The sequence below is a fragment of the Luteibacter sp. TLI7-4A genome (genome assembly GCF_056754745.1).
This window is the reverse complement of sequence record NZ_JBPGWO010000001.1, coordinates 4199585-4257255: the sequence shown is the minus strand read 5'-3', so window position 1 is coordinate 4257255 and position 57671 is coordinate 4199585. Positions and strand designations below refer to the sequence as shown.

At 65.0% G+C, this 57671-nt stretch carries 43 protein-coding genes (2 of these 43 running past the window's edge); 21 read left to right on the top strand and 22 right to left on the bottom strand.

Features of this window, described 5'->3' with window-relative positions; translation table 11 throughout:
• Positions 1-1032, bottom strand: the start of a protein-coding gene (gene clpB, locus ACR9Y6_RS18600; RefSeq protein ID WP_481282626.1) for an ATP-dependent chaperone ClpB. It extends 1551 nt beyond the left edge of the window; the window shows 1032 of its 2583 coding nt (coding positions 1-1032); its start codon is at positions 1030-1032; its stop codon lies off the left edge, out of view.
• Between the two features lie 171 nt (positions 1033-1203).
• Between clpB and otsB the strand changes: the two genes are divergently transcribed.
• Both otsB and otsA read left to right on the top strand, forming a co-directional pair.
• The gene (gene otsB, locus ACR9Y6_RS18595; RefSeq protein ID WP_481282625.1) at positions 1204-1989 is read left to right on the top strand and encodes a trehalose-phosphatase; all 786 of its coding nucleotides are present in this window, start codon (positions 1204-1206) and stop codon (positions 1987-1989) included.
• Positions 1986-3401: an alpha,alpha-trehalose-phosphate synthase (UDP-forming) gene (otsA, locus tag ACR9Y6_RS18590; protein WP_481282624.1), complete on the top strand. Its 1416-nt coding sequence runs from the start codon at positions 1986-1988 to the stop codon at positions 3399-3401. The genes otsB and otsA overlap by 4 nt, the downstream gene beginning before the upstream one ends.
• Before the next feature lie 6 nt (positions 3402-3407).
• Here the strand turns inward: otsA and pgeF are convergent, their stop codons facing one another.
• Together pgeF and rluD are read right to left on the bottom strand one after the other, a co-directional pair.
• Complete coding sequence (gene pgeF, locus ACR9Y6_RS18585; protein ID WP_481282623.1) at positions 3408-4148, bottom strand: peptidoglycan editing factor PgeF; 741 nt, start codon at positions 4146-4148, stop codon at positions 3408-3410.
• A 2-nt stretch (positions 4149-4150) separates the two neighbouring features.
• Positions 4151-5125, bottom strand: coding sequence for a 23S rRNA pseudouridine(1911/1915/1917) synthase RluD (rluD, locus tag ACR9Y6_RS18580; protein WP_481282622.1), 975 nt, complete (start codon positions 5123-5125; stop codon positions 4151-4153).
• 69 nt (positions 5126-5194) lie between these two features.
• Here rluD and ACR9Y6_RS18575 point away from each other — a divergent pair, with 69 nt between their 5' ends.
• Complete coding sequence (locus ACR9Y6_RS18575; protein WP_481282621.1) at positions 5195-6022, top strand: outer membrane protein assembly factor BamD; 828 nt, start codon at positions 5195-5197, stop codon at positions 6020-6022.
• Positions 6023-6290: 268 nt separating this feature from the next.
• On the opposite strand, the gene ACR9Y6_RS18570 is transcribed toward ACR9Y6_RS18575, so the two are convergent.
• The 6 genes from ACR9Y6_RS18570 to ACR9Y6_RS18545 form a co-directional block, all read right to left on the bottom strand.
• Positions 6291-7907 carry an NAD+ synthase gene (locus tag ACR9Y6_RS18570; protein WP_481282620.1) on the bottom strand — a complete coding sequence of 539 codons (1617 nt, stop codon included), beginning with the start codon at positions 7905-7907 and terminating at the stop codon, positions 6291-6293.
• A gap of 173 nt (positions 7908-8080) precedes the next feature.
• Positions 8081-9118: a serine hydrolase domain-containing protein gene (locus ACR9Y6_RS18565; protein WP_481282619.1), complete on the bottom strand. Its 1038-nt coding sequence runs from the start codon at positions 9116-9118 to the stop codon at positions 8081-8083.
• Positions 9119-9120: 2 nt separating this feature from the next.
• Positions 9121-9708 carry a M15 family metallopeptidase gene (locus ACR9Y6_RS18560; protein ID WP_481282618.1) on the bottom strand — a complete coding sequence of 196 codons (588 nt, stop codon included), beginning with the start codon at positions 9706-9708 and terminating at the stop codon, positions 9121-9123.
• A 70-nt stretch (positions 9709-9778) separates the two neighbouring features.
• Positions 9779-12421, bottom strand: a complete 2643-nt coding sequence (locus ACR9Y6_RS18555) for a membrane dipeptidase (RefSeq protein ID WP_481282617.1) — start codon at positions 12419-12421, stop codon at positions 9779-9781.
• A gap of 74 nt (positions 12422-12495) precedes the next feature.
• A complete protein-coding gene (locus tag ACR9Y6_RS18550; RefSeq protein ID WP_481282616.1) occupies positions 12496-15483 on the bottom strand; it encodes a TonB-dependent receptor in 2988 nt (995 codons plus the stop codon).
• A gap of 57 nt (positions 15484-15540) precedes the next feature.
• Positions 15541-17109 (bottom strand): transglutaminase-like domain-containing protein, encoded by a 1569-nt coding sequence (locus ACR9Y6_RS18545; RefSeq protein WP_481282615.1) that lies wholly within the window; start codon positions 17107-17109, stop codon positions 15541-15543.
• Positions 17110-17263: 154 nt separating this feature from the next.
• Here ACR9Y6_RS18545 and ACR9Y6_RS18540 point away from each other — a divergent pair, with 154 nt between their 5' ends.
• From ACR9Y6_RS18540 to ACR9Y6_RS18510, 7 genes are read left to right on the top strand one after another with little or no spacing between them, the layout of a single operon-like run.
• Positions 17264-18412: a DUF819 family protein gene (locus ACR9Y6_RS18540; protein WP_481282614.1), complete on the top strand. Its 1149-nt coding sequence runs from the start codon at positions 17264-17266 to the stop codon at positions 18410-18412.
• 14 nt (positions 18413-18426) lie between these two features.
• Positions 18427-19821, top strand: coding sequence for an SH3 domain-containing protein (locus tag ACR9Y6_RS18535; RefSeq protein WP_481282613.1), 1395 nt, complete (start codon positions 18427-18429; stop codon positions 19819-19821).
• 18 nt (positions 19822-19839) lie between these two features.
• The gene (locus ACR9Y6_RS18530; protein WP_481282612.1) at positions 19840-20931 is read left to right on the top strand and encodes a dipeptide epimerase; all 1092 of its coding nucleotides are present in this window, start codon (positions 19840-19842) and stop codon (positions 20929-20931) included.
• Between the two features lie 11 nt (positions 20932-20942).
• Positions 20943-21788 (top strand): MurR/RpiR family transcriptional regulator, encoded by an 846-nt coding sequence (locus tag ACR9Y6_RS18525; protein ID WP_481282611.1) that lies wholly within the window; start codon positions 20943-20945, stop codon positions 21786-21788.
• A 13-nt stretch (positions 21789-21801) separates the two neighbouring features.
• On the top strand, positions 21802-22563 hold the full coding sequence (locus ACR9Y6_RS18520; RefSeq protein ID WP_481282610.1) for a L,D-transpeptidase family protein: 762 nt from the start codon (positions 21802-21804) through the stop codon (positions 22561-22563).
• Positions 22560-23795, top strand: a complete 1236-nt coding sequence (locus ACR9Y6_RS18515) for a dicarboxylate/amino acid:cation symporter (RefSeq protein ID WP_481282609.1) — start codon at positions 22560-22562, stop codon at positions 23793-23795. The genes ACR9Y6_RS18520 and ACR9Y6_RS18515 overlap by 4 nt, the downstream gene beginning before the upstream one ends.
• Positions 23792-24916: an NAD(P)/FAD-dependent oxidoreductase gene (locus tag ACR9Y6_RS18510; RefSeq protein ID WP_481282608.1), complete on the top strand. Its 1125-nt coding sequence runs from the start codon at positions 23792-23794 to the stop codon at positions 24914-24916. Before ACR9Y6_RS18515 ends, ACR9Y6_RS18510 begins: the two co-directional genes overlap by 4 nt.
• A 340-nt stretch (positions 24917-25256) precedes the next feature.
• Here the strand turns inward: ACR9Y6_RS18510 and ACR9Y6_RS18505 are convergent, their stop codons facing one another.
• The 3 genes from ACR9Y6_RS18505 to sucC all read right to left on the bottom strand — a co-directional run bounded on the left by ACR9Y6_RS18505 (position 25257) and on the right by sucC (position 28806).
• Positions 25257-26459: a M35 family metallo-endopeptidase gene (locus ACR9Y6_RS18505; protein WP_481282607.1), complete on the bottom strand. Its 1203-nt coding sequence runs from the start codon at positions 26457-26459 to the stop codon at positions 25257-25259.
• A gap of 224 nt (positions 26460-26683) precedes the next feature.
• Positions 26684-27559 carry a succinate--CoA ligase subunit alpha gene (gene sucD / locus ACR9Y6_RS18500; protein ID WP_371025111.1) on the bottom strand — a complete coding sequence of 292 codons (876 nt, stop codon included), beginning with the start codon at positions 27557-27559 and terminating at the stop codon, positions 26684-26686.
• A 14-nt stretch (positions 27560-27573) separates the two neighbouring features.
• Entirely contained in the window at positions 27574-28806 is a 1233-nt protein-coding gene (gene sucC, locus ACR9Y6_RS18495; RefSeq protein WP_481282760.1) for an ADP-forming succinate--CoA ligase subunit beta, read from the bottom strand.
• Positions 28807-28957: 151 nt separating this feature from the next.
• Here sucC and ACR9Y6_RS18490 point away from each other — a divergent pair, with 151 nt between their 5' ends.
• The 4 genes from ACR9Y6_RS18490 to ACR9Y6_RS18475 all read left to right on the top strand — a co-directional run bounded on the left by ACR9Y6_RS18490 (position 28958) and on the right by ACR9Y6_RS18475 (position 33168).
• Positions 28958-30601 carry a sensor histidine kinase gene (locus ACR9Y6_RS18490; RefSeq protein ID WP_481282606.1) on the top strand — a complete coding sequence of 548 codons (1644 nt, stop codon included), beginning with the start codon at positions 28958-28960 and terminating at the stop codon, positions 30599-30601.
• 67 nt (positions 30602-30668) lie between these two features.
• Complete coding sequence (locus tag ACR9Y6_RS18485) at positions 30669-32063, top strand: sigma-54-dependent transcriptional regulator (RefSeq protein ID WP_481282605.1); 1395 nt, start codon at positions 30669-30671, stop codon at positions 32061-32063.
• Positions 32064-32210: 147 nt separating this feature from the next.
• Positions 32211-32639, top strand: coding sequence for a DUF3757 domain-containing protein (locus ACR9Y6_RS18480; RefSeq protein ID WP_481282604.1), 429 nt, complete (start codon positions 32211-32213; stop codon positions 32637-32639).
• Between the two features lie 34 nt (positions 32640-32673).
• The gene (locus ACR9Y6_RS18475; protein WP_481282603.1) at positions 32674-33168 is read left to right on the top strand and encodes a hypothetical protein; all 495 of its coding nucleotides are present in this window, start codon (positions 32674-32676) and stop codon (positions 33166-33168) included.
• Between the two features lie 112 nt (positions 33169-33280).
• Here the strand turns inward: ACR9Y6_RS18475 and ACR9Y6_RS18470 are convergent, their stop codons facing one another.
• The 3 genes from ACR9Y6_RS18470 to ACR9Y6_RS18460 all read right to left on the bottom strand — a co-directional run bounded on the left by ACR9Y6_RS18470 (position 33281) and on the right by ACR9Y6_RS18460 (position 39396).
• Positions 33281-33739 (bottom strand): hypothetical protein, encoded by a 459-nt coding sequence (locus ACR9Y6_RS18470; protein WP_481282602.1) that lies wholly within the window; start codon positions 33737-33739, stop codon positions 33281-33283.
• The gene (locus ACR9Y6_RS18465; RefSeq protein WP_481282601.1) at positions 33736-34857 is read right to left on the bottom strand and encodes an RHS repeat-associated core domain-containing protein; all 1122 of its coding nucleotides are present in this window, start codon (positions 34855-34857) and stop codon (positions 33736-33738) included. The genes ACR9Y6_RS18470 and ACR9Y6_RS18465 overlap by 4 nt, the downstream gene beginning before the upstream one ends.
• 99 nt (positions 34858-34956) lie before the next feature.
• Positions 34957-39396, bottom strand: a complete 4440-nt coding sequence (locus ACR9Y6_RS18460; RefSeq protein ID WP_481282600.1) for a hypothetical protein — start codon at positions 39394-39396, stop codon at positions 34957-34959.
• 1137 nt (positions 39397-40533) lie between these two features.
• Here ACR9Y6_RS18460 and ACR9Y6_RS18455 point away from each other — a divergent pair.
• A complete protein-coding gene (locus ACR9Y6_RS18455; protein ID WP_481282599.1) occupies positions 40534-40890 on the top strand; it encodes a hypothetical protein in 357 nt (118 codons plus the stop codon).
• Positions 40891-40991: 101 nt separating this feature from the next.
• On the opposite strand, the gene ACR9Y6_RS18450 is transcribed toward ACR9Y6_RS18455, so the two are convergent.
• The 4 genes from ACR9Y6_RS18450 to ACR9Y6_RS18435 all read right to left on the bottom strand — a co-directional run bounded on the left by ACR9Y6_RS18450 (position 40992) and on the right by ACR9Y6_RS18435 (position 47370).
• The gene (locus ACR9Y6_RS18450; protein ID WP_481282598.1) at positions 40992-42533 is read right to left on the bottom strand and encodes an ATP-binding response regulator; all 1542 of its coding nucleotides are present in this window, start codon (positions 42531-42533) and stop codon (positions 40992-40994) included.
• A gap of 25 nt (positions 42534-42558) precedes the next feature.
• Positions 42559-43005, bottom strand: coding sequence for a response regulator (locus ACR9Y6_RS18445; RefSeq protein ID WP_481282597.1), 447 nt, complete (start codon positions 43003-43005; stop codon positions 42559-42561).
• Positions 43002-44798: an ATP-binding protein gene (locus tag ACR9Y6_RS18440; protein ID WP_481282596.1), complete on the bottom strand. Its 1797-nt coding sequence runs from the start codon at positions 44796-44798 to the stop codon at positions 43002-43004. Before ACR9Y6_RS18440 ends, ACR9Y6_RS18445 begins: the two co-directional genes overlap by 4 nt.
• 223 nt (positions 44799-45021) lie before the next feature.
• The gene (locus tag ACR9Y6_RS18435) at positions 45022-47370 is read right to left on the bottom strand and encodes a GH92 family glycosyl hydrolase (protein ID WP_481282595.1); all 2349 of its coding nucleotides are present in this window, start codon (positions 47368-47370) and stop codon (positions 45022-45024) included.
• Positions 47371-47539: 169 nt separating this feature from the next.
• Here ACR9Y6_RS18435 and ACR9Y6_RS18430 point away from each other — a divergent pair, with 169 nt between their 5' ends.
• The 5 genes from ACR9Y6_RS18430 (at position 47540) to ACR9Y6_RS18410 (ending at position 53321) form a co-directional block, all read left to right on the top strand.
• Positions 47540-48589 carry a LacI family DNA-binding transcriptional regulator gene (locus ACR9Y6_RS18430; RefSeq protein ID WP_426285558.1) on the top strand — a complete coding sequence of 350 codons (1050 nt, stop codon included), beginning with the start codon at positions 47540-47542 and terminating at the stop codon, positions 48587-48589.
• Positions 48590-48701: 112 nt separating this feature from the next.
• Positions 48702-49931: an L-fucose:H+ symporter permease gene (gene fucP, locus ACR9Y6_RS18425; RefSeq protein ID WP_481282759.1), complete on the top strand. Its 1230-nt coding sequence runs from the start codon at positions 48702-48704 to the stop codon at positions 49929-49931.
• 75 nt (positions 49932-50006) lie between these two features.
• Entirely contained in the window at positions 50007-50987 is a 981-nt protein-coding gene (locus ACR9Y6_RS18420) for a carbohydrate kinase family protein (RefSeq protein ID WP_481282594.1), read from the top strand.
• Positions 50984-52204, top strand: coding sequence for an AGE family epimerase/isomerase (locus ACR9Y6_RS18415; protein WP_481282593.1), 1221 nt, complete (start codon positions 50984-50986; stop codon positions 52202-52204). Before ACR9Y6_RS18420 ends, ACR9Y6_RS18415 begins: the two co-directional genes overlap by 4 nt.
• 199 nt (positions 52205-52403) lie before the next feature.
• Positions 52404-53321: an MBL fold metallo-hydrolase gene (locus tag ACR9Y6_RS18410; RefSeq protein ID WP_481282592.1), complete on the top strand. Its 918-nt coding sequence runs from the start codon at positions 52404-52406 to the stop codon at positions 53319-53321.
• 240 nt (positions 53322-53561) lie between these two features.
• Here ACR9Y6_RS18410 and ligD read toward each other — a convergent pair whose 3' ends face one another.
• The 3 genes from ligD to ACR9Y6_RS18395 form a co-directional block, all read right to left on the bottom strand.
• Positions 53562-54434, bottom strand: coding sequence for a non-homologous end-joining DNA ligase (gene ligD, locus ACR9Y6_RS18405; protein WP_481282591.1), 873 nt, complete (start codon positions 54432-54434; stop codon positions 53562-53564).
• 3 nt (positions 54435-54437) lie between these two features.
• On the bottom strand, positions 54438-55376 hold the full coding sequence (gene ku, locus ACR9Y6_RS18400; protein WP_481282590.1) for a non-homologous end joining protein Ku: 939 nt from the start codon (positions 55374-55376) through the stop codon (positions 54438-54440).
• A 91-nt stretch (positions 55377-55467) separates the two neighbouring features.
• A complete protein-coding gene (locus ACR9Y6_RS18395; protein WP_481282758.1) occupies positions 55468-57351 on the bottom strand; it encodes a CocE/NonD family hydrolase in 1884 nt (627 codons plus the stop codon).
• A gap of 136 nt (positions 57352-57487) precedes the next feature.
• Here ACR9Y6_RS18395 and ACR9Y6_RS18390 point away from each other — a divergent pair, with 136 nt between their 5' ends.
• A protein-coding gene (locus ACR9Y6_RS18390) for a hypothetical protein (protein WP_481282589.1) crosses the window boundary here: on the top strand, positions 57488-57671 show its 5' portion. It continues 176 nt past the right edge of the window; the window shows 184 of its 360 coding nt (coding positions 1-184); its start codon is at positions 57488-57490; the stop codon falls past the right edge of the window.

The following is a 57671-nucleotide window of genomic DNA, read 5'->3' as shown; positions in this document are numbered from 1 at the left end:
CTCGACGCTGGGTTCGCCCACGAACACCTTCTGGAAGCGGCGTTCGAGGGCGGCGTCCTTCTCCACGTATTTGCGGTATTCGTCGAGCGTGGTCGCACCGATGCAGTGCAGTTCGCCACGCGCCAGCGCGGGCTTCAACATGTTGCCCGCGTCCATCGCGCCATCGGCCTTGCCCGCGCCGACCATGGTATGCAATTCGTCGATGAAGAGGATCACCTGGCCTTCCTGCTTGGACAGGTCGTTGAGCACGCCTTTCAGGCGCTCCTCGAATTCGCCACGGAATTTCGCGCCGGCGATCAGCGCGCCCATGTCGAGCGAGAGCACACGCTTGTCGCGCAGTCCCTCGGGCACTTCGCCATTGACGATGCGCTGCGCCAGGCCTTCGACGATGGCGGTCTTGCCCACGCCAGGCTCACCGATCAACACCGGGTTGTTCTTCGTTCGCCGCTGCAAAACCTGGATCGTGCGGCGGATTTCCTCGTCGCGGCCGATCACGGGATCGAGCTTGCCGGCCTCGGCGCGCTCGGTGAGGTCGATGGTGTACTTCTCCAGCGCCTGGCGCTGTTCCTCGGCGTTTTCCGACTGCACCTTCTCGCCGCCGCGCAGCTTGTCGATGGCCGCCTCGATGCGTTCCTTCGTTGCGCCGGCGGCCTTCAAGGCGCCGCCGACCTCGCCACGATCCTCCAGCGCCGCCAGCACGAACAACTCACTGGCGATGAACTGGTCGCCACGCTGCTGTGCAAGCTTGTCGGTGAGGTTGAACAGGCGATTGAGGTCGTTGCCCAGGCTGATGTTGCCTTCCTGGCCGCTGACCCGCGGAAGGCGATCGAGGATCTCGCCCACGCGCTGGCGCAGCGCGGGCACGTTGACCTGCGCCTGGGTGAGCAACGGCGCGGTGGACCCGCCCTGCTGGTCGAGCAGCGCCGCAAGCACGTGCACCGGCTCGAGGATGTTGTTGTCGCGGCCGACGGCCAGCGACTGGGCATCCGCCAGGGCCTGCTGGAACCGCGAGGTGAGTTTGTCCATTCGCATCAGGTTTTCTCCCAAAGGTGTTGGCGCGCCCCGGGCCCTCCCCGCGACCGCCTCTGGCCACACAGATGCGGGTGGAAGCATGCGCCTTCAACGCCGGGGTGGGAAACAGGGCATCACTTTTTTCACGTAACGGAAGGCATCCTGACGGGATCGCTGCCAGATGGAGCTTTCGTGACAGCCGCCCGCGACACCCTGCCTCCACCGCCCGTCGACCTCGTCACGCCGGACACGGCACTCTTCCTCGATGCCGATGGCACCCTGCTGGCGTTCGCCGACGACCCCGAAGCCGTTTTCCTGCCGCCCGGGATGCTGGACACCCTGGATGGGCTGAACCAGGCGTTGGGAGGTGCCATGGCCCTGGTCAGTGGCCGCGCCATCGCCGGCCTCGACCGTATCTTCGGCAGGACCGCCTGGGCCGCCGCCGGACAACACGGCCTCGAACGGCGTGACGGCGAAGGCCGCACGAGCACCGTTCCCGTGGACACGGACGAACTGGCCCGGCTACGCGACATCGTCCACGACATCGCATCGGCCCTGCCGGGCGTGCGCGTGGAAGACAAGAGCTGGTCGGTGGCGCTGCACTGCCGCGAGCATCCCGAGCGCGCGGACGAGCTTGACCGGATCGCCCCGGCCATCGCCGCGCGTTTTCCCGGATTCGAACTGCAACCGGGCAGCTACGTGTACGAGTTCAAGCCGCGCGGGATGGACAAGGGCGTGGCCGTCGCCGCCTTCCTCGATTCACCGCCCTTCCGCGGCCGCGCGCCGGTCTACCTCGGCGACGACCTCACCGACGAACACGCCTTCGCCGTGGTCAACGAACGCGGCGGCGCATCCGTTCGCGTCGGCACACGGACGCCCTCGCAGGCCACGTTCACATTGCCTAGCCCGGCTGCCGTCCATGCTTGGCTGGATTCCGTGAACGCCACGCTGACGCAGGGAGCCGCAAGGGCACGATGAGCCGACTAGTTGTCATATCGAACCGCGTGGCACTGCCCAAGCAGACGCAAACCGGTGGCCTCGCGTCCGCCATGAACGCGGCGCTGCAGGAAATGGGGGGACTGTGGTTCGGGTGGAGCGGCAACCTCGCCGCCGAAACCGGCAAGGAAGTGCACGAAGTCCAGGACGGACACATCAGCTACGCGACCATCGACATGTCCAAGGCGGACCATGACGACTACTACAGCGGCTTCGCCAACCGCGCCTTGTGGCCGCTGTTCCATTACCGGGCCGACCTGGTCGATTACCGGCGCGACCACCTCGAAGGTTATCTGCGTGTCAACCGCGTCTTCGCCAAGCGCGTGGCGAAGCTGATCCGGAAAGACGACATCGTCTGGGTCCACGATTACCACCTGATTCCGCTCGCGGCGATGCTTCGCGAACTCGGCGTCGAGAACAAGATCGGCTTCTTCCTGCACACGCCCCTGCCCGCGGCCGGCCTGTTGATCACCCTGCCCCGACACCGCGAACTGCTCGAACCCCTGGCCTCGTACGACCTGGTGGGCCTGCACACCCAGCGCGACCTGCGCGCGCTGGAGGATTACTTCCTGCATGAACTGGGTGCCGCCATGCGCACGGGCGGCCGCATCCGCGCCGCCAACGGACGGATCTTCCGCGCTGGCGTGTTCCCGATCAGCATCGACACGGCCGAAGCCGTCGAACTCGCCCACCGCGCCGAGGACAGCGGCGCGGTCGCCAAGCTCAGGGCCTCGATCGACGACCGCGCGCTGATCATCGGCGTGGACCGCCTCGACTATTCCAAGGGCCTGCCCGAGCGTTTCGAGGGATTCGCCCGCCTGCTGCGCGACCATAAGGAGATGCGCGGCCGCGTCTCGCTGTTACAGATCGCACCGCCATCGCGCTCCGACGTGCCGGAATACCGCTCGCTGCGACGGGAGCTCGAACGCAGCGCGGGGCATATCAACGGGCAGTACGCCGAGCCGGACTGGGTGCCGATCCGTTACGTGAACAAGTCGTTCGCGCACAAGGTGCTGGCGGGTTATTTCCGCGTGGCCAAGGTCGGCCTGGTCACGCCGCTTCGCGACGGCATGAACCTCGTCGCGAAGGAATACGTCGCCTGCCAGGACCCGCAAGATCCCGGCGTGCTCGTGCTGTCCCGCTTCGCGGGTGCGGCGCAGGAACTGGATGCGGCACTGCTGGTGAACCCTTCCGACCTGGACGAGGTGTCCGAGGCGCTGAAACGCGCCCTGGAGATGCCACAGAAGGAACGCCGCATGCGCTGGCAGTCGATGATGGACGTGCTCGAGCGCAACGACATCACCGCATGGCGCAATGCGTTCCTGCATGCGTTGACGGAACCGCCGCGGGTGAAGCCCGAAATCTATGTGCCGACGCCGATGACCGCGCCTTGAGCCGCGTCAACGCGTCCAGATCAGCGAAGCGAACCGCCCGCTGACCGCGCCATCGCGCCGGTACGAATAAAGCCGCTCGTCCCGGTACGTATCGAAGCCGCCCCCGGAAACCCGTGTCACCCCGATCGCGGCCAGCCTCCGCCTCGCCAGCACGTACAAGTCGCATAGCCAGTGCCCCGGCCGTGTCGGCGAGAAGGCCTCCTCCGCGCCCGGGTCTCCCTCGACGAAGGCCGCGCGCACCTCCGCACCCACCTCGTAGGAGGGGCCGCCGATGGCCGGTCCCAGCCAGGCGAGGACGGAGCCGGCGGGTACGCCCATCCGTGCCACGGTGTTCTCCAGCACGCCGGCGGCAAGCCCCCGCCAGCCCGCATGCGCCGCGCCGATCGTGCCGCCGTCGGCGCTGGCGAACAGCACCGGCAGGCAATCCGCGGTGAGGATCGCCAGCACCTTGCCGGGTCCGTGGGCCACGGCGGCATCGGCCACCGGTTCGTCGTCACCCTCCACGCCGGCTTCGGCCACTTCGGTGCCGTGCACCTGGCGCAGCCACAACGGCGGCCCGGGCAGGTCCAGGGCCGCCGCCAGGGCTTCCCGGTTCGACACGACCGCGGCGGGATCGTCGCCCGAGCGCAGGCCGAGGTTCAGCCGGTCGTACGGCGGCTGGGAAATGCCCGGCCCCTGCCGCGTAGATACGGTGGCACGAACGTGCGCCGGGGGGTTCCAGTCCGGGACAATCCAGGCGCCGTCCATGCTCAGTCCTCGATGGGATGCAGCGCCGTATCGGCGCGAAGCGCCTCGATCAGCGCCTCCTGGTCGGCCGGGCGCGGCGAATCGAACTCGAGGTATTCCCCGGTCACGGGGTGCTCGAAGGCCAGCTTCTCGGCGTGCAGGGCCTGGCGGCGGAAGCCGCGCAGCGCGTCGATCAGCTCCTGGCTGGCGCCGCGCGGCAGGCGCAGCCCGTTGCCATAGAGCTGGTCGCCGACCAGCGGGTGGCCGAGGTGGGCCATATGCACGCGGATCTGATGGGTGCGGCCGGTTTCCAGGTTGCACTGGATCACGCTATGCGCGCGGAAACGCTCGCGCACGCGATAGTGGGTGATCGCTTCCTTGCCACCGTCCTCCACGTCACGCACGCCCTGCTTCAGGCGATCGTGCTGGTGCCTTCCGATGGGCTGGTCCACGGTGCCGCCGGCCACCATGGTGCCCAGCACCACCGCCTCGTACTGCCGGTGCACGTCATGCCGGGACAGCATCGCCACCAGCGCCGTATGCGCCGCGATGCTCTTGGCCACCACCATCAGGCCGGCGGTGTCCTTGTCCAGCCGATGGACGATACCGCCGCGCGGCAACTCGGCCTGGGCCGGATTGTGGTGCAGCAAGGCGTTGAGCATGGTCCCGGCGGCGTTGCCCGCCCCGGGATGGACGACCAGCCCCATGGGCTTGTCCACCACCATGAGGTCGCCGTCCTCGTAGCGGATATCCAGCGCGATGTCCTCGGGCTGGGCATCCACCTCGCTCTCCAGCTCGGCCTCGAGCTCTACCCGCTCGCCGCCCCGGAGCAGGTGGCGCGGGGCCACCCGGGCCCCGTCCAGCAGGACCTTGCCCTCCTTGATCCAGCCCGTGAGGCGGGATCGGGAATAATCGGGGAACATCTCGGCCAGGGACTGGTCGAAACGCCGACCCGCCGCCGCCACCGGCACGGTGGCCTCATGTCTGACCGTCGTCATACCGCCCCGCCCGGCCCACGGCCGGTTTCGGCTATCATGCCCTTTCGCTCAAGCATCCGAACTCTCTCAATGCGTGCAACCAAGATCACCATTCTGCTCGTCCTCGCCCTGTCGATGAGCGCCTGCTCGATGTTCCGCAGCAAGAAGGAGACGATCGACACGATGCCGGTCGACCGGCTCTATGCCACGGCCCACGACTCGCTGGAGCATTCCGACTATGCCGCGGCGGAAAAGGCGTATGAACGCCTCATCGCTCGGTTCCCGTCGGGCGACATCAACGAGCAGTCCCAGATCGAACTCGCGTACGCGCAGTACAAAGACAACAAGCCGGACGACGCTTACTCGACGATCAACCGCTTCATCAAGACGTTTCCGACCCATAAGCATGCTGATTATGCCTATTACCTGCGCGGTCTGATCAATTTCGACCGAACCGGCGGCCTGATCGAGCGTTACCTGCAGCGTGGCAACAGCGCTTCCACCCGCCGCGACCAGGGTTTCAACCTCACCGCCTTCGACGATTTCAGCCAGTTGACCCGGCGGTATCCGAACAGCGCGTATGCCACCGACGCCCGCCAGCGCATGATCTTCCTGCGCAACCAGCTGGCCCGGTTCGAGGTCAACGTGGCCGAGTACTACCTGCGCACGAAGGCGTACATCGCCTCGGCCGACCGCGCCCAGTACGTGATCGAGCACTACCAGCAGTCGCCGGAGACCGCCGACGCGCTGGCCATCCTCACGCGCAGCTATATCGCCCTGGACCGCAAGCCGCTGGCCGACCAGACCCGCCAGGTGCTGGCCCTGAACTACCCGGACCACCCGTACCTCACGGACCCGAACTGGCCGCACCACCCTTCGATCTGGCGCAAGGCGATCCCGTTCTCGGGTCACCACTGACCTTTCAGTGGTTCGACGAAGAAGCCGGCGCAAGCCGGCTTTTTCGTTTTCGCGAAAGGCACGGTCCCCTGGTGGGAGCCTACCTTCTGGTGATGCCAGCTGTTTGTGGGAGCCGACCCTCTAGTCAAGCCAGCTGTTTGTGGGAGCCGACCTTGTCGGCGATGGGTGCTTGCGATGAACTGGCCCGCTGCCGCGGGATCGCCGACAAGGTCGGCTCCCACAACAGCTCCCACAACAGCTGAGTCCACAACAGCGATCGAGATGGGGATCAGCGCCAGCCGGAGGTGATCGGGTAGCGGCGTTCGCGGCCGAAGGCTTTCGTGGTCACACGGGGCCCTGGCGCCGCCTGGCGGCGTTTGAACTCGTTGATGAAGACCATGCGGATCACCCGGCGTACCGTCGCGTCGTCGTGGCCGGCGGCGATGATGTCCTCGGCCGATGCCTCGCCCTCGATGAAGTGCTCGAGGATGGCATCGAGTTCGTCGTAAGGCGGAAGGGAATCCTGGTCGGTCTGCTCGTGGCGCAGTTCGGCGGACGGCGGGCGGTCGATGACCGCCATAGGGATCGCGCCATCGATGGCCGCGCGCCAGCGCGAGAGGCTGTAGACGGTGGTCTTGTAGACATCCTTGAGTGGCGCATAGGCGCCGCACATGTCGCCATAGAGGGTGGCGTAACCGACCGCCATCTCGCTCTTGTTACCCGTGGACAGCAACAGCTTGCCGGTCTTGTTCGACATCGCCATGAGCAGTACGCCGCGCGCACGCGATTGCAGGTTCTCCTCGGTGATGTCGGGCCCGCGCCCTTCGAACACCGGCGCCAACGTGCCGGTGAAGGCCTCGTAGATCCCCTCGATCGGCAACACGTGGTACTCGACGCCCAGGTGCTCCGCCTGCGCCTTCGCTTCGCGCAATGACAGGTCGGACGTGTACACCGTGGGCATCATCACGGCCGTGACCTTGTCCTTGCCGAGCGCATCGACGGCGATCGCCAACGTGAGTGCCGAATCGATGCCGCCGGAAAGTCCCAGCAGCACGCCGGAAAAGCCATTCTTGCCGATGTAGTCGCGCACGCCGCGCACGAGGCCCGCGTACATGATCGCTTCCGGCGAACGCGTGTCCTGAGCCGGCCAGTCGATCGCGGCGAGGCGCTTCGTCACGGTGTCGTATTCCACGGTGAGCAGCATTTCCTCGAACGACGGCGCGCGGGCGACCACTTCGCCGTCGGACTGCACGAGCACGGAATGGCCATCGAACAACAGGTCGTCCTGGCCACCGACCAGGTTCACGTAGGCGATGGGTACCCCGTTCTCCGTGGCCCTCTGGCGCAGCAATTCCTCGCGCGTGGCCGCCTGTCGGCGGTCGTAGGGCGAGGCATTGATCACCAGGATCAGTTCCGCCCCCGCCTGCGCGGCATGGGCGGCCGGTTCGGCCTCCCAGATGTCCTCGCAGATGAGCATGCCCACGCGCACGCCTTCGATCACGAAAACCCGCGTGGCCTGGCCGTGCTGGAAATAACGTTTTTCGTCGAAGACGGTGTAATTGGGCAGGGCCTGCTTCTGATAGGTCCACTCGACCTTGCCTTCGCGGATCAGCGAGGCGGCGTTGAAGACTTCACCGCGCGTTTCGGGATGGCCTACGATGGCCGAGATACCGCGGATCTCCGGTGCGAGCGCCGCGAGTTCGCGCCCACAGGCTTCGAGGAAGCTCGGACGCTGGAGCAGGTCTTCGGGCGGATAGCCCGAGAGGGTCAATTCGGGAAAGGCGACCAGCGAAGCGCCAAGGCGATCCCGCGCTTCATCGGCCAGTGCCTTCACGCGCCGGGCGTTCTGAGCGGTGGCGCCTACCGGGAAGTCGTACTGGGCCAGGGCGAAGCGGAACGTGGACATCGGGGATCCGTGCGGTCGCGGGGGGACTGCCTATGATAAGACATGGGGTGGGGGGTGACTGGCCCGCTGCCGCGGGATCGCCGACAAGGTCGGCTCCCACCAGACTCCCACCAGGTTCGTCCAGGCCGCTATCCAGGGTCGTCCCGGGCCGTTATCGGATCTGTGAGGCGACGCTACAGATAGAGGTTCGCGATGTGCACCGCTGTCTCGTAGGGCTCGGGATCGTTGCGGTTGGTCAGCAGGATCACGGTGAGGTGACGTCCCGGATATCGCACGATCACATTGCGGAAGCCGATGGTCTCGCCCGAATGCCACAGCGTCTCGCCGGTGATCCGCCAGCCGTAGCCGTACCGTACCGAGGGATCGTCGGTGGGCGTCCAGGGCGTGAAGGCGGCCTTGCGCGACGCGTCGCTCAAGAGCCGGTCGTCGTATAGAGCGGCATCCCAACGCGCCAGGTCGTCGATCGAGGAATAGATGCCGCCATCTCCCAACACCGAGCTTGTCATGCTCTGGTCCGTACGGACCCAGCGCCCGCCCTCGGCGCTGTATCCGAAGGCCCGGTGTGGCACGGGCGGCCCTTCCCGCACATAGGCCAGGGTGTTCGTCATGCCCAATGGCAGGAAGATGCGCTCGCGAAGGAAATCCTGGAACGGTTTGCCCGAGGCCTTCTCCACGATCAGCGCGAGCATCGCATAGCCCCCGTTGCTGTAGCGGTACGAGGTGCCTGGAACGAAATAGAGACGATCGGTCCTGGCGAGCAGGTCGAGCACGTCCCTGTCGCGCAGCGGCACCCGCGTATCGGCGGGCATGACGTCCTCGTAGTCGATCAGCCCACCCTGGTGGCTCAGCAACTGGCGGATGGTGATCGCGTCGGCCGCGGCGGGCAGCGCGGGCAACCAGCGGCGGGCGCGGTCGTCCAGCGACAGCTTGCCATCCTGGGCCAACAGGAGGATCGCCGTCGCGGTGAACTGCTTGCTCACCGAGGCAAGGCGATAGTTCGTTTGCGGCGAGGCCGGCACGCGTCGTTCAAGGTCGGCGAACCCGTAGCCTCGCCGGACAACGGGCACGCCGTCGCGTATCACCAACAACGAGGCACCCGGGCCGTCGCCGTCGTAACGCTTCATCAATACGTCCAACGCCACGTCACGCGATGGCGACGCGACGCAGCCGGCGAGGAAGGCACAAAGGGCCAGCGATACGACCAGGCGCATGCTCACTCCACGGGAACGTCGTAGATCGTGTCGGTGGCCGCGGAAGGCAGCGAGTAATGCCACCATTCCTGCGGGTAGTTGACGAAACCTTCCGCCGCCATCGCGCGGGACAGGCGCTGGCGGTTCGCACGCTGCGCGGCGGTGATGCCCGGATAGTCGGTATGCGCACGCGGATCGAAAAAGTCGAAGTCCGTGCCCATGTCCAGTGGCGCACAACGATTCCCTGCACAGCGCATCAGCGTGAGGTCGATGGTGGCGCCGCGGCTATGTCCGGAAACAGGTGCGATATATTCGCCCAGCAGCTTGTCCTTGCCGAGGTTCGGGTAATGCGCGGGTTGGGTCCGTGTATCGCCGGTATCGCCCGCCCAACGCACGAAGGCCGCGACGGCACGTGCCGGCCGGTAGCAGTCCCATATGCGCAGGCGCAGCCCGTCCTCACGCAGATGCATCTCCACGCGCGCCAGTGCCTCGGCGGCAGCCGTGCGCAGGAGGCACCTGGCCGAGCGATAGCCATCCACCGGCGCACCGGTGAAGTTGTCGCTTCCCGCGTAGCGGATGTCCTCGGCGATATCGGGCACCAGCGAACGCATATCGGTGAGTCCCGCTTCGTGCGGCGTGCGTGCCGGTGACACCCGTGGCGGGGCATCGGCAGCGTGCGCGCTAAGGACAAGCCCGCACGCGAGTGAAAGCCAGGTCTTCATAGTCGTTGCTGAAATCGGCATCGGGATCGACCTTGGTCAGGCGCAGCTGGTCCGGTGTTGAAAGGTCCAACCACGGCTCGGCGTCCATGCGCGGGCTGTTCCACTGCACGAGATAACGCGTGCCCACGCGTTCGAGCATACCGGTCATGACCGGGGAGCGGACCGCGGCGAAGCGCACGCCTTGCTTGCCGGGGCAGATGCTGACCTCGCCGAACCAGGGGTCGCGCCAGATGCCGAGCAAACCGTTCGCTTCGCTGGCGGAAGCGGCCACGCGCGACGAGGTGTCCGGCGCACGCGAGGCACCCGGGGCCGACGACTCGGCGGCGATGCGGTCGGCGTATTCGTCCACGGTATGTGCTTCGTCCGGTGCCGTGAACCGCTTGAGCAAGACCGCGGCCAGGGCATCGCGGGCGTCCTCGCTCCCTCCGTTCATCAGGATCACGAATCCGCCGCGCCGCTCCGGCAGCAAGCTCACCGTCGAATACATGCCGGACAGCGTGCCCGTGTGCGAGACGCTCCACTGCCCGTCCACGTCGGCCAGCCGCCAGCCATAGCCGTAACCGTAGAGATGCGTGTCGTTCCAGGCTTTCCGGCGCTTGCCCACGGGCATTGGATTCTGGATCGACCACAAGGGTTCGCGCTGCGCGGCGCCCAGCCATGCCAGTTGCGCCGCATCGGGAGCCAGCCAATTGCCGGCCCAGCGGAGCATGTCGTCGAGGTCGCAGCGCACGCCGCCCGCGGCGGCGGAGGTGATCGCGGGAACCGTCGCCGGATCGCCGTTCACCACTTCGTTGCCGTGCTCCCCCTGTCGATGGGGTTGGGCGACATTCCCCACGCCGTCGCGCGACCAGCGGCCGACCTGGCATCGGGAGAGTCCCAACGGCTCGAATACCTCGCGGCGCAATAGCGTTTCGTAGGAGGCACCGCCAGCCGCCGCGGCTACCTCGCCCGCCACGACGTAAAGGAGGTTGTCGTAGGCGTAACGCGAACGGAAGCTGTGTTCCGGCTTGAGGTAAGCGAGGCCGGCGAGGATGTCCTTGCGCGCGAAGTCGTTCGGTTCCGGCCAGAGCATCAGGTCACCCGCGCCTTCGCGCAGGCCGCTGTTGTGGATAACCAGGTCGCGTACCTGGATTTCGCGGGTCACCCATGGATCGTTCATGCGGAAGTCCGGCAGGTACTTCGTCACCGGATCGCTCCAATCCAGCTTGCCTGCCGCGACCAGCCGCGCCAGCAGCGCCGTGGTCATGGCCTTGCTGTTCGAAGCGATCTTGAACAGGGTCCGCCCGTCCACCTTGCGGCCTGAACCGGCGACGAGTTCGCCCGCCGTGCGCGTATAGGCCACCTTGCCATCCTGGATCACCCCGACCGCGATGCCGGGAATGCGATAGCGCGACACCGCCTCGTCGACGAGGGCGTCGAGCGACGCGGCGGAAGCGGCTTCATCGGCCGCCCATACACGCAGCAGGTTGCCACTCCAGAGCTTCGCGATGTCCTGGTCGGAGAAGCCGCGCCGCTTCAGCGCGGCGGTCACGTTGCGCGTCTCCGAGGCGTCCATCCACCCGGTGATCTCGCCACCCCCGTCGAAGTCCGAGGCGATGCCCACATGGTCGATACCCGCCACCTTCACCATGTGCTGGATGTGGTCGAGGAAATCGTCCAGGGTGGCGAGAGGATGCTCGCGCTGGATGGCCTTCATGCCCTCGACATACGACGGCAGGTAATCGTGCTTTTCGCTGTCGTATTCCTTGTCGCCCGCCTCGCGTGCCACCCGCGTCTGCAAGGCCTTCTCGGCGGCCGCCCGCTCCGGATCCTTCTTCAGGAATTCCTTGAACGCCACGGCCTGGACGACGCCACCCTTCGCGGCGATGGCTGCCAGCAGGTCGTCGGGCAGGTTGCGTGGATGATCGGTGACGGCCCGGGACGACGAATGCGACGCGATGATCGGCGCCTTCGACAACGCGAGGACATCGCGGACGCAGGCGTCCGACGCATGCGACACGTCCACCATCATCCCCAGCGCATTGGCCCGCGTCACCACCTGCCGGCCGAAATCGGTCAGGCCGAGGTTGCTGTCCACCTTGTCGCCCAGCTCCTTGCGGGGCAACGAACTGCCACAGAGATCGTTGTTGCCGACGTGCGCCAGCCCGATGTAACGCGCACCCCGCGCATAGGCCGCGTCCAGGCGCTTCAGGTCGTGCCCGAGCGAATAGCCGTTCTCGATGCCTATCATGGCCGACAACCGCCCGGCCGCCTTGTTCGCACGGACATCCGCCGGCGTGCGTGCCGCCCGGATCCACTCGGGATACCGCTTCAGCATCCGGTCGATGGCATCGTACTTGCGCGCCGCCTGTGCCACCGCCTTCGCGTACCCCGCCGGGGTCGACGGTCCCTGCTCCACATAGATCACGAAGAACGCCGCGTCGAGACCGCCGCGGCGCATCTTCGGCAGGTCCACCTTGAGCGGACCGTCCTTGCCGGCGTCGAACTTCGGGTCGTGCATGTACGACAGGGGAATGTCGACGTGCGTGTCCAGCGTGAGCGGATGGTCCTGCGCCTGCGCGGCCGCGCAGAACAACAAGGCCAGGCCAAGGGTTCGCTTCATTCGTGCCTCCCGTAGTTACACCACTCCACCGACATTCCACCTCCTGAATTCCCCCCCGATTTCCTGGCCTTGGCTTAGAAGTCGATCGAGACGGTCAGCTGGCCGAAGCGGGGCGACTGGAAGCGCTGGGGTTGCAGGTACGTGGGATTCAGCCCGCCGACCGAGGTTTGCAAGTCCTGGTCGACGCCGAGCGTGCGTTGCTGGTTGAGCAGGTTATACACCGCGAACTTCACGCGAAGGTTGTTCTTCTCATCCAATGGCAACAGGTAGGTGATGCTGGCGTTGAGGTTGAATGTCCAGGGCGTACGGTCCTCGCCTCGCGGCGACCGCTGGTAGACGCGGTTCTGGGACACGGGATCGGCGCAGTTCTCCACGCAGATGAAGTAGCTGTGGTACACGGTGGCGTCGTACGGATTGCCTACGCCATAGCCGGTGATCGGGCTGCCGGAAAGGGCCGTCAGGTCGGCGCCCACTTGCCACTGCTTGCTGATCGCATAGGTTCCGCGAACCTTGAACTGGTGGCGGTGATCGTTCGGAAGGTAGCCTCCGGACAGGTTGACCCAAGGATCGTCGAAGTTCTCCGTACGGCCGGTGTCGTCGAAATTGGTATCGGAATTCACCGGCCCCTCGGCATTGCCACGGCTCCACGACAGCACGTACGACGCGTTCAACATCCACTTCTCGTCCCACGCGCGGTCGACCTGGAACTCCAGCGAGCCGAACGAGCGCCGGGGCTTCTTCCAGCCACGCTGGCCGAGGTAATTGCCGTCGGCGTCGTACATCGCCCACCCCTGCTTCGAGGTATCGATATTGATGTAGCCGTCGGGCGTGCCGTCGCAATTGGTGTCGCCATACACGGTGAGCTTGCGGCCCGGATTGCCCATCACGTAGCCGATGTAACCATCGCCGCCGCACTGTGGCGTGGCACTGATCTCCATGTCGTCGATGGCATTGTGCAGTTTCCGGTATGTTCCGCTCACGCCCCACGACCACTTGTCCGTGATGGCTTGCTGGAAGCCGAGGATGGCCTCGTCCTGATAGACCGAATCCATGTTCTTGTCGACTTCGGCACGCAGGTCGCCTACGCGGCCATTGCCCTGTGAATCGTCCACCGGGCCGATCTGCGGCCCGAGAATCGGCAGGGCGTAAGGCGAACCGTTGCGATCGAGTACCTGGTACCCGTCGAAGGCGTAGTAGGTGCGCTGGTCGAGCAGGCCACCGGCCTGCTTGATGTTGATCACGTTGGCCACCGGCAGGTAGTACCGGCCGAGGTTGCCGAAGATCTTGGTCGTGCCGTCGCCCTTGAGGTCCCAGGAGAAGCCCAGGCGCGGCGCGATCATGTTGTCCATCTTGATGTAGCTGGACCCCTCGCCCGTCTTGTTGTCGAAGGCATCCCGGCGCAGGCCCGCGTTCAACAGGAAGTCCGGCGTGATGTTCCAGTTGTCCTCGAGGTAGAACGCGTTGTTGGTCGTCTCGAACGTACCCGCGATCTCGTAGCGGCGCGCACGCACATAGGCGTTGTACCCTGCCGGCACCACGCCGCCGTTTTCGATGGTGGCGCCCGGTGTCGTGGCGTAGATGTTGTAGTAATACGCGCCCGGGCCGGGGTAGTGGCGTGAATAGTCGGACGTGTCCACCTCATGGTCGTAACCGAAACGGACCAGGTGGTCGCCCAGCGTCCATTCGAAGTCGGCGCGGCCTTGCTTGCGCGTGTCGTTACGCTTGATCACCGCGGTGCTGGTGCTACAGCCCAGCGGGACACCTGGCCCCGGCACCGCCGATACCTTCGCCACCGGATTGCAGTCGATATCGGACTGGGCCCGGGTGAAGTCCTCGCGTTCGTTACGGCCGTACATCAGCTTCATCGACAGGTTGTCGACGAGGTAGCTGGTGAAGGTACCGTTCCAGTTGCGGCCGCCGGTATCGCTGTAGATCTCGTCGTTCTTGTCGCTCTTGGTGTGCGTGGCGTAATCGTAGTTGTAGACCGAGCCGACGTTCTTGTCCTTATCGGAGAACGCCATGAACTCGAACAGGTTCTTGTCGTTGATGTGCCAGTCGATCTTGGCGCCCCAGAAACCGGAGTCGGTGTCGTTCTGGGTGAGCACGGTGCCCTGGTTATCGGTGTTCTGCGGCGTGTATCCACGGGCTTCGTACATCGCGAAGAAGAACAGCTTGTCCTTCACGATCGGGCCGGACGCATACACGTTCATCTTGGTACGCGAGTAGTGGTCTTCGGACGAGGTAATGTAGCGCTCGCCGTCCCAATAGCGGTTTTTCGTCGTGGCCTGCCAGGAACTGGGCTCGAAGGTCATCTCCGCGCCGGCCTTGAACTCGTTCGTTCCCGAGCGGGTCACGGCATTGACGACACCGCCGGTGGTGCGGCCGAACTCGACGGAATAGCCCCCGGTCTTGACCTGGAATTCCTGGTAGAACGCGAAGGGCGCCTCGGAGAAACCGTTGCGGTTGTAGAAGTCGGTGACATTGAGACCGTTCACGTAGAACGAATTCTCGGCCACGGACGAACCGCCGAACGAGATGCCGCCGAAGCCGGCGTTGCCCTTGTTCACGCCGGGCGCCAGCAAGGCCACCGACTGCACGTTCTGGTCCACGGGCAGGCGGCGGATTTCCTCGCGGCTGATGTTCGTCGCGGTTTCGGTGGAGCTGACATCCACCGCGGAGATGACGACCGGCGCGCTCACCTGCACGCCTTCGAGCTCGGTGGTGCCGGTCGCGCCGCGCTCGACGAGGTTCACCGTGGTGGCGTTGCCGAGGCTCACCGTCACCTCCGCGGTGGTCGCCACCGGCTTGCCGTCCTTGCTGCTGTCCACCTGGTAACGGCCGACCGGCAGGTACGGCAGGCGAAAGTTGCCCGCGTCGTCGGCGGTTACCGTACGTGTCAACCCGGTGGCCGGATCGCGCGCGGTAACGGTCGCGCCCGCCTTGGTGCGACCGACGATCGTGCCGTCGGTATTCGCGGCGGAGGCGCTGCCGGACAGGGCGAGGCCCAGGCCGATCGCCATGCACAGGGCGCCGTGACGCAACATGCGCCGGTTCGTCTTCATGTCCCCCATCTCCCCACTCCCATAAGATGATGTTTCGGGTTGTCGTGCGTTACCCGGTCAGGGCGCCGTGCCACCGCCCCCGCGCGGTGTATCGACACGGTGCCACCGGAAGTCGTAATCCCACTGGTCGAAATACAGGTTGCCGCCCTTCCACTCGACCTCACCGCGCTGCGAGTCGACCGTCTCCGAGCGGAAGAAGGTCTTCGGCGGCGTGAACGGCTGCGAGTAGTCGTCGTTGAAGGCGATGCGATAGGCATCCAGGCCGCCGAGGTAGAACCACTCGAGGGCGTCGTCGCCCGGCTTCGCGTCCGCTCCGGCCAGCAGGCGGCCGAAGGTCACGTCCATCGGTACCCACCCATACGGGGCCAGGTACACCTGCCCCCAGTCGTGGATGTTGTTGTACTTGCCATCGGAGAAGATCCAGCCCGACTGCCAGCGCGCCGGAATGCCGTTGAGGCGCAGCAAGGTCATCAGCAGCAGGGTCTGCTCGCCGCAATCGCCGTGCCCGGCATGCAGGGTGTAATCGCCGATATTCGAGATCGTGGAGTATTCGCGCGCGCCCGCCCAGGGAATCGTGTCCACGGCGGCGAACAGCTTCTGCGCGATGCGGTAGGGGTTCGTCTCGTTGCCGACCACGCGCTTCGAATACGCGCGCATGGCCTCGGTGAAGACGATGTGCGGCGCGCGCTCGGCGACATAGGGCGCCAGCGCCGGCGTGATCGGAGTGCGCGTCACCTTCGCCGGATCGATGTCGACATAGCGCGCGTAGAGCGTCACCTCGTAGGTGATCGAGAATTCGGTGGGTTTGCCCGCTTCGGCCTTCTTTTCGAGGTAGGCCGTGCGCTGCAGGCTCGACTCGGGAGCGATATCGACCCGGGCCGGTTCGCTACCGGTGAGGCGGATGCCTCCCTGCTGGCCCGCGATGGCGCGTGGATAGGGAATCCAGGCGCGAATCGTTTCACCCGCGGGTACCGCGTCGGCCTTCACCGTGAGCACCTGGGTGACGCTCTCGCGGCGCGGCAGCACGCTGCTGGTACGACTTGCCAAGGCGGCGGCGCGCACGGCGCGGTGGTGGTCGTTGAGGACTTCGTTCGGGCCGTCGTCGAAGGGCGTCTGTTCCTTGCGTCGCTCACGCGCCTCCGCGCTGATCCGGAACAGGTTCCCCGGAGAACGCTTGAAGTACAGCGTGCGGCCGTCGATCACCTGCTTTTCGAGCAGGCCGGCGGCGTCCCACTTCGCGAACTCCGCGTCGGTGAGGTCGGGGATCTGTTTGCGCAGGCGGGTCTTGACCGCATCGGCGTCGAGGGTGAAGTCGAGCAGGATGCGTCGCATGCGTTCGCGCTGGAACAGCAGAGTGTCGCGTTGCGCGGGGGTGAGGTCGGGTTGGGTGAGTGCCTTGGCGATGAGGGCTTCGGCGGTCTTGAAGTGGCCGGCATCTATCTGCTTCGAGGGGGCATCGCCGACGGAGTCGGCTCCCACAGGGCTTGGAGGAGCATCGCCGCCAGGGTCGGCTCCCACCGGGGTCGAGGCGACAGGGTGGGCTGGCACCGAGGTGACGGCTAGCGAGGCGAGCAGGCACGCCGCCAGCACCGGGCGAATCGTCGCGTTTCGTAAGGCCGCTTTCACCGTTCGGTATCCCCGATGCAACCGTGGTGGATGGACGTGCGTCAGGGCTGTGTAACATGCTTGCAAAGCGCGGTCAATAATTTATGCTTCAAGCTACTTCGTTAGGAATAGATATTCCTGACGACCGTCGCGACACCACCCGGGGAGGGGACGCGTGATCCAGTCGGTTTGGCCTTACCTGGCCGTGATGCTGCTCGCCGCCGGCTTCTGGCCCGCGATCGAACGGCGTTTCGGCTGGAAGGTATTCGAGATCCTTCCGCCCATCGTCCTCACCTACCTCACCGTGACGGCCTTGTCCGTCGCCGGCTTCTGGACCGCCTCACCCGAAATCCATGCGGCGCAGAACATGCTCGTCGCCCGGCTGGTGCCGGCCCTGCTCTTCCTGCTGATGATCAACTGCGACCTTCGCGCGATCCTCGCGCTGGGGCCGCGAGTGCTCGGTGTCTTCGTCTGCACCTCGATCAGCCTGTTCATCGCCTTCGTGCTCACCTTCCTGATCTACCGTCACTGGATGCCCGGCACGGGATGGATGCCGCTCGCCTCGTTGTCGGGCAGCTGGATGGGTGGCACGGCGAACATGATCGCGGTGAAGCAGGCCATCGGCATGTCGGATACGTCACTGGCGACCACCCTGCTCACCGACGCCTTGTGCTATTCGATGTGGGTGGTGGTGCTGTTCGCGGTGGCTCGCCTCGCGCCGGCCTTCAATCGCTGGACGCGGGCCACGTCGAGCGCGAGCCTGAGCGTAGCGGAGACGGCGGTGCGTGCGCCCGCCACGTCCGATAGCGTACTGCTCTGGCTGGGCCTCGCCCTGCTCGTCGCCGCCGTGTCCGCGGTGCTCGGCGTGAGGCTGCCGACAGGCAGCATGGTATCGCCGACGACATGGACGATCCTGATCGCGACCGTGGCCGGCCTGGTCGCCGCGCATACGCCACTGGCTCGCCTGCCCGGTGCACAGGCGGTTTCGAGCGCGATGCTGATCTCGGTGGTGGCCGTGCTCGCCTCGCAAAGCAGCTTCGCCGGCATCGCCGCGGCACCGCTCTACCTGCTCGCGGGCGTCACGGTGATCGCCGTGCACGCGGTCCTTCTCGGCCTCGCGGCGCGCGTCTTCCACTTCGACCTGTATCTCTGCGGCATTTCCTCGCTGGCCCATATCGGCGGCGTGGCCGCCACCCCGGTGCTCGCGGCCACGTATTCGCGTTCGCTGGTGCCGGTGGGCGTCCTGCTCGCCCTGCTCGGTTATATCCTCGGCACTGGCTTCGGTCTCGTCGTCGCCGCGGTGCTCTCGGCGCTGGCCTCCTGACCAAGGATCTCGCTATGAACCTGTTTCGCCCCACCTTGCTCGCCACCCTGCTCGCGCTCACGGCGGGCGGCGCCTGTGCGGCCCCGCGCGACATGCCGGTCCCCCCATCGGGCATCCTCGGCGTCGCCGATGCGCAGCTGTCGCCGGAGTACTGGGTCGCGCGGCTTCCGGACGCGGACAAGCCCGTGCTCGACGCCGCCGCCATCGCCGCGATCAACGAGCGCGTGGCGCGGCTGGACCCGTCGATGCACGACATCCGCCACCTTCCGGCCTCGTTGCCACGGGAACAGGTGCAAGGCTGGATCGAGAAGCTGACGTCACGGCCGAGCAAGCCCTTGTTCGATGTGGAGGGCAAGCCCGTGACCGCCGCGGCGATCGACGCCGTGATGGACAACGCCGCGATCGACGGCATTCCCGCGCAGGTGACGCCGCGCTATGGCATGGCCGTGCGTCGAGGCGCCCTGCGCGGCTATCCGACCGACCTGCGCGTGTTCAGCCACGCCGACGATACCGACATCGACCGCTTCCAGGAAAGCACGCTGTTCCCCGGCGACCCTCTCGTGGCGGTACATGCGAGCAAGGATGGCAAGTGGCTGTTCGTCGTCAGCCCGCGCTATGCGGCATGGATGCACGCGGAAGACGTGGCCTACGGTGATGCCGCGGCCGTCTTCGCCCACGCCGATGCCACGCCGTACCGGATCGTCACCGGCGCGAAGCCGCTCACCGTGTATACGCCGGAAGCGCCCGCCCTCTCGGAATTCCAGCTGGACATGGGCACGCGCGTGCCGCTCGACACCTCCTTGCCGCCGGACCAGCCGGTGAACGGGCAGAGCCCGTACACCTCGTGGGTACTGAGCCTGCCGGTGCGAGGCACCGACGGAGCGCTCTCGTTCCACCCGGCCCTGCTCCAGCGAAACCAGGATTCCGCGGCCGACTACCTGCCATTGACCCGGGCGAACATCATCCGCCAGGCCTTCAAGTTCCTCGGCGAACGCTATGGCTGGGGCCACGCCTATAACGGCCGCGACTGCAGCGGCTTCGTCTCGGACGTGTACCGCAGCATGGGCGTGCAGATGCCACGCAACACGCGCGACCAGAGCATCAGTCCTGGCCTGGCCCACACCGTCTATACCGACAAGGACAACCACGAGGCACGGGTGAAGGCCGCGAAAGCGCTCGAGGTGGGCGACCTGGTCTACATCCCCGGCCACGTCATGATGGTGATCGGCAAGATCGACGGCGAACCCTATGTCATCCACGACGTCGGCGGCATGAGCTACAAGCAGGCCGACGGCACGTTGCGGCACATCAAGCTCAACGAGGTCTCGGTGACACCTCTCCTGCCCATGATGGCCAGCGGCGACAAGACCTTCGTCGACCGCATGACCAGCATCGTCCGCATCCGTTAATCTGCCCAGCGAGATTCCATGAAGATCACCGACATCCGCTTCGGCATGCTGCGCGTGCCACTGAAGACCCCCTTCAAGACGGCACTGCGTACGGTCGACAAGGTCGAAGACATCGTCGTGATGGTGCATACCGACGACGGCCGGGTGGGTTATGGCGAAGCCCCGGCCACGGCGGTCATCACCGGCGACACGCACGGCTCCATCGTCGATGCCATCCGCCACTATATCGCACCCCGCCTCATCGGCCAGGAGATCGCCGACCTCAACCGGATCACGAAACTGATCCAGGGCACGATGGAGAAGAACACCAGCGCCAAGGCCGCCGTGGAGATCGCCGTCTACGACCTATGGGGCCAGCTCTATGGCGCGCCACTTTACAAGCTGCTCGGCGGCGGCGATCCGGTCATCACCACCGACATCACCATCAGCGTCGACTATATCGACAAGATGGTGGCCGACTCCATCGCCGCGGTGGACCGTGGCTTCGAGTCGTTGAAGATCAAGGTGGGCAAGGATATCGGCGTGGACATCGAGCGTGTCCGCGCGATCTACGCCGCCGTGGAAGGCCGTGCCCTGCTCCGCCTCGACGCGAACCAGGGCTGGACCGCCAAGGAAGCGGTCTACGCGCTGCATACGCTGGAAGACGCCGGCGTTCGGCTGGAACTGGTCGAGCAGCCGGTGAAGGCGCGTGACCTGGAGGGCATGCGCTATGTCACCGAGCGCGTGCACACGCCGATCATGGCCGACGAAAGCGTGTTCGGTCCCGCCGAGGTGATGGAGCTGATCCGCATGCGCGCCGCCGACATCATCAACATCAAGCTGATGAAGACCGGCGGCATCTCCAACGCCATCCGCATCGCGGACATCGCCGGCCTCTACGGCATCGAGTGCATGATCGGCTGCATGCTGGAGACCAGCATCAGCGTGGCCGCCGCCGTGCACGTCGCGGTCGCCAAGTCCGACGTGATCACCAAGGTGGACCTGGACGGCCCCTCGCTATGCGCATACGACCCCGTGGATGGCGGCGTGAACTTCAACGAGTCGGAGATCTCCATCAGCGATGCGCCGGGCCTGGGCATCCGGGAGATCCGCGGCCTCGAACCGCTCTGAGGACCGCCGCCATGTCGCCGCTGGTGAAGATCCGTTCCGAACGCGACCGCATGTCGGCGGTGGAGCGGCGCATCGCCGACTTCATCCTCGAGAACGCCCAGCTGCTGCGCGACTATTCTTCCCAGCAACTGGCCAACGCGCTCGGCATCAGCCAGTCCAGCGTGGTGAAGTTCACCCAGAAGCTCGGCTTTCGCGGCTACCCGGACCTGAAGTACTCCGTCGGCGAGGCCATCGCGCGTACCGACGACGGCGACGGCGAGGCCGCTCCACTCGCTGAACGCCCGGGTGGCGATCCACTGGGTGCGGCACTCTGGCAACGCAAGGCGCGCGCCGAGGAAGCGACGCGGCACATCAACAGTCCCGAGACCTTGCATGCGGTGGTCAACGCGATCGATTCGGCGGGCAAGGTCTTCCTCATCGGCCTGGGCGAAGACGACCTGCACGCGCGCGGCTTCGCCGTGCGCCTGTCGCTGCTGGGCATCGTGGCCATCCGCCATTTCGACGTGAGCCGCATGGCCGCGCAAGTGGCGATGTCGTCACCGGGCGACGTCCTCATCGTGTTCTCCGAACAGGGCAAGCATCCCGCGCTGGCCAAGATCGCCCGCTATTTCCGCGAGCGGCGCGGACGCGTGGTGACGGTCACGCGGCATACCTCCAATCCCGTACGCGCGCTCGCCGATATCGCGCTGGCCGTGGCGGCGCATGACGATGCGTCCTACGTGCAGTCGCTGATCTATCAGTCCACCGTGCAACAGTTGCTCGACACCGTGTTCGTGCACCTGTGCGAGGGGGACGAGGCCCGCCATGCGCGCCTCGTGCAGAACCTCGATCGCATCCAGCAGATGCTCGAACCCTGACCGGACCGCCACCATGCCCTTCTCCCGAACGTTTCCACGCCTGCTCGGCCTCGCCGCCCTCGTCCTCGCCGCATCCAGCACGGCGTTCGAGACACCGGCCGCCTGGTCGGTATCCCGGCAGATGATCGTGGTGACCACCGACGGATGGGACGTCGACCACGGGACGCTCCGCGCGTACGTCCGCGAAGGTACGCGCTGGAAACAGGAAGGACCGGCCGCCGAGGTGACCATCGGCAAGCACGGCAGTGCGTGGGGCGTCGGGCTCAATCCGCCAGAAAGGGACGGACCGGTGAAGAAGGAAGGCGATGGTCGCAGCCCCGCCGGCGTGTTCCGTATCGGACAGGCCTTCGGCTATGCGGAGACGAATCCCACCGCCCTTCCCTATCGCGGACTGGGCGTATCCGACTACTGCGTCGATGTGGACAGCTCGCCGTACTACAACCAGGTGGTGGATGCACGGAAGGTCGGCGAGAAGGCGGTGGCCGGCGCGACCGAGCCGATGCGCCGCGACCTGCACTTCAACGGCGACCACGCCTATCGCATCGGCTTCGTCATCGAGCACAACCCCGACGGGCGCAAGGGCGCGGGCAGCTGCATCTTCGCCCACTTGTGGAAGTCGCCCACATCGCCGACCGCCGGCTGCACCGCGATGACCGACGAGACGATGGAGCGCCTGCTCGGCTGGCTCGATCCGGCGAAGAAGCCGGTCTTCGTGCTGCTGCCGAAGAACGAATACGCCCGACTGCGCGAAGCCTGGAACCTGCCGGCCTTATGACCGCCACCCAACGCATCCTTCTCGGCCTCGCACTCGGTGCGGCGGCCGGCATCGCCCTCGCGACGTGGGCTCCGGATTCCGCGCTGGGCGTTGCCGATGCCGTGCAACCGATCGGCAAACTCTGGCTGAGCGCGCTACAGATGACCGTGGTGCCGCTCGTGCTCTCGCTGGTCGTCGTCGGTGCGAATACCGCGACCGACGCGGCCGCCTCGGGCCGCATCGCGAGGCGCGCGATCGTCGTGATCCTGTTGCTGCTATCGCTTGGCGCCGCGGTGGCGGCGATCGCCGCGCCCGCCTTGTTCGCACTGTTTCCACGCAGCGGATCGCTCACCAGCGCCCTCGGTGCCGCCGGCGGCCACCTTCCCGTCAGCGCGCCCGTCGGCTGGTCCGACTGGCTCGCCGGCATCGTACCCACCAACGCGATCATGGCAGCCGCACAGAGTGCCATGCTGCCGTTGGTGGTGTTCGCCATGTTCCTGGGTTTCGCGCTGACTCGTATCGCGCCGGAGCGGCGCGCGCTCGCGGTGGAGTTTTTCCGTGCGATCGCGGATGCCATGATCGTGGTCGTACGCTGGGTGTTGCTCGTGGCGCCGCTGGGTGTCTTCGCGCTGATCCTCTCCGTATGCGCGCGGGCTGGCCTGCACATGCTCGGCGCGCTGGGCGTCTATGTGCTGGTCGAATGCATCGTATATCTCATCGTCACCGCCTTGATGCTGGTGGTCGCACGGGTTTGGGGCGGTGAACCGTTCGCACGCTTCGCTTCGGCGATCGCCCCGGCACAGGTCGTGGCCGCCAGCACGCAATCGTCGCTCGCGTCGCTGCCGGCGATGATCGAAAGCGCCGACCGGCGGCTGGGCTATCCCACCGCGGTGACGTCGCTGGTCCTGCCCATGGCGGTGTCGCTGTTCCGGCTCACCAGCCCGGTGCAATACGTGGTCTCGGCGAGTTTCATCGCGTGGGCCTTCGGCATCGAGCTGGGCGTCGCACAGTTGGCCGCGGGCGCCGCGCTCGCCGTGGTCATCAGCCTGGGTTCGGTCGGATTGCCGGGCCAGGTCACCTTCATCGCGACCAATGTTCCCGTCGCGCAGGCCATGGGTCTTCCCATCGGTCCGCTCGGCATCATGCTGGCGGTGGACACGTTGCCGGATACGCTGGCCACCCTCGGCAACGTCACCGCCGACCTCGCGGCGACCAGCGTCGTCGCCGCACAATCGTCGAAGGACAAGGCATGAACGAATCACCCGTCGACGTCATCGTGATCGGTGCCGGCATCGCCGGCGCCTCGGTGGCGTGGTTTCTCTCGCCACATGCGCGCATGGTGATGCTCGAACGCGAGTCCTTCGCCGGGTTCCACACCACGGGGCGTTCGGCGGCGCATTTCAGCGAAAGCTATGGATCGCCGCAGGTACGCGCATTGAGTCGCGCGACGCGCCCCTTCCTCGAATCGCCGCCCGCCGGGTTCGCTGTCCATCCGATCCTGCAACGTCGTGGCGCGCTGGTGGTGGGCAATGCGGCGCAAGCGGAGCGTGTGCGCGAGGAGTACGAAGCCGTGCGTCGTCACACGCCGTCGCTGGTACTACTCGATCGCGAAGCCATCGCCACCCTCGTACCCGTTCTTCGTCCCGAAGCGGCCGAGATCGCATTCTTCGAACCCGATTCCGCCGACATCGACGTCAATGAATTGCATCAGGGTTTCTTGCGCGGAGCGAAGGCACGCGGCGTCGCACTGCACCTCGACACCCGTGTCCACGCCTTGCGCCACGACGGTGCCTCATGGGTGGTCAACGAACGTTGGCGCGCTCCCGTGATCGTGAATGCGGCAGGCGCCTGGGCCGACGCCGTGGCCGAACTCGCCGGTGTGCGTGGCATCGGCCTCGAACCCCGCCGCCGATCGGCCTTCACGTTCGCGGCACCGGAGGGTGTCGAGACATCGGCGTGGCCTTTCGTCGTCGACATCGACGAAACCTTCTACTTCAAGCCCGATGCGGGCCTGTTGCTGGGCTCGGCGGCGAACGCCGATCCGACCCATCCGCACGACGTGCAACCCGAGGAATACGACATCGCCCTGGGCATCCACCGGATCGAGGAAGCCACCACGATGACGATCCGGCGGCCCGCCCGCACCTGGGCCGGCCTGCGCAGCTTCGTCGCCGACGGCGACCTCGTCGGCGGCTTCGCACCGGATGCGCCCGGGTTCTTCTGGCTCGCCGCGCAAGGCGGCTACGGCATCCAGACCAGCGCGGCCATGGCCGAAGCCTGCGCATCGATCATCCTCGGCAAACCGATGCCAGATCACCTCACCGAGGCGGGCATCACCACCGACATGCTCAGCCCCGGAAGGCTCCGCCGATAACCTGGAGAAAGCCCCGGTGGGAGCCGACCCTGTCGGCGATCCCGCGGCAGCGGGCCGGGTTGCGGCAAGCACCCATCGCCGCTGAAGCGGCTCCCACAGAGAAGCGGCTCCCACAGAACTACTGGAGAACGTGGTGGGAAAAGCTGGTGGGAGACTTGTGGGAGCCGACTTTGTCGGCGATCCCGCGGCAGCGGGCCAGTTAAGCAAGCACCCACCGCCGACAGGGTCGGCTCCTACCAGGCATCGAACACAAGCATAAAAGGCTGCGACTCCGAAGCTGCAGTTCTTCATATGTGCAGGTGAAGCCGTCCGACTTCGTCAGACTGAACGATGACGAGACTCAATGAGCCACCGGGGCGAACACACCCGCGTCAAGACGCATCTTGTACGGTTTCGTATCTGTATAAAAATATTCGAAATTGTCTGCATTTCGAACCGCTTGTTCGCGATTCTCCCTTGCCAAGGTCTGCACAGCTTGATAACCGTACCGATAATCCGCCGTACCCTGGTAGAACGCGTTGTAGTGAGTGTACTCGTGCGCCATCGTTCCGACCTGCGAGTCGGTAACGTCAAATTCGGGAATCCTGAAAAACCGGTCGCAGAAATACATCGTGTACGTCGATTCAGTGTCTACATGCGCGGTTACTCGCTCGTCGGATATGTCGGGACATCCACACCGAATGGCCTGCTCCGTCCCTAAGGCGCGCTTTGACGTCGCCATGATGGTCTCGAATACACGAGCGTTGTTGTTCAAACCCCATCCTTCGCTATAGATCTCGGGCTCAGAGTCGTCGTGTATGCCAAACCAGCGCGTGTATCGAGGATGTGGCTCAAATACATATTTGAGGTGACCGTTTTCAACGATGGGCACGTAACGCGCGCGCAAGAAAGATTCGGCAGCGGTAAGGCGATGAATTGTCGCAAGACGTACGCGCGAGATAGTTTGCGCCTGCTGCGCGTTGCACTTAAGTTCATCGCCCCTCGCACTCGAACGATGAACGTACGCGGTATCGTCGATCGAAATCCGAATATCGTCGGAAGATGCAACAGTCTGAGTAGATGGGAAGAAGGATGCCCTTTCAGCACCCGAGACAACGTCGGGATCCGGCTGATGGGCAAGGTTCAATACGTATCGAATCCGGTAAGTCGAATGTGGCTTGAAGCGATACTCTCTGCCTATATCGAGATCTTTTTCCAGGACTTGGCCGGGATACAGCGTAATGAACGAGTCCATGGTGAGGCGTCCGAAGTTGGCCCAGGAGCCACTATAGAAAACCTCGTTCCCACGTTCGTCGCGCACCTGGAAAATCGACTTTGCCAGACGACCGCCAAACCCGACAAAGGGCGTATCCCATTTCATGATCGACACGGGCTTGTCGCCCGAGTTTTCGATTCGCACGGCTACCAAGGCCGGATGCGAAGGATCGCGAACGGTGGGCGTGCTCAGGCTTACTTCGATATGCCCATCGGCAAGGGCAGTGCTTGGCGCCACAAGTGACGATACCGCCAGGCACAGGGTTGCTGCGCGATTTCGGTTCAGCATGGCCGTCTCCTTCTTGTATAGGTGTTCAACAAGTTAGGGGCGAATGACACTGCTGAATACGCGATTATTCTGAATTATGTATCGGGTTTTGGACGACCGGCTGCCGCAGGATCGCCGACAGGGTCGGCTCCCACCAGGATCTAATACCGCTATCGAACATCGGGCACAAAAAAACCGCGGCCCGAAGGCCGCGGCTTTTCATCACATACCGAAGTGCGTGACGCTTACTTCTTCATCAAGCCCGCGAGGGTCTTGCCGAGGTCGGCCGGGGACTTGACCGTGGTCACGCCCGCCTTTTCGAGTGCGGCGAACTTCGCGGCCGCCGTGCCCTTGCCGCCGGAGATGATCGCACCGGCGTGGCCCATGCGCTTGCCCGGAGGAGCCGAGGCACCCGCGATGAACGAGACGACCGGCTTCTTCACGTACTGGCCGATGAACTCGGCCGCGTCTTCCTCGGCGCTGCCGCCGATTTCGCCGACCATGATGATGCCTTCGGTCTGCGGGTCGTCCTGGAACAGCTTGAGGCAGTCGATGAAGCTCAGGCCGTTGATCGGGTCGCCGCCGATGCCGATGCAGGTGGACTGGCCGAGACCTTCGTTCGTGGTCTGGAACACCGCTTCATAGGTGAGCGTGCCCGAGCGCGAAACGATGCCGACCTTGCCCGGCTTGTGGATGTGGCCCGGCATGATGCCGATCTTGCACTCGCCCGGGGTGATGACGCCGGGGCAGTTCGGACCGACCAGGACGACGTCCGGATGGGACTTCAGCACGTTCTTCACGCGCATCATGTCGAGCACGGGGATGCCTTCCGTGATCGCGACGATGACCTTGATGCCACCGTCGATGGCTTCGAGGATCGAGTCGGCGGCGAACGGCGGCGGCACGAAGATCACCGAGGCGTCGGCACCGGTCTGGTCGACGGCGTCACGCACGGTGTTGAAGACCGGCAGGCCGATGTGTTCGGAACCGCCCTTGCCCGGGGTCACGCCACCGACGATCTTGGTGCCGTAGTCGATCGCCTGTTCGGCGTGGAAGGTGCCCTGCTGTCCGGTGAAACCCTGGACGAGGACCTTGGTGTTCTTGTTGATCAGGACGCTCATGTTGCTTTCGCTCCTCAGGCCGCGGCGGCCACGGCCTTTTGGGCCGCATCGTTGAGATCGTCGGCCGGCGTGATCGCCAGGCCCGAGTTGGCCAGCAGTTCGCGGCCCTTCTCGACATTCGTGCCTTGCAGGCGTACGACCACCGGAATTTTCAGGCCCACTTCCTTCACGGCCGCGATGATGCCTTCGGCGATCAGGTCGCAACGCACGATGCCGCCGAAGATGTTGACCAGGATGGCCTTCACCTTGTCGGACGAGAGGATGAGCTTGAACGCCTCGGTGACGCGCTCCTTGGTGGCACCGCCGCCGACGTCGAGGAAGTTGGCCGGCTCGCCGCCCGCCAGCTTGATCACGTCCATCGTGGCCATCGCCAGGCCGGCGCCGTTGACCATGCAGCCGATCGTGCCGTCCATCGTGACGTAGTTGAGGTTGTGCTGGACGGCGGCCGCTTCGGCGGCGTCTTCCTGCGTGAGGTCGCGCATGGCGGCGAGGTCCGGGTGGCGGAACTCGGCGTTGTCGTCGGAGTTCACCTTGCCGTCGAGGGCGGCGAGGTTGCCGTCGGCGAGGATCGCCAGCGGGTTCAGTTCGACGAGGGCGAGGTCCTTCTCGTTGAAGAGCTTGTAGAGGCCCATCATGATCTTGACGAGCTGGCCCACCTGCTTCGGATTCAGGTCCATCTTGAACCCGAGATCGCGGCACTGGTACGGCTGCAGGCCTTCGACGAAGTCCACCACGATGGTGTGGATGTCTTCCGGCGTGTCGTGGGCGACCTGTTCGATGTCGACGCCGCCGTGCTTGGAGGCGATGAACGAGATCGACTTGGTGTCGCGATCGGTGAGGATCGACAGGTACAGTTCCTTCGCGATATCGGTCGCGTCGGTGACCAGGACCAGGTTCACCGGCAGCGCGCGGCCGGCGGACTGGTAGGTTTCCATGTTCGTACCGAGCATGCCCTTGGCGGCGGCGCGGACGTCATCGAGGCTGCGGCAGAACTTCACGCCGCCGGCCTTGCCGCGGCCACCGGCATGGATCTGGGCCTTGACCATCCACTGGGTACCGCCAAGGTGCTTGGCGGCATCGACGGCGGCGTCGGGAGAGTTGGCGATCTTGCCCGGCGGCACGGCGATGCCGTACTTGGCGAACAGTTCTTTAGCCTGGTACTCGTGGAAATTCATTCGATACCTCGAGCGAACGGAGAAAACGTGTGAAAGCGTGCGGGCCGGGAGGCTCGCACGGGGAGGGGGGATGAATCGATTGCGCCAGTTTCACGCAATACGGCCGCGTATTTTCCCGGAAGGCGCCCCGGATGGAAAGGGGCGATGCGGCATTCGCAGGCCCGCCACCTTATACTGACGGCTATCCACGGCCCCGGGGGGCCCACGGCGGAGAAGTATCCAGGTGTCCACGCCCGCGTCGACCATCGCCGTCCGAGCCAGCGCGAACCAGACCACCGCGCGCCACGAACTCTTCTTTTTCAACTACTTCCGACTCGGCCAGGCCGCGGTCTACACCGCGTTGGCGTTCCGCCCCGAGCACATGAACTGGCCGGCCCTGCCGGAACCGGTGTTCGCCCGCCTGTTCGCCCTGGCCTACCTGCTGGCCGCCCTGGTGATGGTGGCCCGCACCCGGCAAACCCTCAACCGGCCGGTGCTGATCGTGTCGATCGGCCTCACCCTGGATATCGCCGCGGCCCTGCTGGCCCTGGTGCTGATGCACGACGTGCGCATGGGCGTGGCCATGATGCTGGCCGTGAACATCGCCACCGGCGCCTTGCTGCTGCCGTTCCGCCTGTCGATGTTCTTCGCCGCGCTGGCCACCCTCGGCATGCTCGGACACTCGGTCTTCGACCTGGATTCGGCCGACGGCACCGATCGCGAGATGGTCGAATACGGCCTCTTCGGCGCCGCTTATTTCGCCTGCGCCTCGTTGTGCTACGTGCTGGGCCGCAATATCCGGGCTTCCGAGGCGCTGGCCGAGCAGCGCGGCATCGACCTGGCCAACCTGTCCCAGGTCAACGAACTGATCATCCGGCGCATGAAGACCGGCGTGTTGCTGGTGGACGAGAGCAATCGTATCCACCAGCTCAACGAATCGGCCTGGATGCTCATGGGCAATCCCTCCGCCGAGCAGCGCGACCTCGGCAGCCTCGCGCCCGAGCTGTCACGACGCCTGTACCACTGGCGCACTTCCGGCAAGCTCGACGAGAGCGCCACGATGCTCGCCGACGGCACGCCGGAAGTGGTGCCACGCTTCTCGCGCCTGGCGCCGAACGACGACTCGCACGTGCTGATCTTCCTCGACGACACGTCCCTCGTGTCGCGGCGCGCCGAGGAACTCACCCTCAGTTCGCTGGGGCGGTTGTCCGCCTCGATCGCCCACGAGATCCGCAATCCGCTGGCCGCGATCCACTATTCGGCCCAGCTGCTGGCGGAATCCACGGACATGAACGATACCGACCTGCGCATGGTCGAGATCATCAACAACCATTGCTCCCGCCTCAACGAGATCATCGAGAACATCCTGCAACTCTCGCGGCGCGAGCGTTCGCGACCGGAAACCCTCGACCTGGGCAAGTGGGTGCATCACTTCGTCACCGAGTACCGCCAGGGCAACGACCTTGGCTCGGACATCCTGCGCGCGGTGTCCGGCAGCGAGCCGGTCGCCGCCGTGGCCGACCCCCAGCACCTGCAGCAGGTGATCTGGAACCTGGTGCAGAATGCGCTGCGCTATGGCCGCCTGCCCGGCGAGACGGCGCGGGTGATGCTGGTGGCCCGGCATTCCGAGGCCGGCATCCCCATCCTCGAGGTGATCGACCGCGGCCCGGGCATCCCGCCCAAGGTGGCCGCGCAGATCTTCGAGCCGTTCTTCACCACGCACGAATACGGGACGGGACTGGGCCTCTACCTCGCCCGGCAGATGGCCGAGGCCAACCAGGCGGCCCTGGAATACGTGCGAGTGGCCGGCGGTGGCAGTTGCTTCCGTATCAGCCTGACGCCGCCCGCACGCACGGCCGTCGCGGCTCCCGTGGCGGCACGCGCGTGAACGCCGCCCTTTGCGTATGCCGCCCGGGCGGTTACATTTGGACTATTCACCGAACCTGTCGGACCTAATGAGCAAGCAGACCGTACTGGTCATCGACGACGAACGGGACATCCGCGAGTTGCTGACCATCACACTCGGTCGAATGGAACTCGACGTCGACGCCGTGGGGAGCGTCAGCGAAGCGCGGAGCGCATTGGCAGCTCGGCGTTACGACCTGTGCTTCACCGACATGCGGCTGCCCGACGGCAGTGGCCAGGAGATCATCGAGCTGATCGCCGCCAACCACCCGGACATGCCGGTGGCGATGATCACGGCCTATGGCAATGTCGACGCGGCGGTCAACGCGCTCAAGGCGGGGGCCTTCGATTTCGTTTCCAAGCCGGTGGACATCCACCTGTTGCGCCGCCTCGTGCGTACGGCGCTTCGCTTGTCCGAGGAACGCAAGGCGGGTGGCGGCAGCAAGACCTCGCCCGGGGCCGATCGCCTGATCGGCGACTCCGCCGCGATGACCGAGGTGCGCGGCAAGATCGCCAAGCTCGCACGCAACCAGGCGCCGGTCTACATCGCCGGCGAGTCCGGCGTGGGCAAGGAACTGGTCGCCCGCCTGATCCACGAGTTGGGGCCGCGCGCGACCGGCGCCTTCGTGCCGGTGAACTGCGGCGCGATTCCGTCCGAGTTGATGGAAAGCGAATTCTTCGGCCATCGCAAGGGCAGCTTCACCGGCGCGCATGCCGACAAGGAAGGCCTGTTCCAGGCCGCCCAGGGCGGCACGCTGTTCCTGGACGAGGTGGCGGAACTTCCCCTGCACATGCAGGTGAAGCTGCTGCGCGCCATCCAGGAAAAAGCGGTTCGCCCCATCGGCGGCCGCGACGAGATTCCGGTGGACGTCCGCATCCTCTCGGCCACTCACAAGAACCTCGCCGCACTGGTCGAGCAAGGCCTGTTCCGGCAGGATCTCTTCTACCGTATCAACGTCATCGAACTGCGCGTTCCGCCGCTACGCGAACGTCGCGGCGACGTGCCGAAGCTGGCGGACTTCATCCTCCGCCAGCTGGCCACCGAAGCCGGTGGCGAACCCGGCCGCCTGCGCCCGGAAGCCCTCGCCGCGCTGGAGGCCTACCAATTCCCCGGCAATGTCCGCGAACTGGAAAACATCCTCGAACGCGCCATGGCGATGTGCGAAGGCGACACGATCGAAGCCGAAGACCTGATGCTGCCCCAACGCACCGTCACGCCGGCGCTGGCCGCCGTGACCGAAGCCGCCGCCCCGGCCTCCGCGGCACACGCCCTACGCAGCGCCGCGACCGACGGCTCGCTCGAGGATTACATCTCCAACATCGAGCGCGACACGATCATCAAGGCGCTGGAAGAGTCGCGGTATAACAAGACAGCGACGGCGAAGAAGCTGGGGATCACGTTCCGCGCGCTGCGGTACAAGCTGAAGAAGCTCGGCATCGACTGAGCACGGATTTGCCCGAGAGGGCGAGATCTGACAAGCGCGCCCGGACTTCGCCGGCGGCGCCACCGCCGCTCGATTCCCATACTGACTGATAGCCCATCGCCATCTCGGCGATGTCGGCGCCCTTCCCTCATGGAAAAGGATTCAGTCATGCGCGCACTGCTCGGCGTCATCGCGACGCTTGCATCCCCCGTTGCCGCGGCCTATGTCGTCGAACATTGCCCGCGACCGACGGCGATCGTGAATCATCATGGCGTCCACAAGGCAACGGCACAGGACTCGCGATACGAATGGGTAGGTATCGCACCCGCGGGAAACGACGGCGGCGTGCTTCGCTTCGAGGAAGCGGTCTTCTATCCCGGCGGTGAAACCGCAACCGACGGAGAGCTGGCCCGTTGCAGCTACAAACTGGAACGTGGCGCATTGGACATGGCCTACCTGGCCACTGTCGGAAGACCGAAGGTCCGCTTGCACGACCGCCATGCCTGGACGCGTGAGCTGGGTCCCTTCGGCGTCGTGTATCACAAGTGCACCGCAACGGATGGCATCGGGTGCACGTTCCGGGCAGTCGATGAATGATGCATTCACCCACCCTGAAAAATCGAGAAATCCTATGAAGACCTGCCATGCCACCCTGCGAGCCACCCTGCTCGCGATGGTCGCCATGTCGTTCCCCGCGATCGCCGACGTAACGCAATCATGTGGATACTCGTGGCCGTCCATCCCGGGATCCGGCCCCGAGCCCCGCATCTATTCCGTCTGGTCCGAAGCCGACGAACGCATCGAATTCCTGGGCGTACCGCTGCCTGCCGCGACCACCATCGATCACCGTGGTGAGATGAGCATCTTCGTCGACGTGCTGGATACATTCACGACGATTCCCGTGAAGGCCATGCTTGACGGACGCGAGATCGACGTACCGATGGCTGCCGAAGGCCGCTGCTCGCCAGATGGCATCGCCGTGCTGGAATGCCCCAGCGGTGCGCGTCCCAATCTGCGACTCCGCCATTTCGTCCTGCCTACGCAGAACGGAGGTCAGTTCACGTATGTCGTTCGCGAGCGGGACGACCCGTCGAAGACGCACACCGCCACCATTCGCATCCGCTGAACGCGGATCCATGGAAACCGAGTGCCAGGCGGTGCGGGCGACGAATCCCGACATCATCTTCGGGTTTGCAGCTGGTTCTACAAGTGCTCACGGTCTCGTGGGCAGTGGGTCATCAATCTGTAGGAGATGAAGACAGTGCGTAGCCAAAGTCCATCCACCCTTCAAAGGATAGGCCGGCACACCAAGCGACCTCGGGAAACGGAAACACATAAGTATGCTGCGGAGCCTCTGTAAGCTCAGGCAGATAGTCGACAATGTCTTCAATATCCCCAGAGAAGGCCAGATCGACCGGACCGTCTCCAATCACGAACACTGTTCCCGCCAAATGCTCCTCAGCAATCAGGCGCTTCATGAACTCAACAAACAGTTCCGGATTATGAACGCCAGCATCACCCTCCCTTATCGCACCAGGCACAGAATCCCATTCCAACCTGTTGCGTGGGAAGGGAAACGCTTTTTCAAGCGCGATCAATAAATCATCGACATCTGCGGTGACCGCCATGCGGCCATCACGCAGTGGAGCATCTAGATTTTTCAATAACACATCATTGTATGAAGGTGGGGAATTCATCGATTCAACCTGTCAGTAATTGAGTCTACCGTCTTCTGTGTGCCCTCGAAATAGAAATGTTCTTTCTCCTTACCACTGAACGTATTGAAATGGGCACCACGTTTATCGTATTCAATCCGGTAGCCAACGCGTCCATCCTCGGTAGCTCGACCTATGACACGCTCTCCACGACTTGCCGCAGGAAAGCGATTAAAAACGTTCGTCACAGCCTTAAACCCACGAGCCTCGAGCCACCGCAATGCGGCATTCCGAGCTTGACTGAATTCAGCTAAACGTGTCCCTGCCGCTACAACTCCATTACCAACCGCCCCTTCTCCGGGCACCCCTCCCGCGACGGCTAGAACCCATCCAATGGGACTACATTGATCAGCTACACATTGGGCGAAATCACCGCCTGGCAACGAGCCTACAGCCGCATCGGCATAAGCAGATGCGGCGTCCGCACCTGCGGCCACCTCGTTATATATATGGGCGACAACGACTTGATCTCCGACACTTTTGTCGCCCAGCGGCCCTCCACGCCCATGACTGCTGTCGTTTAAACCTTGGCCGATACCACTCGTGTAATCCGAGTAAGCGCGCAAGGAGCGGCAAGCCAGACTACATTCCTCATCACGGCCATCAGGATCCATCGAATAGAAAGGATTGCCGGAGACATACAGGTATCGATTGAACTTAAAGTAATTTCCTGCACCACCCGATGACGGATCCACGCTCAGAAAGTGCGCCGTCTGTGCGTCATAGTATCGCGCCTGCATATACACAAGATCAGTTTCGTCATCCTGCACGTGGCCTGTAAATCCAGTGCTGACGATAGCTTCGCCGATAACTTGTGCGCCGTAGGGTCGGTAGTCGACGGAAGTGATCACAACACCCTTAGCATCGCTCGTAGCAAGGACATTGCCCAAAGGATCTGTATAGAAATACGTCGTAGTCTTTTCTGCTGCGGCCGTTGAACTCATAAGCAACAGTAAGAGCATCGTGGGCGTTGCTATTGCTCCACCAAATACGACTTTTCGAATCAATCCCCCAAGAGTTCGTACGTACGCAGAAAAAATTCTATCCAGACCCGAGCAACCCAGCCGTCCTATCCACTCGAGCGTCGAAATGCGAGCCATGCTCATCTCCACGAATCCGTTTGCTTGGTAATGGAACCCATGTATGCGACGTCAAACTCGCTAACTTGAAACTACGTCACAGTCGTTCATTTCGCCAAACTAACCACCAGAAACCAGCGAAATACTCTTCCCTGGTCCCCAAGCAGAACAGCCAACCGCGTTACACGCACGTACCTTGTAGGTCAGCGATCCGGTGAAGAATTTCAGCGAACTCCAACTGGTAGCGGAACTGTCCTGTACGGTTTCCGTATAGCCAGATGGTTGAGTCTCCTGTAGCTCATACCGGGTGGCGTATGCCACGGCCGTCCAGCTGACAAGCACAACGGGCTTGTACGATGGGCCCGATGACGTGACTGAAGGAAGCCCGGGGGTAGGCGGAAGTAACGCTACGGTGACAACGACCTGATTGCTCCACGGCCCACATCCGCCCGCGTTGCACGCCTGCACCGCGTAGACGTACGTGCCGTTCGCCTTGCCACTGAGGTTCCAGATGCCGGCCTGCGTATTGCCGAGCTGGACCCAGCCGGCGCCGTTCGCGTTCTCGAACACGTTGTACGAAGTCGCTCCCGCCACGCCATTCCAGCCGATCGCGTAGCTGCCGTTGTTGCTGGTGCCACCGCCATTGATGGCCGGCGCCGACGCCGGCGGCACCGTGATGCCCACCGCATTGCTCAACCGATAGCCGCTGCATCCGCTGCTGTTGCAGGCCTGCACCTGGTACTGGTACGTGCCGCTGGCCGGCGTGCCGAACGCCGCGCTGGTGGCCGCGCCGTCGTACACCGTGGTCCAGGCCCCGCCGTTGACCTGCTGGATGACCACGTAACGCGTCGCCGTCGCGCTCGCCGCCCAGCTCAACGTCACCGGTCCGGCGACCGGGGCCGAGGCGCTGGCGCTGCCTGGCACCGGCGGTGGCAGCAGCACGCTGACGGTCCAGGTCGGCCCGAACGGCGCGCAGCCGCCCGAGGCACAGGCCTGCACCTGGTAGCCGTAGGTGCCCGTGGCGCGACCGCTGGCCGACCAGCTCGTCGCCGTCGAGGCCGAGACCGTCGTCCACGCACCGCCGTTGACGCTTTCCCGCAGCGTGTAGGACGTCGCGCCAGCGATCGGCTGCCAGCTCATCGCGACGCTGCCGTTGGCGCTGCTGCCCGCACCGCTCAGCGAGACATACGGTCCGGCCACCAACGGCGTGAAGCCGAAGCTCTGGAACCAGGCGATACCCTCCTGCACCGGCTCGAACTGCACCCGGCGCCCATTGCCCAGCAGGAGCGCGGACGGCGTCGCGATCGTCACCGCCGCGTGCTGGCCCGGGGCGATCTCCGGGATGCCCTGGCGGGTGACGTCGAACTGCACGGCGTTGCCGGCCGCGTCGATCAGATGATTGCCCAGGTTCACCGGATGCGGCGCGGCCGAGGCCAAGGTCACCGTGCCGTTGTTGGCAATGTCCACCGTGGTCAGCACGCTCTGCCCGTCCGCCGACAGCGAGGGCGCGGCGGTGATCGTCAGGGTCACGTTGACCTGCTCGCGGCTCAAGCCGGTGACGTTGTTGCAGAGGTTGCCGGTGCCGGCCGTGGGGCAGGCCGAGTACGGGCCGGCGTCCACGGTCGTGTTGTTCGGCCAGTCCTGGAACCAGCCCACGCCGGCCTGCAGCAGGCTGAAGCGGATGCGCTTGCCGGTGCCCAGCACCGCGGGCGCGGCGACGTGCAGGGTGATCGTGCCGTGGCCGCCGACCGGGATGTCCGCCGCCAGGTTCACTCCCGCTTCCGGCTGGGTCGCGGCGCCGGCGCTGTCCAGCAGGTGATACCCCATCTGCACCGGGTACTGGCTGTTGGCCGTGAGCGGCCGCGTGCCGTTGTTGGCGATGTCCAAGGTCACGTCGATGGTCGTGCCGTCGAGCGAGAGGCGCGGCACGCCGACGATCGCCAGCGCCGTCCTGACCTGGGCGGGTTTGAGGATGTCGATGTTCTCGGTCGCCTTGGCGACCAGCTTCTTGCCCAGGTAGACGTACGCGCTGCCCAGCCGCGTGGCCGGGTCCAGCTCCCACATCAGCTGCCCGGCGCTGTTGTACGCGTAGTAGGTGGTGCCCGCCGGGGTGACCTTCTTCACCCGGCGGCCGGCCGCGTCGTAGGTGTACTCGCCCTTGCCCGGGATTGCCGTCAACCGGTTGGCCAGGTCGAAGGTGAGCCCCTGCCCGTCCTTGTTCACCGTGTTGCCGCGCGCGTCGTAGACGAAGGCATGCACCGTGGTCGCGCCGTTGACGATCGCGGTCAGCCGGTTGCTGCCGTCGTAGGCGTAAGTGTTCGTGCCGCTGCCGTTGCTCAGGCTGCGGATGTTGTTCAAGGTGTCGTAGGTGTAGCTCTCCGTGCCCCACAGGTTGCTCGCCGTGGCCGAGAGCAGGCGGTTCAGGCCGTCGTAGCCCATCCCCTTGGTCCGCTGGCCGTTGGCCCGGTCGAGGATCTGGCTGACGTTGCCGTTGCCGTCGTAGGTGAAGTCCTCGCTGACATTCAGCGTGGCGCCCTGGCCGTAGGTGAAGTTGCTCAGCAGGTTGCGCGCGTTCTTCTGCGCCAGGTAGCTGCGGCCGTTGCCCAGCGTGTACGAGCGCACGTCGCCGTCGGCGAAGTAGGCGATGCCGTTGGCGTAGCCGCCCACCGTGGTCGGCCGGCCCAGTGCGTCGGGGTTGTAGGCCATCACCTCGCCGTCCGGGTACAGCACGGTGCTCAACGCCCCGTTGGGGTCGTAGCCGTAGCCCAGCGCCCAGCGCCAGCCGTCCACCGCCAGCACCTCGGCGGTGAGCAGGCCCAGCTTGTTGCGGCCGAAGGTCCAGCCCACCGTGCCCGAGGTGGCCGTGGCCGGGTTGCCCAGGGCGTCGTAGGTGAAGGTGCTGGGCGCGGTGCCGGTGGGATAGACCACCGAGGTGACCCGGTTCATCGCATCGTAGGTGCGCACCGTCCGGGCTGTCTCGGCGACCTGGTCCTGGCCGCAGCCGGCGCCGTTGAACGAGGCACCGGACACACTCCAGGCCAGGTTGTCGGCCCCGTCGTAAGCCAGGATCTCGCTGCCGGACTCCGGCTCCCACGTGCGGCACAGGCGATGCTCGCTGTCGTAGGTCATGGTCTTGGTGACCGACTGGCCGGCGCCGCCCTGGGTGATCGACAGCGGGTTGCCATAGACATCGCGGGCGATGGTCTGCACCACGTTCTCCGGCGCCTGCACGCTGACCACGTTGTCGTAGGCGGGCTGGTCGAAGACCTGGTACCAGGTGGTGGTGACGTTGCCCTTCGGATCGGTCACGCGCTTGGCCGCGCCGGACAGGTACTGCGTGGTGGTGGTCAGGTTGCCCAGCTCGGAACTCTGCGTGGAGCTCGTCGGCCGACCCAGGGCGTCGTAGCCGGTCGCCACGCCGGCGACGATGTTGGTTAGGTCCACCGCGCCGTCGACCGGGTAGGACGCGAACACCTTGCGCCCCTTCCAGTCGTAGTCGGTGCGCGAGGACACGTAGAAGGCCTGGTCGCTGGCCCGCGCCGAGCCGGACATCACCGGACGCAGCATCGCGTCGAAGTCGGTGCGCTGGAACCGGTCGCCCTGGTAGACGATCCGCACCCAGTGGTTGCCGTTGACCCCGCGCGCGGGGCCCACGTAGCTGTACTGGAAGGTCTTCGGCGCCCAGGCCACGGCGTCGCCGGCCGGGTAATCGATCCGGGCCAGGCGGCCGATCGCGTCGTAGCCGTAACTCGTGGTCGCGCCGGCCTGGTTGGTGATCGCGGCGATCTGCCCGAAGTCGTCCACGCTGAGCGTTTGCGAGGTGGCGTCCGGGTAGCCGATCGCCTGCGGGATGCCGCGCTTGTAGTTGCCCAGCGTGGTGGTCTTGCCGTTGCCGTCGGTGAAACTGGCCAGCTGGCCCTGCGCGTTGAAGGTGTAGCCCATCACCTTGCGGCCGAACCGGTAGCGCTCGGACAACGTCAGGCTCGCTGGGTCGTAGACATTGCGGCTGACGGTCTCGCCCGTGGTCAGGTTGTCGCTTTGCAGGGGCAGGCCGAGCACCCAATGTGCATAGTCGTCCTGCAATGTTGTCCGTTCCTGAACGCCATAACCTACGCTGCTGTACCGCTGTATCTCACGGGGCCGTGCAAAACCATCGAACGACAATGCATTCCACGTGTACTGATCGCCATCTTGCTGGACGACCGTGGAAGCCATCGGTATCTGCTGCTGCATCTGCGCATCGTTCATCCGTGTCGACGGCGTATAGCCCCAGGGATGCGCGTATGCGCCAGCACGTGCGTCCTGCGCCGGATCGGGATTTACATACCCGTATTGGATGCGTCTGCGCAATGTCGTGGTATCTGCATCACCGTCGAACACCTCCTCTGAAAGGAGCAGGCTCTCTGAATAGTCATAGCGGTTGCTGAACGTGCTGCGTTCGGCATGACCATCAGGAAACACCACCTTCGTCCATACGGTGCTCACGCAACCCGCCGAGCAGTTTACCGACCAGCTTTCGTTAGACGGCGAATAGGCGTAACTCCAGGTCTGGGTACCCATACCGGCTCCCGATAATTGCCGTTGCGTAATCGCCATGCTGTAGGAAGCATTTGGGATCGAGGCATAGGTGCCGACGCCATTTGGCGTCGCCGGCATATTCGGTCCAGCCACGCAAACCCGGGGAACGTATGACCGCCCCCTTTTTACCGGCTTGATGGTGAAACTGGCTGAGAGCCCGGACGGGTGGGTCATGGACGACGTGTACGGCGTGCCTACATTTGCGGGACTTCCGATGGCGTCGCAGGTTCCCGCTGCGGAGCTCATGTCGAGCCACGCACTATTGAAGGCCGTCAGATCGTACGACCATCGGGCGCCATCCGGCTGCGTAACACTGGAGAGCTGGTAGAGCAGCGTAGGTTTGGTGTACGCGTAGGTCCAGGTACGCGTACCTGCGGCACCGCCCTGTACCGTAACACTGGAGATCCGGGGCGAATTCGCCTCATACACAAAGGTAACGTGTCGGCCATCACTGGCCTCGATGTCCGAGACCTGATCGGTGTCGCCCCTGTAGGTATACGAGACGTAATTCCCGAAACGATCTTCGACCCGCGTCACCAGCATGCGACCCTCCCGTCTCGGAAGGATGTCGTCCAAAGCCGCCATCGGCATCATGACGGCATCCGTGCTCATGGCGGACAGGCTGCTCGGCGAAGAGCCGACTGGCCGCGTCATGGTCGGCATGTAGCGGTAGGTGAGATGGTCCAGGAAGTACTTCGTCCCGTCCGGTGAGACGGCCATGAAGCCCTGTCGTGTCGCATCGTTACTGGCTTGGGCAAGACAGCCAAGCGACCAGTTTTGTTTGGTCACGATGGGGTAGCTGAGTCCCCCGACGCCGGGCATCGCGGTATTGCCGGCAGTCCGAAGGAGCAACTCCTGTGTTCCCTGCCCCGGGATATGCATCTGATAGCCCTGCCACCAACTCGCAGGCTCCCAGTCCGCGCGTGAGGAGTCACCCGCCGGACCGGGCACGCTTGGAGGCTCCCTGAAACTGGTGCAAATCGCCTTCCGGTTGGTTGAGTTCACCAGCCAGCCTATGGGATTGCTGTCATTGCCAGGTGTCACCGTCGTGATCTGGGGCAAATCGATGTCCCAATCACCAAAAGGACGGTACTGCAGGTCCGGACGATCTTCGGAAGTTTGCAAGGCGAATCGGCGCCCCACCGTGATCATGGGGCCCGTCCCAGCAACGGAAATATCGACCTGTTCGAAGGTCAGGCTACCGTCGTAAAGGCCAATCCGTTCGCCGAAGGGTGTATCACCGAGCGGCTGGATATCCTCGCTGACCTTGACCAGCTTCTTGTACTCGTCTTCTGGCGTCACGCTCGTCTGGGCATGCGCGCCAAGGAGCGGAAAAAGAAGAAGCGCCGTAAAGATGATGGAACGGCCAGAAAAGCGCCCACAAAAACGCGCGCTGCCAATGGCAGCGCCTTGCACGTCCAACGTCATTCCTTTGTCCCCTGTGCTCCGGCGCTAGCCGGCATATCCGGAATCTAGCGGCGCACGGGAACTCAAGTCAACATGACAAATTCCGATCCCCGTACCGCGACAGGACGGGATACTCCGGACGCATTCGGCCTCGGATGAATCGGAGGACCCTACCCTCGATCCAGCGCCTCACGCACCTTCCGCAGCAACGCCCGCGACTGCACCGGCTTCTCGATCACATACAGATGATCGAGTTGGGGCAGTTCGTCGAGATTCGGTGGCGCGTCGGGGCGCGCCAGCAGCAACACCGCGCCGCCGTAGCCATGGTCGAGCAAGGCGGCCAGGGTGCGCACGCCGGTGAACAGGTTCATGTCGGCGTCCATCACCACGAGGTCCGGCACACCGTGCGCCTCGATCCATTGCAACGCCGCCGTACCGCTCTGGCTCGCGCCAGCCTGGTAACCGTAGGCGTCGAGCGTGTCGACCAGCAGCGATAGTTGCACCGCCTCCTCCACCACCACGAGCACGCGTTCGGCTTCGCCTTGCAGGCTCGCGTCCATGACCTGCGGCTCGATGTGGTCGCCGTCCTCGCTGCGCAACGGCAGGTAGAGATGGAATGCCGTGCCTTCGCCGGCCTGGCTGCGCACGCGCATGAGGCCACCGTGACTGGCGACGATACGCTTACAGGACAACAGGCCCAGGCCCGTCCCCGCCTCCTTGGTGGTGAAGAACGGCTCGAACAGTCGCTGCAGGACGTCGGGCGACATGCCGTGCCCGCTGTCGATGACCGAAAGCCGTAAGTAGCGCCCCGGCGCCGCCTGCTCGCCATCGGCGAAGAAATCCTCGGGCAGGCTGACCAGGTCCGTCTCGATGCGCAGCACGCCTCCCTCGGGCATCGCCTGGATGGCGTTGAGGCAAAGATTGAGCAGGCACTGTTGCAGTTCGGTGTGATTGCCTTCGAATGCCACGTCCGGATCGAACACGTCCACGTCCATCCGCACCGTACGCGGGATGCTTCCTTGCAGGAGCAGGTTCAGCGCCTCCAGCAGGGCACCGAGCTTCACCTGTTCCGCGCGCCGCGCGCCGCGCGCGAAGGAAAGCATCGAGGACACCATCTCCAGTCCGCGACGCCCACAATCGCGGACCAGGGTGCCTAACCTCGCCAGGCGCGGATCGTCCGCGTAATCCTCGAGCGTGTCGCCGGCGAGCAAGAGCGGCTGCAAAAGGTTGCGCAGGTCGTGACTCAGGCCGCCTGCCAGCAAGGCCAGGCTCTCGAACCGCTGCGCACGAATGAGTTCCTGTTCCGCGCGAGCGCGGGCACGCTGCTCTTCCGCTTCGCGCAGTGCGCGACGAACCGCGCTGGCGAGACGTGCGGTGTTGTGCTTCAGGATGTAATCGGTGGCACCGTTGCGCAGTGCCTCGATCGCCGCTTCCTCGCCGAGGGTGGCGGAGATGAAGATGAAGGGTATATCGGAGCCACGCTCGCGCAGGATCTGCAACGCACGCTCACCGCTGAAGACCGGCATGCTGAGATCGGACAGCACGATGTCCGGACGAAACTCGTCGAGGGCGGCGATATAGGCCTGCTCGTCGTCCACCAGCCTCGCCTCGTACTCGATCCCGTCCTGGTCGAGTTCGGTCAGTACGAGTTCCGCGTCGAGGGAGCTGTCCTCGACCTGGAGAATCCTGACCTTTTGGCCTTGCCCGCCCATGTGCCGTCCCGTCCGTCGTCGCGTGTTATTCGCCGTCCGGGCGTTGGTTGAGCACCGCCCAGAAATGGCCCAGGGTCTGTACCGCCGTGAAGAACTGCTGCACGTCCACCGGCTTCAGCACATACGCATTGACGCCGAGATCCCAGCTGCGCGCAAGATCGCTTTCTTCACGGGACGAGGACAGGATCACCACCGGCAACCGCTTCCAGCGTTCTTCGGAACGCAGTTGCTTGAGCACCTCCAGGCCATCCATGCGTGGCATCTTGATGTCGAGCAGGATCACGGAAGGATCGCCTTCCGCACGATCGGCGAAGGCGCCACGACGATACAACCAGTCGAGGCAGTCGACACCGTCCTCCACATGGACGACGGGATTGGCGAGCTTGGCCTCGCGAAGGGCGTCGATGGCCATCTCGGCATCGGCCAGGGAATCTTCGACTAGGAGGATGGTTCGCAGGTCGCGCTTGTTCATGTGTCACCCGTTCTGGAGCCCGGCACATCGGATGCCGGAAGTGAAAAATGGAAAGTGGCGCCGCGGTCGATTTCACCTTCGGCCCAGGTGCGGCCGCCATGGCGGGAGATGATGCGCCTGACGTTGGCGAGGCCGATGCCGTTGCCGGGAAACTCGGAAGCGCGGTGCAAGCGCTGGAACACGCCGAACAGCTTGCCGGCGTATTTCATGTCGAAGCCGGCGCCGTTGTCGCGCACCGAGAACTGGTAGTCGCCCGCAGGCGTTCGATCCAGCCCCACCTCGATCTGCGCGAACTCGCGGTGCGACGTGTATTTCACCGCGTTGCCGAGCAGGTTCTGCCATACGGTGCGAAGCATGTTCTCGTCGCCGATCACGATGGGCATCGGCGTGATCTTCCAGTCGATGTGGCGATCCTGGGCATCGGTTTCCACCAAGGCCCGGGCTTCGTCCACCAGGGATTGCATGTCGACCGGTTGCAGGCGCAGCGCACCCCGGCCCAGGCGCGAGAATACCAGCAGGTCGTCGATCAACTGGGCCATGCGTCGCGAGGAACTGCTGATCACGTCGATGTAGTGCCGCACGTTATCGTCGGCCTTCTCGCCGAGTTGCGCCTCGAGCTTTCCCGCGAATCCCGAGATGTGCCGCAGCGGCGCGCGCAGGTCGTGCGACACCGAGTAACTGAAGGCTTCCAGTTCGCGGTTCACATCCGAGATCTGTTCCACCTTGCCCTCGAGCTGGCGGTTCAGTTCGTTGACCTTCTGCTCCACCAGCGCCCGGGCTGTGATATCGCTGACCGTCAGCAGCAGGGCGGGATCGGCGCTGTCGGGCTGCTCGATGCGGCGGGCATTGATCACCACGAAACGGTCGATACCGTCGGCGGTGCGCTGGGTCAGTTCGTAATCCCATAGTTCGCGGTCGCGTGCGATCACGTCGGACAATCGCTGCAACAACGCGGTGTCGTCCCATGCGCCGTCACCGATGCGGTCGAGCGGCGCGAGCTGGTCGCTCTCGGCATCGAATCCGTAGAGCTCGGCGAAGGCCGTGTTCACCAGCAACGTGCGCAGATGACGATCGAGCATCGCGATCGGCTCACGCACGGCCTGCACGATGAGCTGCGACCGCTTCACCGCGTCGGCCACGCGGGATTCCGCGGCAAGGCGGATGGCGATCTGCCGCTCCGAAACCACCACCACGATGCCGAGCAGGGCGAGCTGCGCCAGCGCGGCGACCAGCAGCACCACCCGGTTGTTCGACGCCAGCTTGGCGGCGGCGGCACGACGATCGGCAAGCAGCCTCGATTCGTCGGCGAGCACATCGTCGATCGGGCCGCTGACCGGGAACAGCTTGCGAGCATCCTCCATCGAGGCGAAGGCGCCGGCGCGATCGCCGGCTGCCAGGCGCTGCAAGGCCTGGTCGGTGAGGGCCATGCGTCCGCTGGCGATCGATTCGAGGGCGCCCAGCCGGGTCAGTTGTTTAGCGTTGTCGCGGGTCATCTCGCGCAAGCCGGCGATGATCCCCGGCACGAGTTTGCGCGGCGCCATGGTCCGTTCGTCGAGGACGACGCTATCGGGCGCTCCGGCGATGCGCGCGTACATCGCGGCCTCGCTGCTGCGCAGGATGCCGTCGAGCTGGTACACGCTGGCCTTGATTTCCGCCGTATGGGTGACCCAGTCACGCGAGTCCAGGGCGTCCTCCGAACTCGAGCGCGTGACGATGTACGGCAGCGCCACGATCACGAGTACCGCTGCCAGCAGCCCGACCAGGCGCCAGCGCAGTCCGATGCGTTCGATCATGCCTTCCTCATCCCCACGACGATTCCTGCCCGGAAAGGACATTCATTGTAGACGCCGGATGCGTCGCTTCGGTGGATTGCCATCGCCTGCCCTCAAGACGCGCGACGGGTGCGCCCTCTTCCCCGCCGGCTGGCAAGGGAAGAGCGGCGCACCCGTCCGTTTGGAGGCGTGCTTAATGCCGAAGGTGTCGTGAAGAGCCTGTGACGGTGCGTGAAAGGCCGGCTCAGTTCGCCGGGGCGCTCATGGAATAGGGCTGGGCACCCTCGCCCGTACCCCACGTCTTCGCCGGCGTTTCCTGCATCGAGAAATGCAGTTCGCCGCCCGCGACGAGTTCCTCGTGCCGAACGAAGGTCCGCTCCAGCGGCTTGCCATTGAGCGTGACCTTGCCCACGTACGGATGTTTCGCATCCAGGTGGTCGGCCGTGACGGTGAAACGCTTGCCTCCGGCGAGGTTGAGCGTGGCCTTTTCCACGAACGGACGGCCGATCACGTACTGGTTGCTGCCGGGCGCCACCGGGTAGAAACCCAGCGCCGTGAAGATGTACCACGCCGACATCTGGCCAAGATCGTCGTTGCCGACGAGGCCCGTGGGCGTCGGGGTGTATTGGGTCTGCATGATCTTCACCAGGCGTTCCTGGGTCTTCCAGGGCTGGCCGGCGTAATCGTAGAGGTAGGCCACCTGGTGGCTCGGCTCGTTGCCATGCGCGTACCAGCCGATCAGGCCGGTGATGTCCTCGACATGGGCGAAGGACTTCGGGTCGACCTTCGCATCGAACACGGAATCCAGCTTGTCGACGAAGGCCTGCCTGCCGCCCAGCGCCTCGATCAACCCGGCGACGTCCTGTGGCACGTACCAGGAATACTGCCAGGCGTTACCCTCGGTGTAGTCGCTGCCGTAGCCGGCGGACGAGGGATCGAACGGCTCGCGGTACGAGCCGTCGCTCTTGCGGGCACGGAGGAAACCGGTCTTGGTGTCGAAGCTGTTCTTCCAGTTACCGGCGCGCTTCATGAAGGTCGCGGCGATATCGTCCTTGCCCATGGCCTTGGCCATCTGCGCCAGCGACCAGTCGTCGAACGCGTATTCCACCGTCTTGGACGCGGCTTCGGGCTGGCGGTCGATCGGCACGTAGCCGAGCTTCATGTAATCGTCCAGGCCGCCGTAGGGGCCGTAGGTGGCGCTGGCCACCATGGCATCCAGTGCGGCGTTGGCATCGTAGCCGCGAATACCCTTCATATAGGCGTCGGCGATCACCGGCACGGCGTGGTAGCCGATCATGCACCAGGTCTCCATGCCCTGGTACGCCCACACCGGAAGGATGCCGAAGGGGCTTGCCTGGCGGGCGGCGATCAACGAACTGACGAAATCGTTGCTTTTCGCCGGTTCGAGCAAGGTCATCAGGGGCTGCTGTGCCCGGTACACATCCCAGAGCGACCAGGTGGAGTAGAAGTCGAAGCCCTTGGCGGTGTGCACCTGGTTGTCCGGGCCGCGGTACTCGCCGTTGACGTCCATCGACAGGCCGGGCGCGATCATGGCGTGGTACAGCGCCGTATAGAACGTCTTGCGGGTCTGCGCGGGGGCCTGCACGTCCACGCTGGAAAGGGCCGTCTCCCACGCCTGGCGGGCCTCTGCGCGGCGCGCGTCGAAATCGAATCCGGCACCGTCCTTGTCCAGGTTGGCCACCGCGTTGTCCTCGCTCACGGACGATACCGCCACCTTGACGACCAGCGGCTTGCCGAGGTCGCCGAAATCGAACACGCCCTCCAGGGCCCGCCCGCTGATCGCGTCCACGTCGTCGGCACGGTTGCCCGGACCGCTGAAGCCACGGTAGGGAATGGCGGATTCGCGGTTCTTGAGGCTGCGCGACGCTAGCGGCTGGTTGAAGCGCATGGCGAAATACAGCTGGCGGCCCGGCGCCCAGCCGCGCGTGCTGCGCCCCCCGGTCACCGTGCCGTCGGCGCGGACGCGCAGGGACGACCACAGCACCTTGCCGTCGTAGTCGTAGATGCTGGGGCGGAGGTCGAGCAGGAGGTGGGCTGGCTTGCCCTTGGGGAAGGTATAGCGGTGCCAACCCACGCGGGCTCCCGCGGTCAACTCGGCCCGCACGCCGTAGTCGGCCAGCGTGACGGCGTAGTACCCTGCCTCGGCTTTCTCGCTCTTGTGGTCGAAGCGCGAGCGATAGCCGCTACCGGGCTGGTCGGGGGAACCGGGATCCAGCTTCACGTCGCCGGCGATGGGCATGACGAGCACGTCGCCCAGGTCGGAATGGCCGCTGCCGGAGAAATGCGTATGGGAGAAACCGAGAATGCTCGAGTCGCCGTACTGGTAGCCGGCGGCCCATTTATAGGCGTGCTTCACGTCCGGCATGGCCGTGTCCGGCGAGAGCTGGATCATGCCGAAGGGCACCGTGGCGCCGGGGAAGGTATGCCCGTCGCCACCCGTGCCGATCATCGGATCGACCGCCGCGAAGGCGCTGGACGCCTTGTCGCTCGGGGCCGCCAGCGTGAGCGCGGGCAAGGCGAAGGACAGGGCGGCGGCCAGAAGGCCGTGGCGCAGGCGGGTGGTGCTCGACATCGTGGGATCCCCTCGGGTGGACGCGTTGCGAGTGGCCGCGATCATTTGGATCGTGACAAACAGACCGAACGTAGCAAAGATAGCGCAGTCACGCATGTTGCACTGCGTGATGCATCCCTGGGCCTACCGCGCGATGATCGCCCGGTTTAGATCGTTTGAAGGAGCTCCAATGCCGAGGAATACCCCGCAGCGCCGCAAGGTGACACTCGCCGATATCGCCCAGGGTTGCGACGTATCGCGGGCCACCGTTTCCCTGGTGCTGCGCGGCAGCCCCTTGGTCAACTCCGCCACCCGGGCCCGGGTGGAGGCCGAACTGAAGCGCCAGGGCTACGTTTATAACCGGGCGGCGGCCAACCTGCGCCGGCGCACGTCCTCGAGCATCGGCCTGGTCATCAACGACCTCGGCAACCCATTCTTCGCCGAATTCGCCGCCGGGGCCGACGAAGCCCTGGCCAGCGCGGGTTACGTCACCCTCCTGGGCAATACCGGCGAATCGCCGGACCGCCAGCAGGCGGTGCTCAATTCGCTGATCGAGCATGGCCCCGCCGGGATCATCCTTTCCCCGGCCGAAGGCAGCGAGGGTGAGCAGGTGCTGGCCGCCGTGGGCATGCACACGCCCCTGCTCGTGTTCAACCGCGAACTGCCCGACGACGATGGCGCGCACCGTTGGGACACGCTCGAGATGGACAACGAGCACGGCGCCCGCCTCGCCACCGAACACCTGATCGGCCTGGGCCACCAGCGCATCGCCTTCTTCGGCGGCCATCGCGACTCCAGCTCGGTGGAACAGCGCCGCCGGGGTTACGCCGGCGCCATGCGCGATGCCGGGCTCAAGGTCGATCCCGCCTGGATGATCGAGAGCGCGCCCACCCGTCTCGAAGCCGCCCGGCAGACCGGCGCCCTGTTCGCCCGCGATCCCGCGCCCACGGCGGCGGTCTGCTACAACGACGCCGTCGCCCTGGGCCTCATGCTTGGCCTGACCAAGCGCGGCCGCCGCCCGGGCGAGGACTTCGCCCTGACCGGTTTCGACGATGTCGCGGAAGCCTCGGTATGCGTACCGCCCCTGACCACCATCGCGGTCGATCCGCGCGGCCTCGGCCGACGCAGCGCCGAACTCATCCTGGATAGATTGAGCAATCCCGAGACGGACACTGCATATACGATCGCGCCGGTACGGCTGGTCGTACGCGAAAGCAGCTGCCCGCCGTCCTCCCCCTGAACCAACAATGGAGCGCCCCATGGCCACCGGTTACACGCCATCGTCCAGCTCGTCGTCATCGACGACCTCGGGCGACACCCGCTACACCTATTTCCCCCTCGCGCTCGGCGTGATGACGACGATCTTCTTCATGTGGGGGTTCCTGACCTGCCTGAACGACATCCTCATCCCGCATCTGAAGGCCGTGTTCGAACTGAACTACGCCCAGGCGCTGCTGATCCAGTTCACCTTCTTCGGGGCGTACTTCATCATGTCGCTGCCGGCGGGCAGGATCGTCGCCGCGCTCGGCTACAAGAAGAGCATCGTCGCCGGCCTGATCGTCGCCGGCATCGGCGCGGCGATGTTCTGGCCCGCCGCGGGCATGCGCCTGTACCCGTTCTTCCTCGCCGCGCTGTTCATCCTCGCCACCGGCATCACGGTGCTGCAGGTGGCGGCCAATGCCTACGTGGCCCTGCTCGGTCCCGAAAAGACCAGCTCCAGCCGCCTCACCCTGGCCCAGGCGCTGAATTCCTTCGGCACCTTCCTGGCCCCGTTCTTCGGTGGCTTCCTGATCCTTTCCAACGCCGTGAAGAGCAGCGCGGACATCGCCAAGCTCTCGGCGGCGGAGCAAATCAGCTATCGCGCACATGAGGCCTCCTCGGTGCAGGGTCCGTACATCGGCCTGGCCGTCGTGCTGGTCCTGCTGGCCGTCGGCGTCTACCTGTTCAAGCTGCCGGCGCTGGAAGAAACCACCGAGAAGGCCGACGACAGCCACCACACGCTGATGGACGCCCTGAAGACCCCGCACGTGTTCTTCGGCGTGCTCGGCATCTTCTTCTATGTCGGCGGCGAAGTGGCGATCGGCAGCTTCATGATCAATTACCTGCAGCTGCCGGAAATCGGCAACATGTCCGGTGAAGTGGCCGCCAGCCACGTGGCGTTCTACTGGGGTGGCGCGATGGTCGGCCGCTTCATCGGCTCGGCCCTGCTGGCCAAGTTCTCGCCGCGCAACCTGCTTGCCGTGTTCGCCGTGATCAACATGCTCCTGGTGCTCACCACCATGATGACCACGGGCACCGTGGCCGTTTACAGCATCGTCGTCATCGGCCTGTTCAACTCGATCATGTTCCCGACGATCTTCTCGCTCGGCATCGAGCGCATGGGTCCGCTGACCGGCAAGGCCTCGAGCCTGCTGATCATGGCCATCGTCGGCGGCGCGCTGATCCCCTGGATCCAGGGCGTCATCGCCGACCAGATCGGCTTGCAGCACGCCTTCTTCATCCCGCTGATCTGCTACGCGTACATCGTGTTCTACGGCCTCAGCGGCTCGAAGATCCGCGGCGTGCCTGTCGCCACTCGCTAAGCGCCCCATGACGACGGCCGGCCTCGGAGCCGGCCGTCGTTCTTTTCACCTCGCCCCCAAGGACAGGCCGTACGCATGTCTTCCATCCTCTGCTTCGGCGAGGCGCTGATCGATTTCCACGCACAGCCCCAGGGCGGCGCCGGTCAGCCTCCCGCCTTCGTTCCCTTTGCCGGCGGCGCGCCGGCCAATGTCGCGGTCGCCGCGGCACGCCTGGGTGCCCAGGCCCGCTTTGCCGGCATGCTCGCACGCGACATGTTCGGCGATTTCCTGCTGAAGAGCCTTACCGAACTCGGTGTCGGTACCGACGACATCGCCCGTACCGACGAGGCCCGCACGGCGCTGGCCTTCGTCGCCCATGACGACAAGGGCGATCGCAGCTTCAGCTTCTACCGTCCGCCCGCCGCGGACCTGCTCTTCCGTCCCGAGCACTTCCGCAAGGAAGCCTTCGACGACCTCGCCATCTTCCATGTCTGCTCGAACTCGCTGACCGAAGCCGCCATCGCCGCCACCACGGTGGAAGGCATGCGCCGCGCCCGCGCGGCCGGTGCCCTGGTGAGCTTCGACATGAACCTGCGTCCCGCCTTGTGGCCCCGCGACGAGGCGCCGCTGCCACGCCTTTGGGAAACGCTGCACGAAGCGGACGTGATCAAGCTGAGCGCGGAGGAGTTCGCCTTCATCCACGCCGGGGCGGGTTCCGACGACGCCGTGCTTGAGCGCCTCTGGCGCGGCAAGGCACGACTGCTGCTGGTGACCGACGGCGCCGAGCCGATGCGCTGGTTCTCGCGCGGCGCGCGCGGCACCATCGAGGGTTATCACGTGGATGCCGTCGATACGACCGCCGCTGGCGATGCCTTCGTCGGCGGATTGCTCGCCCGCCTCGCCACCGAAGGCGTCACTCCCGAACGCTTCGACACGCTCATCGCCGACGAACGCCGCCTCGTCGACCTGATCCGATTCGCCGCCGCGTGCGGCGCGATCACCGCCACCCGCAAGGGCTCGTTCACCGCCATCCCCGACCAGGCCGAAGTGAAGGCCTTCATGGAGAAGCACGCATGACGACCGTTCCCCTTCCCGATTTCCATTCCGTCGATGTCCTGCGCGACCACGTCGCAAAGACCATGGCCTTCTACAAGCCGAACGAGGTCGATCCGGCCGGCGGCTTCTTCCAGTACTACAAGGACGACGGCACGGTCTACGACAGGACCCACCGCCACCTCGTGTCCAGCACGCGCTTCGTCTTCAACCACGCGATGGCCTACCTCGAGTTCAAGAAGCCCGAGGACAAGGAACTCACGATGCACGGGCTGAAGTACCTGCGCGAGGTGCACCTCAACCCGGAAACCGGCGGCTATGCCTGGACCATCGCCGACGGCAAGCGCGACGACCAGATGAACCACTGCTACGGCCTGGCCTTCATGTTGCTCGCGTATTCCTGCGGCGTGAAAGTCGGTTTCGAGGAAGCGAAGGGCTGGCAGAACGAGATCTGGAACCTGCTCGAGAAGCGCTACTGGGAACCGTCCTACGGCCTCTACCGCGACGAGGCCGACAAGGACTGGAACTTCACCGGTTACCGCGGCCAGAACGCGAACATGCACATGACCGAGGCGATGATCGCCGCGTGGGAAGCCACGAAGGACGACCGCTTCCTCGACCGCGCGCTGCTGCTGGCCGAGAACATGACCCAACGCCAGGCCGGACTGACGCCGCAGAAACTCGTGTGGGAGCACTACCACAGCGACTGGACGATCGACTGGGAATACAACCTCGACAATCCCAAGCACCTGTTCCGTCCGTGGGGCTTCCAGCCCGGCCACCAGACCGAATGGGCGAAGCTGTTGATGATGCTCGAACGCTACACCAAGGGCACGGCGCGGCATAAGCCGTGGCTCGTCCCCACGGCGAAGCACTTGTTCGACGAAGCGCTCGACAAGGCGTGGGACAAGGAATACGGCGGCATCGCCTATGGTTTCTCGCCCGAGGGCGATGTCTGTGACGACGACAAGTATTTCTGGGTACAGGCCGAGTCGCTGGGCGCGGCGCAGCTGCTGTTCGAGACCACCGGCGAGAAGAAGTACGACGAGTGGTACGACAGGATCTGGGCCTACAGCTGGCAACACTTCGTCGACCACACGTACGGCGCGTGGTATCGCATCCTCAAGCGCAACAACGAGAAGTACGACGACGAGAAGAGTCCCGCCGGCAAGACCGACTATCACACGATGGGCGCGTGCTACGAAGTGATGGCTTCACTGCGGCGGATGCAGGCTAAGTAAATAATGAGCAACCGCCGGGCTCCGCTGGAAGGCAGGAGCCCGGCATTCCACCACCGCACGTTCTTCCAATACACCGATAGCCGCTGCACGCGCAGCCCTGTGTGGTGCGTTTCAGTCAACACGGTGACGCGCTCGGCGGACCTACTGACGATTTCTCCCGCGACCTAGGATGCAGACGCATCCCTCCCTGGAGTTCATCATGTCGTCCGTAACCCCCATCGTGCGTCCCGCCGCGCAGCCCCCTCAAGAACTGGTCCCGTCCCGCTACGCGGTGAAGATCGGCGACATCGACGTGCTCGTGATCAGCGACGGTGTCATGCCGATACCGGCGGTGATCATGGCGGCGAACGCCGCACCCACCGATCTGTCGGACTGGCTGGGTTACATGTACATGCCGCCGGACACCTTCGACTGGCCGCTGAACGTGATGGTGGTGCACAGCGGTGAACAGACGATCCTCATCGACGCCGGACTGGGCGTCCAGTTTCCGGGCTTCCCGCGCACCGGCCACCTTCCGCAGCGACTGGCCTCCGCCGGCATCGATCTCGCATCGATCACCGACGTGGTGATCACCCACATGCACATGGACCATATCGGCGGCTTGCTTGTCGATGGCGTGAAGGAGGGCTTGCGTCCGGACGTCCGTATCCACGTGAACGCCGCCGAGGTCGCGTTCTGGGAGGCACCCGACTTCACCCACACCGCCATGCCGCCGGCGGTGCCGCCAGTGCTTCGATCGACCGCGAAGAGCTTTGCGAACGAATACCGCGACCGCATCCAGACCTTCGACGAATCGTACGAAGTCGCGCCGGGCGTCGTCGTCCGGCGCACCGGTGGACACACCCCGGGGCACTCGGTGGTGGCGCTGACCTCGCGCGGGGAGCGGCTGACCTTCGCCGGCGACGCCGTCTTCCCCGTCGGCTTCGATCACCCGGAATGGTCCAACGGCTTCGAGCACGATCCCGAGGAAGCCGCCCGCGTACGCGTGAGCCTGTTCCGCGAGATGGCGGAGAGCGGCTCGCTGATGGTGGCCACCCACCTGCCCTTCCCGTCCGTGGGCCGTGTCGCGATCAACGGGGACACGTTCCGTTGGGTGCCTGTGATCTGGGATTTCTGATCACGAATCACCCCGGTAGAGCCGACTTCTTTGTGGGAGCCGACTCCTTGTGGAAGCCAAGCTTCTTATGGAAGCCAAACTTCTTGTGGGGAGCCAGCTTTTTGTGGGAGCCGACTTTGTCGGCGATCCCGCGGTAGCGGGCCAAGTTATGGCAAGCACCCATCGCCGACAGGGTCGGCTCCCACCAGAACCCTCCTCTTTCACCGGGGGCCTCCATTCCACCGGAACGCTTCGTGTGCGCTAGGGCAGCGACTGTTTAAGTGACGCGATGCCGACCCAGGGGTCCGCATCCGTGGACTTCGCCCGTTTCAACGCCTTTTTCAGGTCGAAGGCCCCGCCGCCTTTCAGCCGCGCGATCTCATCCCAGCGCACGGGCATCGCCACCGGCGCACCGTGCCGTGCGCGCAATGACCAGCCGGTGACGCTCGTGGCGCCGCGGGTGTTGCGCAACCAGTCGATGAAGATCAGGCCCTCGCGCTTGGCCTTGCTCGCCTGCGCGATGTAACGCTGGGGTTTATCGGCGACCATCGCATCGGCGATGCCTTCGCAAAATGCTTTCACTGCCTCCCACGACGGTCCCCGGCGAAACGGCGCCACCACATGCAGGCCCTTGCCACCCGACGTGCGCACGAAGCTTTCCAGCTTCACCTCGGCAAGGCGATCACGGATTTCGCGGGCCGCCGCCACGATGTCCTTCCATGCGACACCGCTGGCCGGGTCCAGGTCGAAGATCAGGCGGTCCGGCTGGTCGGGCTTATCCGCGCGGGCACCCCAGGGGTGGAACTCGAGCGTATTCATCTGCACCAGTTCGAGCACACCGGCGACATCGTCCACATAGATGTACCCGGCTTCACCCCCGTCCTTTTCCGTCAACGTGACGGCCTTGACGTGCTCGCCGAGCTTGTCGCTGTGGTGCTTCTGGAAGAAACACTGGCCGGTGGTGCCCTGTGGGCAACGGACCAGCGAGAGTGGACGCCCGCGCAGTTCGGGCAGCATGCGCGAAGCGACCGCTTCGTAATACGCCGCCACCTCGCCCTTGGTCGGACCACCCTCGCCGAACACCTCGCGCTCGGGGTGGGTGATGGTGATGCCGCCGACGTTTTGTCCCGCCATGAGTCAGCCCGCCTTCCGGCGCCTGGCCGGTGCCTTGCGCGAGGCCGCCTTCTTCGCCGCCGTCTTTTTCGCGACGGCTTTCTTCGCCGGTGCCTTCTTCGTCGCCGCCTTGCGTCCCGGAGCATTCTTCGCCGCCGGTGTACGCGTCTTCGCGCCGATGCTCTTCTTCAACAGCGCCATGAAGTCGACGACGTTGGTCGTGGCGTTCTCCGGCGTGCGGTCTTCTTCCTCCACGGTGGCGGTGACGCCCTTGCTCTTCAGGCGTTTTTCGATGGCCGAGCGAAGTTTCTCGCGGAACTCGTCGCGATAATCCTCGGGCTTCCACTTACCCGACATCGACTCGATGAGGTCGGTCGCCATTTCCATCTCGCGCGAGGAAATGCGGTATTCCGCCGTCGATTTTCCCGGCAACTCGAAGTCTTCCGCGTCCACCACTTCCGACTTGTAGCGAAGCAGGTTGAGGACGAGTGCGTCGCCTTGCGGCATGACGGCGGCGAGGTATTCCCTGGTCCGGATGACCACGCGGGCGATGCCCGCCTTGCCGGTTTTCTTCAGCGTCTCGCGCAGAAGCACATAGCCTTTCTCGGCCTTCTTCGCCGGAAGCAGGATATACGGCTTCTCGTAGTACGCCGGCGCGATCTCGCTGGCATCGACGAAGGTGTCGATCTCCACCGTCTCGTGCGCATCGCTGGCGGCGTTACGGATGTCGTCCTCTTCGAGAACGACATAGTTGCCCTTCTGGTACTCGAAGGCCTTGACGATGTCCTTCCAGGGGACTTCCTCGCCGGTATCCGCGTTCACGCGTTCATAGCGCACCGGCGTATTGTCGCGCTGGTCGAGCATGCGGAAATGCAGGTCGTTGCGTCGCTCTCCGGACATCAGCCGGATCGGCACGTTGAGCAGGCCGAACGACAGCGTACCGGTCCAGATGGGGCGGGCCATGCGGGCGATCCTCGGGCTCGGGTGGAGACCGAGGATCGCGCCGGTGGCGTGCAGGGAACGCAAAAGCCCCGCTGGCGGCCCTGTTCGGCCCTTACTTCCCGCCCTGGACCACCGGCAGCTCGATCGCGCTGGCCGTGCCGGGCGCGTGCCATACCTGCTGCGTGGCCTTCCGGTAGTCGGACGGCTTGGCGAAGAAGACATTGGGCACGAAGGTCTGCGGATTACGGTCGTACAGCGGGAACCAGGACGACTGCACCTGCACCATCACCCGGTGACCGGGCAGGAAGGTGTGGTTCACGGTGGGCAGGCCGAAGCGATATTCCAGCGGCGTGTTCGGCGTGAGCGCCTTGGGCTCGGCGAAGCTCTCGCGGTAGCGGCCGCGGAAGATATCCATGGAAACGGCGAGTTCGTAGCCACCCATGGTCGGCGTGCTGGCATTGGTGTCGGGATAGACGTCGATCAGCTTCACCACCCAGTCGCTGTCCGTACCGCTGGTCGAGGCGTAGAGGTTCACCTGCGGCGCACCCGCCACCTTCAGCGGCGCGGTGAGCGGCTCGGTCACGTAGGTCAGGACGTCCGGACGTCCATCGACGAATCGCTGGTCCTGCACGAGCCACGTGGTCCACGATTGCCGATCGGCGAAATGCACCGGACGCGGCACGTACGGCACCGGCTTGGCCGGGTCCGAGACGTACTCGTCATACTTGGATTCGGCCGCGCCAGGAGCCTCAAACGACAACTTTCCGTTGGCGTTAAGGTACATCGGACGGCTAGATTTGGCCTGCGGCCAGCTCTTGAAGCGGTCCCAATGGTTCTCGCCCGTGTTGTAGATCAGCACCGGCGGGGTGTTCGCCTTGGGCGCGCCATCGACCAGGTACTGGTTGAAGAAGGGCAGGAGGACGTCCCGGCGGAACTGCAGCGCGGTGTCGCCGTCCCACTGGAGCGCACCCAGCGACGACGCGTCGTAATTCACCTGGCTGTGCCTCCACGGGCCCATCACCAGGTAGTTCCTGTCGTTGCCCTTGTCCTTGGGCTCCACCGCCTCGTAGCTGTGGATGGCACCCCACATGTCCTCCTGGTCCCACAGGCCCTGCACCCACATCGTGGGCACCTTCAACGGCTGGCGGCCCATTTCCTTGTCCAGTGCCTGTCCTTGCCAGTAGGCGTCGTAGGCGGGGTGTTCGCTGAGCTTGCGCCAATAGGGCAACTGGTCGAGGCCCGCGGCCCGCGCATAATCCCCCGCGGAACCGGCGGCCAGGAAGTTCGCGTAGTCGTCGTAGCCCACGCGCGGAATGCTCGCGCCCTTGCCGCGCTTGGCGTTCTGGCCGGTGATGTAGTCGAAATTGGTCTGGCGGAAGGCGCCGTAATGGAACCAGTCGTCGCCCATCCAGCCATCCACCATCGGGCTCTCCGGCGCGGCCACCTTGAGCGCGGGATGGGGATTCACCAAGGCCATCACCACGGTGAAACCCTCGTAGGAGGACCCGATCATGCCGACCTTGCCATTGGATTCGGGCAGGTTCTTCGTCAGCCATTCGATCGTGTCGTAGGCGTCGGTGGAATGGTCGACGTCGGAGGCATTCAACGGCCCGCGCAGCGGCCGGGTCATCACGTAGTCGCCTTCGGAGCCGTATTTGCCGCGAATGTCCTGGAAGACCCGGATGTACCCGGCGTCCACGAAGACCTCGTCGCCCATCGGCAGCAGGTTGCGCATGGTCGGCGCGTCCGAGCGCTCCGCGCGCCCGTCGGCGTTATAGGGGGTGCGGGTGAGCAGGATCGGGGCGTGTTTCGCGTTCTTCGGGATGACGATGACGGTGTGCAGTTTCACCCCGTCTCGCATCGGAATCTCGACGACGCGCTTGACGTAGTCGTTGGCGCTGGTGGGCGCGTCGTACTTTGCCGGGATATCCGGCGTCAGCGGCGCGGTCTGCGCGGCGACCAGGGACGAGGCGACAGCCAGGGACAGCGCGAGCATGGGCAGCAACACGGGACGACGTGGCATGGGTATTCCTGTGGCAGTGGGACGGAACCGCCCTAGCCTGCCGCATCCTGAACGGAAGGGCTACAGGTCATGAGGCATGGAGCCCGTTGGCCGCCGCCTGGCACGAGGCATGCGTAGAGCCCTGGTAACGGACAAAAAAAAGCCGCTGCGAACAGCAGCGGCGTTTTTCCGCGGATCCGCTCGTCCTTCCGGGGAAGGACGGGCGTTCGCGAGCGTGGCTTACTGGCCCGAAGCGGTCGAAGCCGGAGCCGGAGCGGCGGTGCCGGCGGCAGCCGGAGCGGCCGTGCTGGCGG

What these genes read in the sequence shown, in the direction of transcription:
- ACR9Y6_RS18420 (WP_481282594.1), top strand. Translation starts at nt 50,007, where the DNA reads ATGTCTTCCATCCTCTGCTTCGGCGAGGCGCTGATCGATTTCCACGCA.
- ACR9Y6_RS18445 (WP_481282597.1), bottom strand. Translation starts at nt 43,005, where the DNA reads ATGAACAAGCGCGACCTGCGAACCATCCTCCTAGTCGAAGATTCCCTG.
- ACR9Y6_RS18430 (WP_426285558.1), top strand. Translation starts at nt 47,540, where the DNA reads ATGCCGAGGAATACCCCGCAGCGCCGCAAGGTGACACTCGCCGATATC.
- ACR9Y6_RS18525 (WP_481282611.1), top strand. Translation starts at nt 20,943, where the DNA reads ATGTCGCCGCTGGTGAAGATCCGTTCCGAACGCGACCGCATGTCGGCG.
- ACR9Y6_RS18485 (WP_481282605.1), top strand. Translation starts at nt 30,669, where the DNA reads ATGAGCAAGCAGACCGTACTGGTCATCGACGACGAACGGGACATCCGC.
- ACR9Y6_RS18470 (WP_481282602.1), bottom strand. Translation starts at nt 33,739, where the DNA reads ATGAATTCCCCACCTTCATACAATGATGTGTTATTGAAAAATCTAGAT.
- ACR9Y6_RS18505 (WP_481282607.1), bottom strand. Translation starts at nt 26,459, where the DNA reads ATGCTGAACCGAAATCGCGCAGCAACCCTGTGCCTGGCGGTATCGTCA.
- otsA (WP_481282624.1), top strand. Translation starts at nt 1,986, where the DNA reads ATGAGCCGACTAGTTGTCATATCGAACCGCGTGGCACTGCCCAAGCAG.
- ACR9Y6_RS18530 (WP_481282612.1), top strand. Translation starts at nt 19,840, where the DNA reads ATGAAGATCACCGACATCCGCTTCGGCATGCTGCGCGTGCCACTGAAG.
- ACR9Y6_RS18415 (WP_481282593.1), top strand. Translation starts at nt 50,984, where the DNA reads ATGACGACCGTTCCCCTTCCCGATTTCCATTCCGTCGATGTCCTGCGC.
- ACR9Y6_RS18510 (WP_481282608.1), top strand. Translation starts at nt 23,792, where the DNA reads ATGAACGAATCACCCGTCGACGTCATCGTGATCGGTGCCGGCATCGCC.
- ACR9Y6_RS18575 (WP_481282621.1), top strand. Translation starts at nt 5,195, where the DNA reads ATGCGTGCAACCAAGATCACCATTCTGCTCGTCCTCGCCCTGTCGATG.
- ACR9Y6_RS18460 (WP_481282600.1), bottom strand. Translation starts at nt 39,396, where the DNA reads ATGGGTACCCAGACCTGGAGTTACGCCTATTCGCCGTCTAACGAAAGC.
- ACR9Y6_RS18535 (WP_481282613.1), top strand. Translation starts at nt 18,427, where the DNA reads ATGAACCTGTTTCGCCCCACCTTGCTCGCCACCCTGCTCGCGCTCACG.
- pgeF (WP_481282623.1), bottom strand. Translation starts at nt 4,148, where the DNA reads ATGGACGGCGCCTGGATTGTCCCGGACTGGAACCCCCCGGCGCACGTT.
- rluD (WP_481282622.1), bottom strand. Translation starts at nt 5,125, where the DNA reads ATGACGACGGTCAGACATGAGGCCACCGTGCCGGTGGCGGCGGCGGGT.
- ACR9Y6_RS18570 (WP_481282620.1), bottom strand. Translation starts at nt 7,907, where the DNA reads ATGTCCACGTTCCGCTTCGCCCTGGCCCAGTACGACTTCCCGGTAGGC.
- ACR9Y6_RS18555 (WP_481282617.1), bottom strand. Translation starts at nt 12,421, where the DNA reads ATGAAGCGAACCCTTGGCCTGGCCTTGTTGTTCTGCGCGGCCGCGCAG.
- ACR9Y6_RS18465 (WP_481282601.1), bottom strand. Translation starts at nt 34,857, where the DNA reads ATGGCTCGCATTTCGACGCTCGAGTGGATAGGACGGCTGGGTTGCTCG.
- ACR9Y6_RS18550 (WP_481282616.1), bottom strand. Translation starts at nt 15,483, where the DNA reads ATGAAGACGAACCGGCGCATGTTGCGTCACGGCGCCCTGTGCATGGCG.
- ACR9Y6_RS18560 (WP_481282618.1), bottom strand. Translation starts at nt 9,708, where the DNA reads ATGCGTTCGCTGGTGCCCGATATCGCCGAGGACATCCGCTACGCGGGA.
- ACR9Y6_RS18435 (WP_481282595.1), bottom strand. Translation starts at nt 47,370, where the DNA reads ATGTCGAGCACCACCCGCCTGCGCCACGGCCTTCTGGCCGCCGCCCTG.
- ACR9Y6_RS18480 (WP_481282604.1), top strand. Translation starts at nt 32,211, where the DNA reads ATGCGCGCACTGCTCGGCGTCATCGCGACGCTTGCATCCCCCGTTGCC.
- ku (WP_481282590.1), bottom strand. Translation starts at nt 55,376, where the DNA reads ATGGCCCGCCCCATCTGGACCGGTACGCTGTCGTTCGGCCTGCTCAAC.
- ACR9Y6_RS18515 (WP_481282609.1), top strand. Translation starts at nt 22,560, where the DNA reads ATGACCGCCACCCAACGCATCCTTCTCGGCCTCGCACTCGGTGCGGCG.
- ACR9Y6_RS18520 (WP_481282610.1), top strand. Translation starts at nt 21,802, where the DNA reads ATGCCCTTCTCCCGAACGTTTCCACGCCTGCTCGGCCTCGCCGCCCTC.
- ligD (WP_481282591.1), bottom strand. Translation starts at nt 54,434, where the DNA reads ATGGCGGGACAAAACGTCGGCGGCATCACCATCACCCACCCCGAGCGC.
- ACR9Y6_RS18410 (WP_481282592.1), top strand. Translation starts at nt 52,404, where the DNA reads ATGTCGTCCGTAACCCCCATCGTGCGTCCCGCCGCGCAGCCCCCTCAA.
- sucD (WP_371025111.1), bottom strand. Translation starts at nt 27,559, where the DNA reads ATGAGCGTCCTGATCAACAAGAACACCAAGGTCCTCGTCCAGGGTTTC.
- ACR9Y6_RS18395 (WP_481282758.1), bottom strand. Translation starts at nt 57,351, where the DNA reads ATGCTCGCGCTGTCCCTGGCTGTCGCCTCGTCCCTGGTCGCCGCGCAG.
- ACR9Y6_RS18475 (WP_481282603.1), top strand. Translation starts at nt 32,674, where the DNA reads ATGAAGACCTGCCATGCCACCCTGCGAGCCACCCTGCTCGCGATGGTC.
- ACR9Y6_RS18440 (WP_481282596.1), bottom strand. Translation starts at nt 44,798, where the DNA reads ATGATCGAACGCATCGGACTGCGCTGGCGCCTGGTCGGGCTGCTGGCA.
- fucP (WP_481282759.1), top strand. Translation starts at nt 48,702, where the DNA reads ATGACGACGATCTTCTTCATGTGGGGGTTCCTGACCTGCCTGAACGAC.
- ACR9Y6_RS18450 (WP_481282598.1), bottom strand. Translation starts at nt 42,533, where the DNA reads ATGGGCGGGCAAGGCCAAAAGGTCAGGATTCTCCAGGTCGAGGACAGC.
- ACR9Y6_RS18565 (WP_481282619.1), bottom strand. Translation starts at nt 9,118, where the DNA reads ATGCGCCTGGTCGTATCGCTGGCCCTTTGTGCCTTCCTCGCCGGCTGC.